Source organism: Erwinia sp. S43, assembly GCF_016624745.1.
Taxonomy (GTDB): Bacteria; Pseudomonadota; Gammaproteobacteria; order Enterobacterales; family Enterobacteriaceae; genus Erwinia; species Erwinia coffeiphila.
Genome location: NZ_JACVTX010000001.1, coordinates 171553 through 228934 on the forward strand (window position 1 = coordinate 171553; position 57382 = coordinate 228934).

The following is a 57382-nucleotide window of genomic DNA, read 5'->3' on the forward strand; positions in this document are numbered from 1 at the left end:
GTTCTGCGGAATGCTGATTATCGTGGCGGGATGGGGAAAAACCATTTAGCTGCATCTGAGAACGTTTAAATGCTTGAGGAATTGCGGATCTGCCCCCGCCGTAAGCGGGAGCAGGAGACGCGCAGCAAATTACGACTTATGCACGCGTAAACCGGCCTGGCTTTGACCCACCGGCATCATTTCCAGCGCGTTAATGTTCACATGCGCTGGCAGCGTGGCGACCCACCAGACCGCTTCGGTCACGTCTTCCGGCGTCAGCGGTACAGCGCCGTCATAAACGCCGTCGGCACGGGCATCATCGCCCTTAAAGCGCACGTTAGAAAACTCAGTGCCGCCCACCAGACCCGGCTCGATATCGGTCACGCGGAGTGCAGTGCCGTGCAGATCGGTACGCAGGTTGAAGCTGAACTGACGCACGAAGGCTTTAGTTGCGCCATAAACGTTGCCGCCAGGATACGGCCAGCTACCGGCAATCGAACCCAGATTGATGATATGACCGATGTTGCGTTCCACCATGCCCGGCAGGATGGCACGCGTCATGTACACCAGCCCTTTATTGTTGGTGTCGATCATATCTTCCCAGTCATCCAGGCTGGCGCGCTGCGCCGGTTCAATCCCCAGAGCCAGACCGGCGTTGTTGACCAGAACGTCAATGTTGCGCCATTCGGCGGGCAGGCTGGCAATCGCCTCATCGATGCCCGCGCGGTCGCGCACGTCAAGCTTCAGCGTATAGACATTCTCACCCAGCTCTTCCTTCAGTGCATCCAGGCGTTCCTGACGGCGGCCGGTTGCAATCACCTGATGACCCTGCGCGATAAAACGACGGGTAATGCTCTGACCAAAACCAGCGGTCGCGCCGGTAACAAATACGATCATCTCACTGTTCCTCAATACAAAATTGGGCGTCTTAACCCGGAAATTTCCACCATGCAGCGCCGATCACCATACCATCTCATGGCAGGTGTGATAAGAAGCGAATGGTTATGATTAATAAGAAAATGTCGCACCAGCATGGTGCGAAAGTGACGGACTTTGCGTTATTTCGGTGCCAGGAAGCAGACGAATAATGTCCGATAGATGAGCGTATTTATTATTAATGCCAGGCAACCGTTTGCGCATTAAATAGCAAACGGTTGCCTGTCGTTTTTATCATCCCAAAATATGATGTTTGCCGGAATTTAATTTATCTTACTGATAAATATGATTAATTTATTTATTCTCACTGGTACGGTTTTTGCAAAACAGCAGAGTATGTTTTTTCTGAAACAGAATGGTCACTCTGTTTGTTTATCTATAACCAGCACCTCTCCCGTGAATTGCGGGACGGATCTTCCGCCGTGCTTGAAGGAATAATTATGCCAGTAACCTGTAGCCACGCCATTCGCGGCAGTTTTTTCGATATTACCCGTACGGTGAGTACGCCGGATGAACTTTTAGACGCCGCGCGCTACATCGAAGATGGCCTGCTGTTGCTTAATGCAGGCAAAATTGTTTCCCTCAGCCCCTGGCAGGAGGAGAGTTCACAACTGCCACCGGGCTGCGAATTGGTGGATTATCGTGGCAAGCTGATCGTCCCGGGATTTGTCGACACGCATATTCACTATCCGCAAACCGAGATGATCGGGGCCTTTGGCGAGCAGTTGCTCGAGTGGCTGAATCAGTACACCTTTCCGGTGGAAAGTCAGTACCACTGCCCGCAGCACTCTGCGCAAATGTCGGCATTTTTCCTCCAGCAGCTACTAAGCAACGGCACCACCACCGCGCTGGTGTTTGGCACTGTCCACCCGGAATCGGTAGACGCGCTATTTTCGGCCGCGCACGGCCTGGGGATGCGGCTGATCGCCGGTAAAGTGATGATGGATCGCCACGCGCCGGAAGCGCTGACCGAAACGCCGGAACAAAGCTATCGGCAGACGCGCGAGCTGGTTGAACGCTGGCACAACGTTGGTCGCCTGAGCTATGCGCTGACGCCGCGTTTTGCCCCCACATCCTCACCGCAGCTGCTGGAAAAAGTCCGCCAGCTGCGTGAGGAGTTCCCGGATACCTGGCTGCATACCCATCTGAGCGAAAACCCGCAGGAGGTCGCCTGGGTGAAGGCGCTGTTCCCTGAAAATAGCGGCTATCTTGATGTTTATCATCAGTATCAGCTGACCGGCCGCCGCAGCCTGTTTGCCCACTGCCTGCACCTTGAAGATGAAGAGTGGGACTGCCTGCACCACACCGATTCCGCTGTCGCCTTCTGCCCAACCTCTAATCTGTTCCTCGGCAGCGGATTGTTCGATCTGCAAACCTGCTGGCAGAAAAGGGTGAAAATGGGTGTGGGCACCGATGTTGGTGCAGGCACTACATTCAATATGCTGCAAACCCTCGGCGAGGCCTACAAGGTGGGGCAGCTTCAGCGCTACAAACTTTCAGCCTGTGAAGCCTTTTATCACGCCACTCTCGGCGGGGCGAAGGCGCTGGATCTGGACCGGCATATCGGCAGCTTTATGCCGGGTAAAGATGCGGATTTTGTGGCGATCGATCCGGCGGTGTCCGCGCTGCAAACCCTGCGCCACGGCAACAGCCGCGATATCTGGGAAAAGCTGTTTGTGTTGATGACCCTGGGTGATGACCGCAACATCGCCGCGACCTGGGTTGAGGGCCGCTGCGTGTGGCAGTGTGATAAATCCCGGCAGGCAGCATAAGTTAATCCGTAATTAGCAGGTTCAGGTGGGCAGTAAGGCATTGCGTCCTGCGTGATTCCACGTTTATTCTGGAAAGCGTGCAACAGGGAGCAGGAGAGCAGGGAAATGCGCAACAAATCCGCTATTTACGCCATAGTTGTGGCACTGAGCGCCAGCCTGTCATCGCTGCTGGCGGCAGAATCATTTAAGGAGAATCAGCCGATGTCCACCCGCCAGCTTAACCCGTTCAGCCAGGCCAGTACGCTGCCTTACCAGGCGCCACCTTTCGATCGCATTAGCGATGAGGATTATCGCACCGCGCTGGAGAGCGCTATCGAGCTGAAACGCACTGAGATCGCTGACATTGCCGCCAATCCGACACCGGCCGATTTTAATAACACTTATCTGGCGCTGGAAAATAGCGGTGAAAATCTGCGCCGGGTCTATAACGTATTCAGCGCGATGACCGCTGGCAACACCAGCGATGCACTACAGGCGCTGGACGAAGAGATTTCCCCAAAGCTGGCCGCGCTGGATGATGACATTCACCTCAATGCTGCGCTCTTTACCCGGCTGGATACGGTGTATCAGCAGCGCCATCAGCTGTCGCTGGATGATGAATCGTTAAGGCTGGTTGAAGTGACCTGGCAGGCGTTTCAGCTGGCCGGGGCGCGGCTCAGCGATGGGGAAAAAACCGAGCTGAAAGCGCTGAATCAGGAGTCGGCAACGCTCAGCAGCCGCTTTACCCGTCGGCTGCTGGCCGCCACCAAAGCCGGAGGCCTGGCTGTAACCGATCGCCAGCAGCTTGCCGGACTGAACGAGGCGGAGATTGCCGTTGCCCGCGCAGCGGCAGAGGCCCGTGGTCTGTCGGCTCAGTGGCTGCTGGCGTTGCAAAACACCACGCAGCAGCCTGCGCTTCAGTCTATCGACGACCGCAGCACCCGCCAGGCGCTGTTTAACGCCGCCTGGACGCGGGCGGAGAAGGGTGACGAAAACGATACGCGCGAGGTCATTGCCCGGCTGGCGCAGGTGCGCGCCCGGCAGGCGAAGCTGCTGGGGTTCGACAGCTTTTCCGCCTGGAAAATGCAGGATCAGATGGCGAAAACCCCTCAGGCCGCGCTGGATTTCATGCGACAGATTGTGCCAGCGGCCAGCGCCCGGGCACAGCGTGAAGCCGACGACATCCAGCAAATTATTACCCGTCAGAACGGCGGTTTTAACCTGGCACCGTGGGACTGGCTGTTCTACGCCGAGCAGGTAAGGCGCGAACAGTACGATCTTGATGACGCTCAGCTCAATCCCTATTTTGAATTGAACAACGTGCTGGAAAACGGCGTGTTCTACGCGGCAACCCAGCTGTTCGGCATCACCTTTAAACCGCGCGCGGATATTCCGGTTTATCATCCCGACGTTAAAGTCTATGAGGTGCTGGATAAAGACGGCAGCCCGCTGGCACTGTTCTATACCGACTGGTTCCGCCGTGATAACAAGGGCGGCGGCGCGTGGATGGGCAACTTCGTTGAGCAGTCGACCCTGTTGGGCACTAAACCGGTGATTTACAACGTGGCAAACTACACCAGGCCTGCGGAAGGGCATCCGGCACTGCTTTCCTGGGATGATGTCATTACGCTGTTCCACGAATTCGGCCACGCGCTGCACGGCATCTTTGCCGAACAGCGCTATGCCAGCCTTTCCGGCACCAATACGCCGCGCGATTTCGTCGAGTTCCCGTCGCAGATCAACGAACACTGGGCCAGTAATAACCAGGTGTTTAACCACTATGCTCGCCACTATCAGACCGGTGAACCGATGCCAGCCGCCCTGCGCGAGCGGATGCAGGCCGCCAGTAAATTTAATAAAGGCTACGATATGACCGAGCTGCTGGCGGCGGCGCTGCTCGACCAGCACTGGCACCTGCTGGCTGCCGATGAACCGTTGCAGCAGGCTGACGTTATTGAGCAGCGGGCGCTACAGCAGGAAGGGCTGAATTTGCCTGCGGTGCCGCCGCGCTATCGCTCCAGCTATTTCCAGCACATTTGGGGCAACGGCTACGCCGCCGGTTACTATGCTTATTTGTGGACGCAGATGCTGGCGGACGATGGTTATGCCTGGTTTGAGCAGCACGGCGGGCTGACCGCTGAAAACGGGCAGCGTTTCCGCGAGATGATCCTCTCGCGCGGGAACAGCAGCGATTTGCAGCAGCTGTTCCACCGCTGGCTGGAGCGTGAACCGCAAATCGAACCGATGCTGCACAATCGTGGGCTGAAATAGCACCTGCAACGGCGGCGTGAAAAGCGCCGCCATACTCATCCTGGAGAGAATTATGGCCATCGTCGCCTGTCTGCATGCGGCCAGAAGCAATATTGACGTTTTTGAACAGGCTCTGCTGGCGCTGGATTACCCGGACGTTGAACTGCTGCACCGTGTAGAAAGCGAACTGTTTGAGCGCGCTGTCGCGCAAAATGAAGTGACGCCCGATATTACCCTGGCAACCCGGCAGGCCATCAGCGAACTGTGTGAACAGGCGGATGTGGTGATCGTCACCTGTACCACGCTCGGCGTGGCGGCATTTGAAACCGAGTTCAGCAAGCCGGTGCTGCGTATTGATGCCACGCTGGCTAAAGTGTCTTCACGCTATCACGGCACTATCCTGGTACTCTGTACCGCCAGTTCGACCCTTGAATCCACGACCCGCCTGTTCAGCGCCTTTATTCCGGGTGAACGTCTGGTGGTGGAGCTGATCCCGCGTGCGTGGGCGTGGTTTAATCAGGGGGATATCGCCGGTTATCATCAAGTTATCGCCGATTATATTCGCCAGCGGCCGGAATGCGCGCTCGGCTGCATTGTTCTGGCTCAGGCCTCCATGAGCGGCGCAGAAAAACTGATCCATACCACGCTGTCGGTATTGAGCGGCCCGCAGGTCAGCCTGCAGGCCGCAATCGACAGCCTCGCCTGATTACGACTGTACCAGCCTGGCCGCAATAGTCCGCCGTTGCAGCCAGGCATACAGCGCCACCGCCAGCGTGCAGAGTGCCAGCGTGGTCAGCATCACTCCGCCGCCAAAGCGGTCCAGCAACAGTCCGCTAAACAGCGGTACGCTCAGCCGCGACAGGGTAAACAGGCTGGCTTGGATACCATAATCAACCGCCCGGTTTTCCTCGCGGCTGAACGCCATCATCAGCATAAACATCAGTGCCGACAGCCCGCCAATGGCACAGGCCATTAGCGTGGAAATTGCCAGCAGCAGCTCTGCGGAAAGCTTTTGCGAGACTCCTGCCGCCAGCAGCAGCAGCGCAATCCCGGCAAACAGCAGCCAGCCCGGCAGCGCCGTGCTGGCATTGCCTCGGTTCAGCCAGCGTGCGCCAATCAGGCTGACCAGCGCACCGGTGACGCTGCCGCCAACGCCCACCCACATAATCACCTGCTGCATCGGCAGTCCGGCATCCAGCAGCAGCGGTTTCAGCCACAGCCAGCCGCTGCCGAGGAACGGAAAGGCCAGAATGCAGAGCGGATACCAGCCTTTTCCTCCCGGCTGCCGGAAAAAGCCAAGCATCTCGCTGCGGCGATATTCCCCGGCGGGCGGTTCCGGCAGCAGCCTCAGCAGCAGCGCGCAGAGCAGGGCCGCCGCGCTCATTAGCAGACAGGGCAGCGCCCAACCGTAGTGCTGCCAGAGCAGCAGCATAATGCCGCTGCCGCCCACCGCGCCGGTGAACAGCGCAGCGGCGCGAACGCTGCCGGCACGGGCCTGTTCGCCGTCGTGAAACAGCGCAATCGCCAGCGCATTGACCGGCACATCGCACCAGGCCAGCAACAGGCTGCAACACAGCAGCAGAGCAAACAGCAGGCTTTTATTCTGCTGCAAATCGAACTGGCTGAGCAGGGCAAACAGCAGTGCCAGCCCCAGCCAGAGCAGGCTTCCCCAGCTTTTATAGCGCTGGCGGAACAGCCTTCCCCGTTCCACCGGCAGCGCCAGCCACAGTTTGATCACCGCAGGCAGGGCCGCCAGCTGGAACAGCCCAAGCTGCTGGCCGCTCCAGCCCTGCTGATGCAGGATCAGCGGCAGGCCGAGCATCAGCCACGTGACCGGCAGCGTGAGGCTGACGTTAAACCAGAAAAACGTCAGTTGCAGCAGCGCCCGGCTCACGAGCGTTCTCCACGCCAGGCGCAGTGAATGTGCAGCGGTGCCATTGGAAACGGCTGTTCACCGCGATCCTCCACCCGAAAACCTGCTTCGGTCAGCATCTGCGTCAGCTGATGGTGGTGGAAGACGTGCTTACCACGCATCAGCAGCGGCAGGAAGAAGGGCAGAACCCGGCTAACCTGCTGCGGATCGTCTCCCAGGCGTGCGTGGGCACTGATTAAGACGCCTCCGGGATTCAGCCGTCGATACAGATCGGCGAGCGTCTGCGCCGGATCGGCCACGAAGTGCAGAAACGAGGAACACCAGATAATGTCGAAGCGGTCGCTGTCCACCAGTTCGCTGACCGCGCTGAAACGATCGCTCACACCGGCGGCAACGAGATTTCCCTGTGCCACCCTGGCGGTTAGCGGCAGATCCTGCACCACGCCGGTCAGCTGCGGATAACGCTGAGCCAGCGCCGCGCTGACCAGTCCCGGCCCGCCGCCCATATCGAGCATTCTGGCCGGATGGTTGAAACGTGTCACGGTGGCGGCGATCGCGCAGGCGGTATCGGCGGTGAGCGCCCGCTGCTCCTGCGCAATTTGTCCCCCAGCGGCAGCGGCCCAGGCGGCGTCATGCGGCAGCTGTTCGCTGTATTCTGGCAGCGGTTGCTTGAGCGTCTCAGCCAGCTGCTGGCCAAATCCGCGCAGCGCCTGAAGGCGGTAGCGCCATGCATCACCCATATAGCGTTCGCCCTGCTGGCAGAGGTACGGAATGACAGCCGAAGCGGTGCGATAAAGAAGCGATTCGCCTTGCTGCTGCTGTCGATCCAACAGTTGAAAACTCCACAGAAGCTCCAGCAGATGCGCAGTGGGGTCGGTATGCCACTGCAACTTCTCCGCCAGCTGCCTCGCGCTGAGCGGGTTCTGTAAGTGGTCAAACAGATTGTTTTGCAGCGCCAGCTGCACGCTGTCAGCCAGCACGCTGTCGGCGGCCAGCCGGTCGATCATCGTGACGGGGAAGGTCATAGTTTGTAGCTCACTTTCAGGCCAAGTTCACGCGGCGGGCTGTAAATGCGTACGCTGCCGCTGAGGTAGCCCACGGCGTCATACTCTTTATCGGTCAGGTTATCGACGAACAGCGAAACGTCCAGGTCGCGCCAGGCATAACCGAGGGTCATGTCGACAACGCCGTAACCGGCCTGACGATACTGATTGCCCGCATCGAGGAAGCTATGGCTGGCTCCGTGCCACTGCAGCAGGCCGTAAGCACCGCTGGCATGTTCGTAACGCAGTCCGAGGCTGGCGGTGGCATCCGGCGCGAAGGTGTTGTGATTACCGGCATAGTCGTTGCTGCCGTCGCGATAGTTATAGAAACGGGTATGGTTGAGCCCGAGTGAACCCTGCAGGCGCAGTTCAGGCAGCAGCGCATAGTCGGCTTCCAGCTCCCAGCCGGTAGATCGGGCTTTTGCTGCATTGTTGATATACACCACACCGGCCTGGACCACCTGCTGAACCTGCATATCGTCGATATCCATCAGGTAGACTGAGCTGCTGTAACGCAGGCGACGATCGTCGGACAAACCCTTAACCCCCAGCTCCCAGGAATGTACTTTTTCCGGGTTGTAACGGAAGTAGTCGGTCGCCGGTGAAAACAGATTATAGCCCCCGGCGCGATAGCCCTGGCTGTAGCTGGCGTAGCTTTGCAGATCGGGCTGCCACTGATACTGCACGGTAATTTTCGGCGAGACGTTGTGCCAGGTGGAGCTGCGTTTATCCATCCCCGTCGGGGACATTTCAATTTCGCTGCGCTCAATGCGCCCACCCAGCGTTACGCTCCACGGGCCGCCCAGCATCTGCGTCCATTCCCCGAACAGCGCCTGCGTATTGCCAATCTGAGCGTTGCGCATTTCGGTGGACATCATCGGCAGCTTTTGTACGAAGCGGTAATCGTTGTCGTCGCGATCGAAGTACAGCCCGGCCAGCCAGCGATGATCGCTGCTTTCGCCCTGAAGGCGGAATTCCTGAGAGAGGGTGGTGAACTGATTATCGCGCTGCATATGCAGCGTGTCCGGCGCGGTGAAATCGGTATCCTGCTGAATACGGTCGAGAATATCGGTACGGGCGCTGATGGAACGGAACTGCCAGCCGTTTGACAGCAGGTGGCGATAGTCGAGGGAGGCGACGCTGGCCTGTGAGTGGTTCCATGAATCGGTGCCGCTGGCGACTTTTCTGTCGCGGCTGGCCGCCGGTCCCCACTGCGAGCCGCCGTCATGATAGCGCTGCTGGCTGTAGCGCAGGCGGATATCGTCGGCGTCGGTCGGCGTCCAGCGCAGCACGATCCGCGCGTTATTGCGTTCGCGATCGTCGGCTTTGCCGCCGGTGGTAGTGTTATCAACGTAACCGTTTTGCGATTTCCATTCGCCCGCTACGGCGGCATACAGCCGATCCTCAACCAGCGGAGTGCTGAAGCTACCGCGCAGCTGCTGCCGCTGGCGACTACCGGCAATCGCCGTAATTTCACCGCGTTGTAGATTATCCGGCGTGCGGGTGACAACGTTGATGACCCCGACTTCGGCATTGCGGCCGTAAAGCGATGACTGCGGCCCGCGCAGGATCTCCACGCGATCGACGTCGAGGAAATTATTATCAAAACCCTGTCCGGCCAGCAGGGGCACACCGTCTTCGCTGAGCAGCATGGCCGAGTTAAACCCGCTGCCGCTGCCGGTTACTCCACGTACCACCGCAAGGTTAGTGCCGGCCTGGCCCCAGGGCTGAAATGCCATACCGGGTGTCATGGCTGCCAGCTGGCTGACACTGTCTACCCGGCGTTCTTCAAGATCTTCACCGTAAAGAACGGAAAGCGATGCCGGTACTTGCACGGCAGGCAGTTCCGTTTTGGTGGCGGTGACCACCATCTCATTATTCTGTACGTCGGCGGCGATTGCCGTCATGCCGGGGGCCGCCAGCAGCAGGCCCCAGTAAGATCGTGCCATTCTCATCCTCATCGTTTGTCGATAGCGCAAGGTCAGCAACTATGATATCTATAATGAGAATGCTTATTATCCTCGTTTATATGCGAGGCGGTGATTTTAGTCTGTGAAACGGTGAAGGTGATGATTCAGGCTTTCCAGGGGACACAAAGCTATCGGCTGACATCGGCGGATGCTGAACAGCAGGGCAACATTCGGTCACTGCCTGCCACGGTGGGGCACTGCCTTTCCCGTTTCAATCCGGTGGCAGAAGGCTTTACCGTCGTCTGTTCCAACTACCAGCCGGTGCGGCCTTTGATAGAGGAAACCTGCAACCCACACGATCGCCCAATGCTGGTGCTGACTTTTGGTCTGGCAGGAAACTCGCAGTTTTGCGGGCGCGACGGCAGCGAAACGCAGTTTACCGAGGGCCAGCTTACCGTCACCAGCTTTCACGGCAGCCAGGGAGAACGGCGCTATCGAGGCGGTGAACAGGTCAGCCAGCTGCGCCTGCTGCTGAGCGCCGACAGCGTCAGTCATTATCTTGGTGCGGCGGTCTGCGACAGGCTGTTTGCCACCGGTCGCGTGGTTAACCACGCCTTCACGCCTTACAGTCGGGCAACGGCCACGCTGTTAGAGCAGCTCAGGCAGGGCGGCAATGACGCTCTGATGCTACAGATCCACGCATTAAATTTACTGGCCCTGCAGCGGCATTTGGTGGAAGAGGTGAAGCATAAGCCGCTGCACCCCAGGGACGATCTCCAGCTGGAGCAGGCCCGTGACTGGATGCTGGCCCATCTGGATGAGCCGTTTTCGTTAAGTACGCTGGCGATGGCGGTGGGGCTGAGCGACTACAAATTGAAACAGGGTTTTCATCAGCGCTTTAACACCACCCCCGGTCAAATGCTATTACAGATGCGGATGGAAAAAGCCCATCGTCTGCTGGAACAGGGCTATCAGGTTGCGCAGGCCGGCTGGCAGGTGGGCTATCGCCACGCTAACAACTTCAGCGTGGCGTTTTATCGCTATTTTGGTCGCCAGGCCAGTGAGGTCACCGGGAAAAAAAAGTAGAGGATGTGAAAAAAATGTTTATGCTGGGATAACAATATGCTGCTACCGATTTTGTCGTCCGGGAATTAAACATGTTCGATCTGTCTTTAATGATTCTGCTGTTCCTTGCTGCCTTAAGTTATTTCAGTCATAACCTCACTGTCACGATTGCTCTTCTGGTGCTGGTCGCTATTCGACTGACTCCGCTGCAGCAGACTTTTCCATGGATTGAAAAGCAGGGCGTGACCGTTGGTATCATTATTCTGACCGTTGGGGTGATGGCGCCGATTGCCAGCGGTTCTCTGCCCTCCAGCACGCTGCTGCACTCCTTCCTGCACTGGAAATCCCTGCTGGCGATTGCGGTGGGAATTTTTGTTTCATGGGTCGGTGGGCGCGGCGTTTCGCTGATGAGCAGCCAGCCGACCATCGTCGGCGGACTGCTGATTGGCACCATTATTGGCGTTTCACTGTTTCGCGGCGTGCCGGTCGGGCCCCTGATTGCGGCCGGTCTGGTTTCGCTGCTGATTGGTAAGTTCTGAATCGGGTAGGCGTGCAATCGTTACCGATCGTCGTCATACACCGAAGAGGGATGGCGGCAGAGCGCCTGCACGTTCATTTGCATGTAGGAAAAGAGGGGCAGAGCGCTGAGCAGTTCGTGCAATTCTTCAGCATCCCTGACGTCAAATATGCTGATACTGGCCTGGCTGCCGACAATGCGCCAGAGATGGCGCCATTTTCCCTCTCGCTGTAGCCTGTGCGAATATTCCCGTTCGCGCTGTTTAATATCACTGGCTTCGGCCCTGGTCATTGACGCTGGCAAATTGACAGTCATTTCTACTTTAAACAACATACACAGCTCCTTTTTGCCTGGATCGAACCCTGCCTGGGTTCGCCTGATTTTTTAGGGGCAGCCTTTCTGCTGCCTGCTTTCTGCAATGCGCCTTCACCATAACATCCTTCAAAGGGGCGTTATCGGCCATTTCCTGCCGCATAATATCGGTTACGTTGTCGCGCTGTGCTATTCTGCGGCCCATCCCATTCCGCAAGCAGAGAATACCGTGAGTACAAAACAGGATAAGCGTAAAAAACGCGCGAAAGAAAAAGCGAAACAGGCCAACAAAAGCCGCGCGCACGGCCGCAAACTTGATGCAATTGGCCGCCAGAACTACGAAGCGACGCCGGAAATGGTTGAACTGTTTCACACGCTCCCTGCACTGGACGAAAGCGGTGATATGCCCTTCGTCAATGCCGTTTACGACTGGTCACTGGCCGAGTATCAGTTCGACGGTGAAAATGAGGAAGGAGAAGCATTGCAGGTTGCCGCGCTGTGCGTGATGTATATTCACTGGGTGACCAGCGGCGGTTCAACGACGCTGGTGCAGAACGAACTGATTGAAGCGGCGCTGCGCCTGGTGGAAGACAATGAAGCCTTTAAACAACGCTATCAGGCAGCGCAAGACGCGGCGAATAACGCCTAAAAAAAGGGCAGGTTCCGCATGGAACCTGCCAGTCATCTTGCCAACCCTACTTCATGATCCCTCCCTTCTTATCCGGGATAGCGGTGCAGGACTGCATCACGCCAGATAAGAGGGCGGTTTTGTTTATCTCTTACCTTACTTGCTGGTGTATGCCGTCAGGCTGTCCATTGAATCGCGGGCTATTTGCCACAGATCGTCTTCCCAGTGTGTCGGGCTGAGCAGCTCCGGGCACCATACGCCGCTGTAGCCGGTTTTATTCACCGCAGCCACCCAGCGATCGATATCCACTTCACCTTCACCCGGCTGATAGTTACGCTGTACGCGCTCGTCCCACGCCTCTCCCGGGTGCAAACGGCGGCCATCGCAAAAATGCACGCCATAAATCAGATTAACATCAAGGGCTTCCACCTCTTCCGGGGTTGTATCACCACCGGCGTACAGGTGCCAGAAATCAATCACGACGCCGACATTATCGGCACCGACAGCATCGATAATCGCCTGGCCCTGTTTCAGGCTGTTAAACGGCGTAAAGGCAACCACCTCGATCTGAAATTTAATGCCGTACTGTGCGCCAATCGCCGCAATATCCCGGACGTTTTGCGTCAGAATCTCCGTACGCTCTGCTTCAGACAGCGCATCGATTTCATTCAGCGCCATAATCTGTACCACCGGGCAGCCCAGCGCCTGAGCGGCACGGCAAATTTTGTCCGCCTCATCCAGCATTTCGCGGCGTTCCTGCGGCTGATGACGGCCAATGCGCTTCAGCGCATTAATGCAGCTGATTTCAATATTGTAGTGCTGCATCAGCTGTTTATACTTTTCCAGCGTTCCGCCGTGCTCCAGGTAACGGAACAGGTGCTCCGGCAGCAGTTCCAGTGCATCAAAGCCCGTTTCATGGGCGATACGCAACTGAGTCACCGCGTTAGAATGTAAAACGGAAACGCCATGTAACGCTTTTTTCATCGGTCATCTCTCATTCTGATTGCTTTAATGCGCGACGAGACTGAATGATATCTATCAGAGTGAAATGATAGATTTGATAGTTTGATATCATTCATCACCTTCGATCATTATCTGACGTCTGGTGGCCTGCGAATGGAGACAGCCTAAGGTTAAAGGAATTTAAATTCCATTTAATATATAAATGAAATATAAATTCTTTGAAGTCGATCATGTTTTGCCATGACGTTATCGACCAAATGATAGATAATGATAGAAAAACATCATGCCTTTCATCGATGACGACGATGCGAATCGCGTAGTTCAATCCTGCCGGGATAAAGCGCGTTGTGTTCCTCAATCCAGGGAGAGGTCAGACGACGCACCGCATCGGGCACCAGTTCGGAAAAGGGTTGGCCGCAGGTGGTCAGGCAATAGCTCTCCGATGCGGCCAGTTCAATCCCGTCAAAGCCAACAATTCCCATCAAACCTGAGGCATTTGCTGCCCGCAACGCTTCAATTGCCCCGATGGCCAGAACGTCATTTTCGCAAAACAGGGCGTCAATTCGACGGTCTGCACTGGTCTGATTTAAATAGTGAGCGAGGGTATGATAGCCGCTGGCTCGCTGATAATGATTGGCATGCAGCATGGTGATACGCGCTTCATCAACGCCCAGTGCCAGCAGACGGTCGCGGTAGCCGTCAAAGCGTAAGAGCTGGCTGGAGTCGGTATCCGGGCCTTTCATGTAGCCAAAGCGGCAGAAGCCTTCACCGTGCAGCAGATCGGCCATAGCAACGCCAGCCTGATATCCGTCAGTGGTGACCACCTGAATATAAGGATAAGTACTGCTGCGACCTATCTGTACCAGAGGGATGTGGTGAATATCCTGCGCCAGACGAATAATTTCTTCGCTGAGCAGCGTTCCCATAAACAGCAGTCCGTCAACCTGTAGCTGGTCTGCGAGGGTCAACAGCCCTTCATCGCGCTGGCTGATATTCAACAGCAGAGCAAGATATCCCCGTTGCTGCAGCTGCCGGGTCACTTCGTCCAGCAGCGGCATCAGGTTTAGATTGTGCAGCTCATCAACCACCACGCCGATGATGCGCGAGCTTTTTTTGGACAGGCTGCGGGCCAGCAGGTTAGGGCGATAGCCCAGCGCACTGGCGGCGGCCTTCACGCGCTCCAGGGTCGCCGGTGAGATGGATGCACCGTCGGTGAACGCCCGGGATACCGTCCATTTTGATACGCCTGCTCTGTGAGCGACATCGCTGGCGGTCACTTTTCTCATCGGCGCTTTAGGTAAGTTTTTTTTCTGCATGGTGAGCCGTAACCCGCTGTTCTCAGTGTGGAAAAGAATCTGAACCCGAAAATTTTTCGACAGTATAGCAGGTCGGTAGCGATATCTGCACTCGGGTGCAAATATTCCGCTACAAGTGAAAAGGGGGCCAGACAGCAAGTCGGGAGCTAAAAATGGCGTGATTTGACAGAGGGAACGACGAGTCACTCATCGAAGGTAAAACGCCGGTGTCGTGGCTGAAATAGCACGCAAGGCACTGAACAGGGGCGGAAAACCGCCCCAATCAGACGGATTAGCCCGGATAGATACCGCGATCTTTACGCGCCATCAGAATACGTTCACAGGCCACAATATAGGCCGATGTACGCAGGCTGCACTCTTTCTCACGCGCTTTGTCCCAGACGTGGATCATCGCCTCGGTCATGATTTTATCCATGCGTTCGTTTATTTCGTCTTCGCTCCAGAAGAAACTGGCCATATCCTGAACCCACTCAAAGTAGCTGACGGTTACCCCACCGGCGTTGCAGATAACGTCAGGAACCACGGTAATGCCGCGTTCGGCCAGTACGTCATCCGCCTCCGGGAAGGTCGGGCCGTTGGCACCTTCAAGCACCAGGCGGCAGTGCAGCTTCTCGGCACGCTGGCGGGTGATTTGACCTTCCAGCGCGGCCGGGATCAGAATATCCATTTCCACGTCCCAGAAAGCGTCATCGCTAATCACGTCAGCCCCGGTGAAGCCGGCGATTTTTTTATGAGTGGCCTGCCATTCGGTGAGTGCTGCCAGATCGATACCCTGAGCGTTAAACAGCGTTGCGGTGTGATCCTGAATCGCGACCACGCGGCCACCGGCGCTGGCAAACAGGCGAGCGGCCTCGCTGCCAACGTTACCAAAGCCCTGTACGGCAACTCTGGCGCCTTCCAGCTCTATACCGCTGCGGCGTGCCACTTCACGGCCTGTAATAAATACGCCGCGCCCGGTGGCTTTTTCACGGCCCAGAGAGCCGCCAAGGTGGATCGGCTTACCGGTTACCACGCCGGTAATCGTGGTGCCGTGATTCATGGAATAAGTATCCATCATCCAGGCCATCACTTTGCCATTGGTGCCGACATCCGGTGCCGGAATATCTTTCTGTGGCCCAATAATCAGACCGATTTCGCTGGTGTAACGACGGGTCAGACGCTCCAGTTCGCCTTCCGACAGGGCGAAAGGATCGACGCGAATACCGCCTTTTGCGCCGCCGTAAGGCAGGTTTACCGCCGCGCATTTAATGGTCATCCAGGCGGAGAGCGCCATCACTTCATTCAGGTCGACGTTCGGGTGATAGCGCACACCGCCTTTACCCGGCCCGCGAGAAAGGTTGTGCTGCACGCGAAAGCCTTCGAAGTGACGAATAGTCCCGTCATCCATCTGGAGTGGAATATCAACAATCAGCGCACGTTTCGGATGGCGCAGTGTGTCTATCCAGCGCGACAGTTCGCCAAGATAGGGGGCCACGCGATCGATTTGCTGCAGGTAGGTTGACCAGGCTGTCTTGCTGCCTTCAGATACGTAAGATAGCTTTTCCATAACAAACCTTTATTTTATTAGCACCGCTTCGCCTGAGATGAGAATGCACCGGCGCGGGGTGCTTAGTTATAACTACTAATTACCGTGGATTGCTCAGGACATCTCACTGAGCTGCCATCAATTTAACACCAAAAAAAAGTTTCAAACTTATTAAATAATTGTAAATTGCTCCGTTTTGGTGCAAAAAAACCACCTGAAACTGCATAGTTACCCTCGGCATTCGGGCAGAGTTGCTTAACCGGCGGTTTTCAGCTGATAGTTATGCAGGTAAACTGCATATTGCCATTTTTATTATATTTTTCAAAAATTTGAATGCGATCATACTTTGGTGTTGATGCCCGCCGTGAGTGTTGAATCACATTGAATAAACATCATGCCGCCCAGATTCAGGAGAAGAAACTATGTTAACGGACGCTGAAAGCCTGAAGCAGAGCTTTCCACTGTTAAATGAGTTATGCGCACTACAACCCGTCACCTGGTTCAACCCTCGCTACACCAGCATGCAGGAAGGTTATCCTCACGTAGGGCTGAGTGCTGAACAGGTAGCCGATGCGGCCGCAAGGCTTGAACGTTTTGCTCCCTGGCTGGCCATCGCTTTTCCGGAAACTCAGGCCAGCGGCGGCATTATCGAATCGCCGATCTGTCCACTGCCCGAGCTGCAAGCGGTGTTAGATGCGCGTTATGGCCAGCAGTTGACGGGCGCTCTGTGGCTAAAAAAAGACAGCCATCTGCCGGTTTCCGGGTCAATTAAGGCGCGTGGCGGTATTTATGAAGTGCTGGCGCATGCCGAAAAGCTGGCAATTGAGGCTGGATTGCTCACACCGCAGGATGACTACGTTCGCCTGGCAGAGCCTGAATTTCGCCAGTTCTTTGGCCAGCACCGTATCGCGGTAGGTTCCACCGGTAATCTCGGTCTGTCGATTGGTATTATCAGCGCCGCACTTGGATTTGACGTTACGGTACATATGTCCGCCGACGCCCGCGCCTGGAAAAAGCAAAAACTGCGCAGCCACGGCGTGACCGTGGTGGAGTACGAGCAGGATTACGGCGTTGCGGTGGCGGAAGGGCGGCGACAGGCCGCTTTGGACGAGCGCTGTTTCTTTATTGACGATGAAAATTCGCACAATCTATTCCTTGGCTACGCGGTTGCGGGCGATCGGCTTAAACAGCAGCTGGCCGAGCAGCAGATCGTTGTAGATGCGGAACATCCGCTGTTTGTCTATCTGCCGTGCGGCGTCGGTGGTGGCCCGGGTGGGGTGGCGTTTGGCCTCAAGCTGGCCTTTGGTGACAGCGTCCACTGCATTTTTGCAGAGCCAACTCATTCACCGTGCATGCTGCTTGGCGTACATACCGGTTTGCATGATGACATTTCAGTGCAGGACCTGGGCATTGATAACGTTACGGCGGCAGACGGGCTGGCCGTGGGGCGCGCTTCCGGCTTTGTTGGTCGGGCGATGGAACGGTTACTCAGCGCCTTTTATACACTGACTGACGAAGAGATGTATGCACTGCTGGGCCTGACCGAGCGGCATCAGCAGCTGGCGCTGGAACCGTCGGCGCTGGCCGGTATGGCTGGCCCGTGGCGGCTGACGGCGCAGAGTGAGCAACTGGAAAAACAGGGGATTTCCGCGCGGGCGCTGGCGGGCGCAACGCATCTGGTGTGGGCGACAGGTGGTGGCATGGTGCCGCCGGATGAGATGGCGAAGTACCGTGTGGCGGCCGCATTAGCGCTTAAAGAGTAAACAATCATCGTCTTCAGAGTAGTCGGTCGGGCGATAAGCGTGCATCCGTGCTTTGCCTGGAACGGAAGAAACGGTATTCTAGCGCCGAAAAAGTTTCCTAAATTGAGGTCGACATGATTATTAAACCACGCATTCGTGGCTTCATCTGTGTTACTGCCCACCCGGCGGGTTGTAAAGCTAACGTAGAAAAACAGATCGAGTACGTTACTGCTCAGGGCGAGATCGCTTCCGGCCCGAAAAAAGTTCTGGTCATCGGCGCCTCAACGGGTTACGGCCTCGCAGCGCGTATTTCCGCTGCATTCGGCTGCGGTGCCGACACGCTGGGCGTGTTCTTTGAACGCCCGGGCGAAGAGAGCAAACCAGCCACCGCCGGCTGGTATAACTCCGCAGCATTCGAAGAGTTCGCTACTGCTAAAGGTCTGTATGCGAAAAGCATCAACGGCGACGCTTATTCTGATGCCGTTAAGCAGAAAACAATTGAACTGATCAAACAGGACCTCGGTCAGGTTGATCTGGTGGTGTACAGCTTGGCCGCGCCGCGCCGTACCCATCCAAAAACCGGTGAAGTGTTCAACTCCACGCTGAAGCCAATCGGTAAATCACTGGTCACCCGTGGTCTGAATACCGATAAAGAAACCATCAATGATGTGGCGCTGGAACCGGCTTCACAGGAAGAGATCGAAGGCACCGTCGCGGTGATGGGCGGCGAAGACTGGCAGATGTGGATCGACGCACTGCTGGAAGCCGGCGTGCTGGCTGAAGGCGCAAAAACAACGGCCTTCACCTACCTGGGCGAGAAAATCACCCACGATATCTACTGGAACGGTTCTATCGGCGAAGCGAAAAAGGACCTGGACAAGCGCGTTCTGACCATTCGCGACACCCTGGCTGCTCACGGCAACGGCGACGCGCGCGTTTCCGTGCTGAAAGCGGTTGTCACTCAGGCCAGCTCCGCGATCCCGGTAATGCCGCTGTATCTGTCACTGCTGTTTAAAGTGATGAAAGAGAAAGGCACCCACGAAGGCTGTATCGAGCAGGTTTACGGTCTGTTCAAAGACAGCCTGTACAATGCATCACCAATTCTGGATGAAACCGGTCGTCTGCGCGCTGACTACAAAGAGCTGCAGCCGGAAGTACAGGAAGAAGTGACGCGCCTGTGGTCCGTTGTGACCGACGAGAACCTGAACGAGCTGACCGATTTCGCCGGCTATAAAGCTGAGTTTATGCACCTGTTCGGCTTCGGTCTGGAAGGCGTTGACTACGCGGCTGACGTTAATCCGGACGTGAAAATCAACAATCTGGTGCAGATGTAATTCCTGCCCGGATGAATGAACGGAGCAGCGACTGAGTTTTTAAGCGCGCTGCTTCATTCAGCGTGATCAACCGCCATCGGTAGCCGATGGCGGTTTTTTTTGCCCCATATAAAAGTATCGCCAGCCAGCGTATTAGCAATCAAAGATAGTGCGTATCAGAATTTATTAAAAATCCACGAGCTTTAAGGTGGTGTAAGTAGATAATTTGCGACATTTTTTGCTATCATCACTGCGCTTCCTTACAGATGAAAACTCGCAAAGTAAAACTAAGCCTGTTACGGGGCTTTAACTGTGTGCAACGGACGGATTTTGCACTGTTACCTCTTTCTCCTGCGCTAGCAGGAATGCAATCTGGTGATGATATGAATAAATTAGTTCCGGCGCTGATGATGGCTTTTTTAGTCACGGGTTGTGCTGTTCATCCGCAGCCTCGAATTGCCCCACCGCCTCCGCCACCACAGCCGGTTGTTGAAAAACCAACCCTGAGCGCATTCGATGCGCGCGTTGGGCAGTGCCGTGATGAGCTGGACGCACTCCAGTCCTATAACGTCTCGGTTTATCAGCAGTACCGTCAGCGTTTCGACCGCATCAACGGCCAGTTGAGCAAATATATGGAAATTCGTGGCAAAATTGGCAGCGACATTGACGATATCGCCTTACCAAAATATCAGTTCAATCTGCGCAATCTTTGCTTCGATATCCGCAGCGAACTGACTCGCCAGATTGTTAAAGAAGCCTGATAGTCGACGCGGCAGCATCATGCTGCCGCACTGCTTACTGGCTGTTCTCCCGCGTATAAAGCACAAATTCAATTTTGCCGTCGGCGTACTCGTGCGGTTCGTTTTGCTGCTCCAGATATTTCAGCATCAGCGTCATTGAGCGCTGCGCCATCTCCCGCGTGTTTTGATCGAGCGCCAGTGCCAGCGCATCCTGCGCCAGCAGCGAGCGTGTGGTGGGATACAGTTCATGGGTGATAAAGATCGTTTTATTTAGCAGCCGATAGCGCGCCAGCGCCTCGCCAATTTCGCGATTTCCCAAACCGGTATTGTAAACCCCGTGAATCGTTTTGCTCTCGTACAGCTGCTGCTCCAGCAAGCGGCTGACCTGCTGGCGGTCGTCCAGTGCCGCCAGCGCTTTATGCACCCGCAGATGCGGAAACTGACTGGCCAGTACTGCGCTGAATCCCTCCACCCGCTGCCGGTGCGCCAGGTAATCCATCCGCCCGCTGATGATAATCACCTCACCCGGTCCGGCGATCATTTTTCCCATCAGCAGCCCGGCGGTGCGCCCGGCCTGTAGCTGATTAATCCCGACGTGGCACAAACGCTTCGCCCCTGGCAGGTCGGTCGCCAGCGTGATCACCGGGACGTTGCGCTGGTAACAGTGCTCAAGTGCGGCATAGATCGCCGGATGCGCGTGGGCAAAAACAATAATGCCGTCGCGCTGCTCGCTGGCCTTGACGATCTGCGCCGCCAGCAGTTCGGGGTTATCTTCGGCGATCAGCGTGCGGTGCAACGTTACCTGACCGTAGCCGAGCTGACCGGCAAGATTGCTAAAGTCCTGGCTCAGCTGGCTGAAGAAAAAGGCATCGCTGCTGCTCAGCAGCAGGGCGATCTGCCACGGCTGGCGGTGTGCGTCCGGCAAAATACGCTTCAAACCCGCTTCTCGTGCCGCCTGCAGAACCCGGCGCGTCGTGGCCGGGGAAACTCCGCCGCGCTCGTTAAGTACCCGATCGACAGTAGCAACGCCCACGCCAATCTGCTTTGCCAGCTCCTCCAGCGTGATCTTTGTCACTTATTCCTCCACATGATGGATTTCCATCAAAAAGTCGATTCAGCCAGTATATTCACTGGCGCTATCCTGGCAATCGAACACTGATGTTTAACCTATAAAGGCGTCGCAAAATGGTACAAAAACGTAAGTTTGCTCTGCTGGGCACCGGATTTATCGGCCAGGTTCATGCTAAAAACCTGGCGGCCCATCCGGATATTGAACTGGTCATGGTGGCCGATCAGGATCGCAGCCGCGCCGATGACATTGCCAGCCGCTACGGTGCGCGCGTGGGCAGCGTAACGGAGGCGATTAACAGTGATGCCATCGATACCATCCTGATTGCGACGTCAACGCCATCACACGCGGAGTTCCTGGCCGCATCGGCGGCAGCCGGGAAGGCGGTGTACTGTGAAAAACCTATTGACCTGTCGCTGGATAAAGCCCGCCGGGTTGTGGAAGAAGTCGCACGCCATCCGGTCCCGGTGACGGTCGGCTTCAACCGCCGCTTCGATCCCAGCCACAACCAGCTGAAACAGCATTTGCAGCAGGGACTGATTGGGAAAGCGGAACTGATCCAGATGGTCTGCCGTGCGTCTGAGCTGCCGCCGCTGAGCTATCTGCAAACCTCCGGCGGCCAGATGCGCGATCAGGCCATTCATTTCTTCGATCTGCTGCGCTGGCTGACCGAAGATGAAGTTGAAACCATCGGAGCCATGGGATCGGCGCTGGCGATGCCGGAAATTGCCAGCTTCGGCGATGTTGACACCTCGGTGCTGATGATGAAAATGCGCAGCGGGGCGCTGGCACAGCTGGATAATACCCGTCGCACCGGTTACGGCTATGACGAGCGTATTACCGTACTGGGTTCGCAGGGGATGTCCGACTCCGCGGCACAAAGTCCGCAGGGGGCAACGCTTTACAGCACCTCCGGTATCAACCGACCACCGCTGTATGCCGACTGGTTCAACCGCGTGAAAGAAACCTACTATCTGCATCTGGATGCATTTGTGCGCTCGCTGAACGGCGAGGCAGTATCGGTGCCGGGCCTGCACGACGGGCTACAGGCGCAGGCGATTGCCGAAGCGGCAGTGAAATCGCTGGAAACCGGAACCTTCTGCAAGGTGGAGCAGCTGTAAAATATGACCGCAGCCGATCGCCGCGGGCGGTCGGTTTCATCCTCTTGCTTTCATGGTACAGACCATTTTTCTCACGCGTAGCAGATCGAACAAAGAGTCACTCCTTTGCAATATGCTAATGACGATCGCTGCAAAAGGCATGTCATCAAAAAATACCCTTCCGCAGTGAATCTGCCATTACCTTAATTGAAAAAGCCGCCTGAACGAAGGCGGCTTTTTTTTGATGGCTGTCAGATGCTGAAACTACTTCTCTTCGTTAAACACCTGACCAATCTGCCGACGCACTTCATCCATTGCCGCCAGCGTATCAATAGACGCAGAGAGCGGGCGAACCGGCGAGTCGGTTTTACCCTGTCCCACGCACCAGGCAAAGTGAACGGCTTCATGGAACAGCTGGTCGTAGCGGTTACGCGGCTCATCGAAGTGCAGCACTTTTCCACCCTGGCTTGAGGTGAGGGTAAACGGCCCCGGCGCGTAGAAGGATGCACCGCCGATCTCCAGCGTGGCATCACGTCCGGCAATCACCGCCGCGCACGGCGTATTACTGAACAGGGTGGTATTCAGCACAGAGTGCATGCCGTTGTTGTGGGTCAGCAGCATTGAGGTCTGACCGTTCACACCGCCCGGCACCTGCTGCCCGGTGGCGTGGATGGACACCGGTGCACCGGCGACTTTCACGCTGAAGCCGATCAGATAGCTGCCGAGATCCATCATCGGCCCGCCCGCTAAATCTGCGTTGAAAATACGGTGATCGGGGGTGAAAAATTCACCGTGGTCGGCAAGCAGGGTATGCAAATCGCCCAGTGCACCATCCTCCAGCAGCTGGGTGATAATGTCGTATTTTGGCAGGAAGTCGCACCACATCGCTTCCATACACAGCAAACCTTTAGCTTTTGCCAATTCGGCCAGGCCGCGCGCCTGCTGCGCGTTGAGCGCCAGCGGTTTTTCAATCAAAACGTGCTTACCGGCGTTCAGCGCCTGTAGTCCGTCGGGGTAGTGATGGTTATGCGGCGTGGCAATGTACACCGCATCAATATCCGGTGAGGCCAGCAGCTCGGCGGCACTGCCAAAAGCCTGCGGAATGCCCATTTTGCTGGCGAAGGCGCTGGCCCTGTCCTGCGAACGGGAGGCTATCGCCACCAGCTGCTGCGAGGTGAACTCTTTCAGCGCGCGGGCAAAGCGTTCGGCAATCCAGCCCGGGCCGATAATGCCCCAGCGCAGCGAGGGAACGGCGTGGGGATCGAGCGTACGGGCCTTGGGTAATGAAGACGGAAACATGGCAGCTCCTGATTATTATGTGTAGGGCATCAAGCAGATTGAGTGGCCGCCGGGCGGCGCTATTTCACTATAGTCAGCGGATTTTACGGGGGAAACCGCTTTTATGATGGAAATCCATCAATTTGCTGAGGCAAGCCGCTATTAATAATCTTCAAGCAAAAACAGCGCATTGCGCGCTGTTTCGGGATGGGAAATGAACGGTTGAATTCAAATCAGATTGAATCGGTCATCAGGTTTAAGCGGTGGCGGTAGCGCTTCATTGTTCATATCGCGCAGGGTGCGTTCGATGGTATTGCAAATGGCATTCAACGGCAGATCGTTGGAATCGACGCCAAACGGATCTTCCAGCTCTTCCGCCAGCGATTCCAGCGACAGGAAGGTGTAGGAGATAAACATCGACACTACCGGCGTCATATAGTGCAGGTCGGTGACCAGCGCAAAGGGCAGCAGGGTACAGAACAGATACACCGTGCGCTGAAGTATCAGGCTGTAGGCAAACGGGATCGGCGTGTTGCTGATACGTTCGCAGCCGCCCAGCACCTGCGACAGAGTATTCAGATTATGGTCAATGCCGTTATACAGCAGGTCGGAGATCGCACCGCGATCGCGCTGCTGCGCCAGCCACTCGCCGAGGGCGAGCAGCAGCCGGTTAGCGCGAAACGGGCTGTTGAGCACCTCATTTTGCCAATCGGCAGGGAGCAGACGCCGGATATCGTCACTGCTGTCCGTGCCGCGCAGCTGATGCTTCAGCGCCCAGCTAAAGGCCAGCAGCAGAGCGGTAAACTCGGCCACCGCCGCCGGATCGCGGCGCAGCGCACCTTTTGCCTGCCGCAGCAGCGAGCGGCTGGTAATCAATAGCGTTCCCCACAGCGTACGTGCCTCAACGAATCGGGCATAGCTGGCGCTGTTGCGAAAACCGAGGAAGATCGCAATCGCCACACCCAGCAGGCTGAACGGCGCGGTGGTCAGATGCACACCCAGCGTTTCGTACCACTGCAGGCTGATTACCGCAATAATCGACATCAGCAGATTCAGGCCAAGGCGAAACATAATTTTGGACAGCACCGCGCCGCGCCAGGAAAACAGACGGCGGAACCAGTGCTGATGGGGACGAACGATCATGGCAATATTTCCAGTGAGTTAGACACAAAGCGGCAATGCAAAGCCAATATTGATATTTAAATCTGCGGCAATTTTATGGAAATCTGAAGGCATATCTTATTACCACGGATTACCACGGAGTTAGCTTATGAGCCAGATTGCACGCCGGATTAAACTCGGCCTGATGTTACAGGGAGCAGGTGGTCATATGAATGCCTGGCGGCACCATAACGTACCTGCTGACGCCAGCGTCAATGTTAACTGGTATCACCAGCTGGCGCATCAGGCAGAAGACGCCGGACTGGATTTTTTATTCGTTGCCGACGGTCTGCACATTAATGAGAAGTCGCTGCCGCACTTCCTTAACCGCTTCGAGCCGATAGCCCTGCTGTCCTCGCTGGCATCGGTCACGCACCGGATCGGCCTGGCCGGGACCATTTCCACCTCGTACAGCGATCCCTTCACCGTTGCACGGCAGGTGGCATCGCTCGACCTGCTCAGCGGCGGTCGCGCGGGCTGGAACGTGGTGACCTCGCCGCTGGAAGGGTCGGGCCGCAACTTTGGCCGCGCGCACCCGCAGCATTCAGAGCGCTATCGCATTGCCGAAGAGTATTTACAGGTGGTGCAGGGGCTGTGGGACTCGTGGGAGGACGACGCCTTTATTCGTGACAAGCAGAGTGGCGTGTTCTTTGATGCCTCAAAACTGCACGCGCTAAATCATAAAGGCGAATACTTCTCGGTGGCCGGGCCGCTGAACATTCAGCGTTCGCCGCAGGGACAGCCGGTCATTTTCCAGGCCGGTGCCTCCGACACCGGTATTGCTCTGGCGGCCAAAACCGCCGATGCGGTGTTTACGAACGCCCGCACGCTGGAAGAAGCGGAAAGCTATGCGCACAAGCTGGACGCTGAAGCCCGCGCTCAGCAGAAACCGACTCCGGGAATTTTCCCCGGCATCACGCCGATTGTCGGCAAAACGGAAGCCGAGGCGGAAGAAAAATATCGCTATCTGCTGTCGCTGCTGTCGCTGGACGATGCCCTCAGCTATCTGGGGCGCTTCTTCGATCATCATGACTTCAGCCAGTACGATCCTGACGGTCCGTTCCCGGAACTGGGCACGCTGGGAGAAAATACCTTCCGTTCAACCACCGATCAGATCAAACGGCTGGCGAAAGAGGAACAGCTGACGGTGCGTGAAGTGGCCTATCGCACCACACTGCCGAAGGGGGAATTCTTTGGTACGCCGGAGCAGGTGGCGGATACCTTTATTCGTTGGGTGGAGCAGGGCGGAGCCAGCGGTTTCATCATCTGTGGTCCGGTACTGAACGAGGCGCTGGAAGACGTGACCCGTTATGTGCTGCCAATTCTGGCCGAACGCGGCTACTGGCAGCAGGACGACCGCACCACGCTGCGCGAGCGGTTGGATTTGCCGGTGCGCGAAAACCGTTATACGGGAAGCACCGAACAGCAGTTGACTCACGCAGGCTGATTTTTTAACCCGCGCAGCAGTTCAAGCAGCCAGCGGCAGGCATCGCGCTGGCTGTTTTTCTGCCAGCTGTAAATTTTGACCGTGTAGCGCGGAATGGCAAACGGCAGCGGATGGATTGCGTACTCCACGCTGCGCTGCAAACGCTCTGCGGCATAGCGCGGAATGGTCATCAGCAACGGGCTTTGCGCGATGATAAACGGTGCGCCGAGTACCGACGGCATCCGCAGAGCAATATGTCGTTCCAGCCCCAGCAGCGCCAGCTCGCTATCGATATACCCCGTTTCCTCATTCCACGGAGTGACCACCAGATGCCGGGCGGCAATATACTGCGCCAGGTCAACAGGCCGATCCGCAGGGAAAAAACGCGGCGAGGCGATCACCACGTATTCATCTTCCATCCAGTCCATTTCTTCAATGTCCGGCAGCCGGCGATCGTGGGTCTCGCTGAATCCTAATGCGAAGTCCACCCGCCCGGCCATCAGTTCGTGCAGCGCCACTTTCTGTTCGCTGTGAATCAACTGAAAGCGAAGCCACGGCGCGAGCTGCTGGACTTTTGCCATCAGCGCGGGGAACAGACTGAAGGTGGTGAAGTCGGTGACCGCAAAGGTGAATTCGTGCTGGCTGGTTGCCGGATCGAAGCGGGGGCGTTTCTGCACGCTCTGGTTAAGCTGCGACAGGCTGTTATTGACCGATTCCGCCAGCGCGGTGGCAAAAAGGGTGGGCTGCATTTCGTGGCCCACCCGGTAAAACAGTTCATCGCCAAGATGGCGGCGCAGGCGGCTTAGCGCATGGCTCAGCGCCGAATTACTCAACGCCAGCTCCTCCGCCGCGCGAGCGACCGACTGGTGTCGCCAGACCGCGTCAAATACCAGCAGCAGATTGAGGTCGAGGTTACGTAAATTTGGATGCATAAAATTCACTATATACTGATAACAATGCACTTCATTCATCCGAGATTAGCGGGTATTCTGCCCGCCATCAACTCAATGTAAGACGGGAATATTCATGAAACTTGTTATCCGCCGCGCTGAACGCAGCGATGCCGCACTGATCCTCGCGATGATCGCCGAACTGGCCGAATACGAAAAAGCGCTGCATGAAGTGATTGCCACACAGCAGGACATTGAGCAGACGCTGTTTGCTGATGACAGTAAATCGGAAGGGCTGATTTGTGAGATCGATGGCGTCCCGGCGGGCTATGCGGTGTTCTTCACCAGCTACTCTACCTGGCTGGGGAAAAACGGTATTTACCTGGAAGATCTGTACGTTTCACCGCGTTTTCGCGGACAAAAGGCCGGGAAACAGCTGCTGCGCCACATTGCCAAACTGGCGGTAGAGCGGGGCTGCGGTCGCCTGGAGTGGAGCGTGCTGGACTGGAATCAGCCCGCCATCGATTTTTATAAAAGCATCGGTGCAGCACCGCAGGACGAGTGGGTGCGCTACCGCATGGAAGGCGCGGTGCTGACGGACTTCGCCGCCTGCTGACCGCCCGTTATTCCTGACTGGCTGGTTCGCGGCCTCAGCCTTTGTATTAAGCCAGCCGGCAACCAGTCACTCAGCTTAACAGCCCCGCCAGAAAGCCAGCCCGCTCTCTGGCTCAATCGTATCGATTCTCCGCAGATTCAACCGACTTAACGTACCCACAGAGTGAGAAGCTTCAATAAATTCAGCAAGTTTCGCTGTTTTCCCCGTCACTTAACGCCGCTTTGCAACCTCCCGACGCTATCTTCATCACTCTGCGGTGAAGCCGTTCTGTAATCGCGTATCGAACCCGGTCTCATATTTAAGTTAATCATCACTCATTTCTTTTTTATATTTATTATCAATTGGTTGCCTTGTAACGGCAGGCTGGCGTTTCTGCTCCCTTGCACACTTCAATGACATCGCAACGTTTTCTCAGCGAAAAAGTTCCGCGGCAAATTGTAAATAATTATTAATTTGAGATTGATAATGGTTATCATTTATATATGATGTCGCAAAATATAAAGATTCACCTGCAATACCCTTTTAGATTCGTAACACACCCGTTTGTACAGGAAGCCGATGCCGGGCAAATACCAATAAAATAGATCAGGGTATTTGACATGCTCAAATTTTCATCCCGCAAGGGATTGCTGCAGACGTCTCTCGTCATGGGAACGTTTTTTACCGCTGCCGTTAACGCCGCAGAAGCGCCTGCTGCGCAAAACGACGTGGCTACCAGCGCTAACACCAGCCAGAAACAGAATCTGGTCAAACCGGTTAAAAACAACGAACCGGTAATGACCGTGACCGCCCCGGAGATCAAAAAAGTCGCCGGGACCAAAACCACCATCACCGCTGACGAGCTGCAGAAGCGCGGCAGCAACGATTTCGGTTCGGTGATGCGCAACCAGCTGGCGATTAGCGCCACCGGTTCCAGCGGCGGTTCTTCCGACGGTAAAAGCGGCTTCGACCGCGGCGGCTACACCGGCTACAACATTCGCGGCCTGGAAAGCAACCGCGTGGCGCTGGACGTTGACGGCATTCCACAACCGGATGCGACCGGCCGCAGCTACGCCAGCCGTGCGGGCGTGAACACCTTCGGGATTGGCCGCGACTACATCGATCCTTATGTCTACGGGCAGATCGATATCGTTGCCGGTGCCACCGAAACCTCCTACTCCAACAACGCCATGGGCGGTTCCGTCTCCTTCCAGCCGAAATCTGCCGATGATTATCTGCAGCCGGGTAAAGATACCTATTTCGGCTATCAGAGCGACTACGATTCTTCCAGCCGCAGCTGGCACAATGGCATTACCGCAGCCGCAGGCGATCAGACCCTGCGCGGCCTGATTGCCTACAGCCGCCGCGACGGTCAGCAGACCCGCAATAACAGCGGCGTGCATGATGCCTACCCGGCAAACTGGCACTCCGACGCGCTGTTAACCTCGGGCATCTGGCAGCCAAACGACGAGCACAAATTTACCGGCGTACTGGATTTCTACAGCAAGGTTAAGCACACCAACTACGACAGCTGGAACAGCAGCGGTTCTGCGATCCTCGGCCCGGCCAACCAGCAGAGCAATACCCGCCGCTGGGGTGCTTCGGTGAAGGATGAGTGGACGCCGTCGAGCCAGTGGGTCGACAGCCTGACCACCAAAGCGTACTGGCAGAGCACCGAAGCCCATGACAACACGCTGATGCCGGATGAAATGACCGGCAACATGCAGCGCGTGTACTCCGACTACAATGTGAAAACCTACGGTCTGGAAACGCAGCTGGCGAAAACTCTGGGCCGTCATAACCTGAGCGCCGGCCTGAACGGCCGCATCAGCGATGCAGAACGCCCGTTCAGCCAGTCTCCGGCACCGGGTCCGTTCAGCGTGGTGATGAAGCCGCAGGGCGACAGCCGCACCACGGTACTGGGTGGCTTCGTGCAGGACGATATCCAGTTCGATCTCAGTGGCCACAACTTCTCGGTGGTGCCAGGCGTACGCGTGGCCCATCAGGAAACCAAACCGCAGAATCTGGATAATCTGACCGCCAACAGCACCGCGCTGAACGGCGCGTCGGTGGAAACGCTGTACGGTAAAACTAATAAAGATACTCAGGTGCTGCCGTCAATCAGCTTCAACTACGATCTGACGCCAACCCTGATGACCTATATCCAGTACAAGCGCGGCGCGCAGTTCCCGAACGCCAGCCAGCTGTACGGTTCGTGGAACCTGGGTTCAAGCTATGCCGGTCCGCAGCAATATGCATTGATTGGCAATACCGATCTGGACACGGAAACCAGCAACAACTTCGAGTGGGGCGTGAAGGGTGAAGCGGTTGAAGGCGTAACGCTGAACTCCTCGCTGTACTACAACAGCTATAAGAACTTTATTGCCTATTCTCGCTACCGTCGTGCGGCGAACCCGGATAAGTTCGTTAACGTACCGTCTAACATCTACACCACCTATCAGGCTGAAAACCGTGATAAAGCCTATATCTGGGGCGGTGAGATCAGCACCAAAATTAACTTTGGTACCTGGTTTGAAGAGGTTAACGGCCTGAGCGCTAACCTTGGCCTGGCTTACAGCAAAGGTCAGTCGAAGTCGAGCTACAACGGCGATAAGTACATCGATCTTGAAAGCGTTGCACCAATGAAAGCGATTGTTGGCGTGGCGTGGGACGATCCGGCCCAGCGTTACGGTGCCGCAGTGACCGCCACCTTTGTTAAGGGCAAGCAGGCTGAAGCCACCAACCGCGAAAGTTACACCAACGTGGGTACGCCAATCACCGATTCCACCGCAGAATATATGCGCGTGCCGGGCTACGGCATGGTCGATTTGACCGCATGGCTGCGCGTGAGCAAAAACGTGAAGCTGAGCGGCGGCGTATATAACCTGACCGATCGCAAATACTGGGATTATCTCAGCAGCCGTGAGCTGACGGAAAACACCGCGCAGGATGGCTACGACAATGCGCTGGCCGTTATGCCGGGCCGCAGCTTCCAGCTGGGTGTAAACGTCGATTTCTAATCGTTGTTAGTACCGCATTAATACTCAACCCCGCGTTTACACGCGGGGTTTCGTTTTGTGGGGCAAAAAATAGAAATAGTTAATTGCGTGTCGTAATAAAATTTATTACTGATAGTTTCACCTGAACTTGATTTGTTATTATATTAAGAACGTTCTTATTTCTATCTTTTATCGACAGACTTTGACCGTGCGGATAATCTTAATTTTTTAAAAATCCTGTACAAGACGGAATCCGGAAGGTAGTTTTTCACTTTTCACGGAGACGCTTACCGTCAGGGTCAATTCATCATCAGTCTCTGTCAATAAGGACTGAAAAATGAAGCTCCGCTCAAAAATCACCCTCGCTATTTGTGCCGTTATTATTATCTCCGGCGCCTCAGCGCTTACCTACAAAATCAAAGCAGACAATAAGCAGCGCTATATTTTTCAACAGGCTGAATCCGGCGTATTGAAATATCAACTTGCACTGGGGAATCGTTATTTAAACGACCATGATATGCAGCATTCAGCGTACTGGCTGAGCAAAGCCGCGAAGCAGGGAAGTCATGAGGCGATGGATCAATTAGGCATTATTGCCTATTACCTCAAGAGTAAGACCCCCCCCTCAACTGAAGATAAGCAGCTTTTTACTGAAGTGGAACAGATGCTTAACGCCAGCCGTCGGCCGCAAACTATACTGGACGTTTATCAGCAGCGGGCCGAAGACGGTGATATGGAAGCGGTGCTCTCTCTCGGGCTTATGTATAAGCGCGGAAATGGCGCACCGGAAGACTATGCTCTGGCGCGAAAGTATTTCGAACGCTATGCGGCAGCGGATAACACCGCTAATCCCGGCAACGGTGAATACTATCTTGCTTCGATGTATCTGGCAGGGAGTGGTGTTGCGGTTGATGGCAAAAAGGCGCTGGCATTACTGCAAAAATCCTGCGATTTGAAATTCAAACTCTCCTGCTATGAACTCGGCGATCTCTATTATCAGGGCGGGGAGTCCTGGGCGAAAGATTATAAAAAAGCAACGGAACTGCTGGACGTTTACTCTGAGGGAAACAGCCCTGATTCCCGCGCCATGATTTACATTCAAAGTTTATTTACGATGTATCGCGAAGGGGGATATGGCATTAAGCCTAATCCACAGCGAATTCAAGCGATTAAAACCCAGCTGTGCCGCTCCGACGACCTTTACGGGGATGATTGTGAGGGGATAGCACAGCAGTAGAATTAACAGTGGCAGTGGCAGTGGCAGTGGCAGTGGCAGTGGCAGTAATTATGACGCAGGGTCGTCCGTAAAAGCCGGGTATTTATCTACCCGGCCGTGATGCCTCAGCGACGTATTATTCCGCAGGTTTGGCGTGCTGATCGATATGGCCGAGATCGCGTTCCGGGAAGCAGATAGCCCGCAGCCGACGCTTAATCTCGGCGGCATCCGGGAAGCCATTATCGGTTTTACGGTTCCAGATCACCTCATCGTTGACGGTAATCTCATAAATCCCACCGGTGCCCGGCACCAGAGTGACGGAGGCCAAATCGGTGCTGAAGGTGTGAAGCAGCTCCTGGGCCATCCAGCTGGCGCGCAGCATCCAGTTGCACTGGGAACAGTATTGAATTTTAACAGCGGGCAGGGTGCTCATGGTTGCGGGCCTTCCAGTCGGTAAGAGATAAGGTGAAGTGGTTACCGGCGTAATTTTATCCCGAAGCCTGGGTTTTGTCCTGCTGATTGTTATTTCAGACAGCTCTTGAATGGATTGAATAGAATTTTGGCTAACATCAAAAAAAATGTTCATGGAAAGAAAAATGAAAAAAATTAATCAATCACTGTTATTAATGTCCTGTCTGGCATTGGCCTCCTGCTCAACGTTTCATAAATATGCTACCGGTCGTTATTATGAGATATACCGTGCGGAAGGCCTGGGTGCCTGTGAATTTAAAACTAAATTTAACGCCTGTGCAGATACCTATTCATTTGACGTAAAAATTTCGGATGATAACGACCGCATTGCCCTTGCCGAATACTTCAGCCCGTCTGACGATGCCAGCTATTTTGGTTTTATTCGCGACGACTATGCCAGAGAGACGCAGCCCATCCGCGATTTTATCATCTGGTCGAAGGCGAACAGCGCAGGCGGCAAGCGAGTGACCGTCAAACGCAAGGCGGGAAATGCTGTAGGTTACCTGTTTGAACACAGCGATGTGGTTTACGTTTTCGACTATATCCACTCGCGGGAAGATATACCGATGCTGATGCTGAATATTGAAGGCAGAGGGCGCTACTTTGGTTTTACCACTGAACAGGCGGAGAATCTGCTGCAGGTACTGGATGCCTGGTACGCCGGGAAATTCACCGGTGAAAAGCTCACCGGTTAAATGCTCACTTGTTAAAACCGGCGGCGCTGGCAAGGGTTAAAACTTCTGGAATCTGAAGCTACCGTCGTCGCAGTTTTTTAGCTGTAAATCGGTGACCGGTTTTTTATCGTAGTATCCTTTTTCGGTCTTATAGACTTCATAAACAAATACCTCGCCGGTTTTATACGATCCGGTCACGTAGTAATAAGAAGTCAGATTGGGCTTAAAGGAAACTGTATGGAAACTGCCGTTATCGGCAATCATACGGATAGCGATATTACCTTTGGCGCTGACCCAGAACTCGCGCCGCATCACTGGCGTTTCCGGGATCTCCGGGAAACCAAGCAGCTTGTTGCTCAACTTCGTCTGGAAGCCAATCGCATTATTCGTATAGCCATTATCTGGGGAGTCAAGATTAATGCACTCGGCGGTATTTGGATATACGCGCATATAGTCGAGATTTCTGTTATCAAAACTTATTCCCACGCGATCGCCGGATTCAACGTCCTGCAGTTTGTGGCTATACGTCGCCACAGAACATCCGGTTAATGTGGTGAGTAACATTCCAGCCAGTAAGGTTTTTTTTATCATAACTATTCCGCTGTTATCGTAATCATGGGGTGAATAACAACGACAAAATTTGGTTAGTCGCCGTTATTAACTTCCAGAACAAAAGAATACATTTTCGATATTCTGGCAGCAGACAGCGGAGTCAAAAATAAGATATCTCTGATTACGAGATAATCATTAGCATCACCCCCCACAACAACGGTAATTCCATGAATCACGATAAATAATATTGCCATCAGTATACTTCCATGTAATCGCTTCATAGCGTAATTCGAGGGTCTCAAGATGAGTGCTACTCATCCCGTTAGGGGCAAGGTAGGGGGCAACGGTTGTGAATTTTACGTTTTCAAGGATGATATTGAAATACTCGGCCTCAATACCCGATTCAAGAATGCGATACATCTTGATTGTCGCTTTCTTCATAGTCCTTCCCTCACATACCGCGCGATACAAAAGAGGCGTAGTCTGATCGAATTCTTTTACTATGGTGATCGGGCGATGGATGCGCGTTCCAGTAAGTTTTCCCCAGTTTGGATCTACAGGAATAGTGACGCCGTGGGAAAATGATTTTAACTCGATAGAGCCCAGACGCAGTGGCATTAGACAACTGCCAACAATCGGAGATCCATTTTCATCATCAAGCCATAAATGTGCGGGAGTCGACATGTCATTTCCTTATTGTATTTTTGTATAAGATTAGTCATTTCATAATATTTCTTATGATTGTCATAAGAAAAATATCATGAAAAAGAAAAATACCGGAATTGGCCATAATGGTCCATCAGGGAAAAGTTGAAAAAAGATGATTGCAAACAACAGTGTTAACAATGCAGGGCCACAATAAGAAATAAAAGATGCTGATATTCGCCTGATAATTCTTTTGAGAAAATTCATCATGGTTACCGAATCATACGAGTGATGATATCTGCAATATTACTATCCGTTGCCCATTGTGCTTCAGTTGCGTTAGCGCGTTCAAACAAAGGTTCAATCAGGAAATACATCATTTCCAGTTCTTGAGCGTATAGTGCAGAGTAGTAAGAAGGGTAAGTAAAACACAGGCGCTGAGCGCTATCTGCGGCTTTCTGTACGATACCATACAGGCTGAATCCTACAAAAGCCTTTGTCGTCCGTGCTCCTGCTAACGCACTCATATCAAGACTAAGATTCATGCCAATAGCGACAGATGATGCAACCGCTAAAGCAAAACCTGCTTTTGTCAGGGAGCTGGCCGCGATGTGGACATTCACAGCTATAAGCATTTTTTTAATATTTTCGAGCTGATCGGATGTTTTATTTTTAAAAATATCCTGAAAATATATTTCCAACAGAGTACAAACAATATTGCCATTCTGCAAGAGATGGTATATTCCTTTGGTAAAACGGATATCCTCTGTTTTCTGCTGCTGACAAACATCTTGATATTCATCAGTGAAACAGGACGTGTAATATAATGCTCGCTGCAATCCCGCACCTGTCGTGTTAATTTGATTTGACATTTCTGTCTTTAAGGCGGTGAGTGCATTGTCGAGTTTCAAAGAAAGAATTTTGTTAGCCTGTAAATAACTAATAATTTTATCGTTGCCGTTCATCATTGCTCCCTGTCAGTTAGTTTTATTAACTATCATCCATTCCAATGGAATCACTGTCATAACACTTACGCTGCAATAATAACTGACTCTGCTGCAATTGGCAATAAATATAGCTAAGCTTGCTCAGTCATTACAGTAAATGGTAGTTGCCGTTTATCTATATATTTTTCCCGTGAAGGAACACTACTTTTAAATCCTTTCTGTCGTTCTGATAATTCCAGTAAACGGCCGGCTGGCTAGATGGAAATTTGTTGCGTTATCTGAGGCACCTTATTCTTCAGTATCCGCCTGTTGCGAAATAAACACGAATAGGCGAAAGAAGGGGGGAGGCTATGGACAATTAATGCGCTGCATCCGTCAGTAAGGTATGCCAGCCAGATGCGATGGCATTCAGGATCCAGAATGGCGCCCGAATCCAGGCGCTGTGTAAAACTCAGGGATACTGCTCGTCGCTGACGTGCTCCAGCCAGTCCACCACTTTACCGTTTTCGGCTTCGGCAATGGCGATATGGGTCATTGCGCTGCCTGCCGATGCGCCGTGCCAGTGCTTAACGCCGGGGCGTATCCAGACGATATCACCGCTGGCGATCGCCTGAACTTCCTTATCCCACTCCTGCACCCAACCCTGACCGGCGGTGACGATCAGCGTCTGGCCAAGTGGATGGGTATGCCATGCGGTGCGTGCACCGGCGCTAAACGACACGGTCGCACCGCCTACGCAAGCAGGTTCGGTCGCCTGGAAAGGGGCATTAATGGTGACTGAACCGGTGAAATAGTCGGCGGGCCCGGCTGCGGGGGCTTTGCTGCCGTTTTTAATGATATCAATCATGGCGATTCCTCTGCTCAAATGAAAATCGGGCATCCGTTAACGGATACCCGACAATAATAGGCCATTTAGCCGCAGAGATTGAGGCGGCAGCCCACATAGCAGTTATGAGTAAATCTCATTAATAGCGGTGTTAAATCGCTTCGTACTCGCCTGTACCGTCTGGCCATGGCGTCAGCAAATCAAACCCGGTTTCGGTGACCGCCACGGTGTGCTCCCACTGCGCCGACAGCGAGCGGTCTTTCGTTACGACCGTCCACTCATCGGCCAGCACGCTGACCGCCGCTTTACCGGCATTAATCATCGGTTCGATGGTAAAAATCATGCCCGCCTTCAGTTCCGGCCCCTGGCCCGCAATACCGTAGTGGAGGATCTGCGGGTCATCATGATAAATCTGACCGATGCCGTGGCCGCAGTATTCGCGCACCACGCTGAAACCCGCACCTTCGGCGACTTTCTGGATTGCCGCGCCAATGTCGCCAAGGGTGCTGCCGGGGCGCACGGTCCTGATTCCGGCCACCATTGACTGATAGGTGACTTCCACCAGACGTTTAGCGCGAATTGACGGGGTGCCAACGTAGTACATGCGGCTGGTGTCGCCGTACCAGCCGTCGCAGATCAGCGCCACGTCAATATTGACGATATCGCCATCGCGCAGCGCTTTTTTCGAGTTCGGAATACCGTGACACACCACATGATTCACCGAGGTGCAGGTGGTTTTGGTGTAGCCGTGATAGCCGATATTGGCCGGGATGCATTTGAGGGTATTCACAATGTAATCATGGCAAATATCATCGATTTGCTCGGTAGTGATACCGGGTTTAACGTGCTCACCGATCATCGCCAGCACTTTTGCCGCAAGGTTTCCGGCGATCCGCGCCTTGTCAATTCCCTCGGCCGAGTGAATTTTAATATTTCGCATAACGGTTCCTGAAGTTAAGTATCTGATAGCTATTCTAGTTTCCGACAAGCGTTGAAACAATCACTGACGTAATGAATCTCGTTTCAATCGGCAACGGTTTCTGTTTATCCAGCCGTGCTGCACCGAATACGTCAGCACGACAGGCGACTACCGGATGGTTTATTCTGGTTTCTACCTCGTCACATCACGCTCATCGAGAAAATTTATGAACGAATTTATTGCCCCTGTAGCGCTGGAAAAAGCCTACCGCCTGATTAACCATGGCCCGACGGTGCTGGTTTCAGCCCGTCACGATGCCGTACAGGATGTGATGGCCGCCGCCTGGGCCACCGGTCTGGATTTCTCACCGGCCAAGATCATGGTGGTACTGGATAAGATTGCTAAAACACGGCAGCTGGTCGAGGGAAGTGAAAGCTTCGTCATCCAGGTTCCTACCGTGGCGCAGATAACGCTGACTCACGCGGTAGGCACCCGCAGTCTGTTTACCGAACCTGATAAGCTGGCGAACTGCGGTGTTGAGCTGTTCTCGTTTGACGGTTTCGATTTGCCGTTTGTCGCGGGCTGCTCGGCGTGGCTGGCCTGCCGGTTGATTAACGAACCGCATAACCAACAGGCCCACGATCTGTTTATCGGCGAAGTGGTCGGTGCATGGGCCGACAGCCGGGTGTTCAGCGAAGGACACTGGCATTTCGATCGTGCCGACCCGGCGCTGCGCAGCCTGCACTATGTTGCGGGCGGGCAGTTTTACGCGACGGGTGAGTCGCTGAACGTGCTGGACGGCAGCGAAGGGAATTAATTGGCAGGCGGTTCACAAACAGGGAGTGCCGTTCAGTGGTTCAGCACTCCCGTTTCAAGAACGATGTGCCCAGCTGGCCGCAGTGATAAATTCGAGATTCAGGCTCTGCTCAGTTCGCCCAGCGTCGTTTGCGTAATACGTTGCCACGCCGCGGCGACGTCCTGCGGGATAGCTACATGGCCGATAAACCCGGCACCTTTCGGTCCGTAGCCGCTGGCATCATTATTTAGCCGACGCATTTCGCCCAGCGCCATTGAAATAAAGCGTTCGACATCCCAAATCCCCGCGCTTTGCGCGCCGGTAATTAACGTGCTACCGGCAACAGAGACGAGGCGGGGGACAAAGACCGGCCAGTTAATAAACCCGGCCGTCATTGCTCGCTGTTGCCAGCTAAATTCGAACGTTTCCCGCGTGCGGCGCTGCATCAGTGGGTCCTGCGACAGGATGATTTTATCCGCTTTCAGCCCCAGGTCGGCAATCATATCGCGGGTAAAATCCGCGTTCTGCCCGCAGTTTGCTGAGCGGTTCTCAACGTAAAGCTGCGAAGGGGGAATAGCGAAGAAGTCGGTGGCCAGGGCGAAAAAAATATCTGCTTCGCCCTGCTGGTCGAAGGTGGCGTTGCGGGTTAACGCGTTTTCAGCCAGCGCCTGCTTCAGTAAAACCGTAGAGTGCCCCACGCCGCCGGTAAACAGGAGCGGAATGCCGGTTGAGGCCGCCAGCTGTAACACGCCCAGGATCGCCGGTACTACGGCATGCCCGGCCAGCACGATCAGATCGGCATCAACGTGGCCCGCCATCGGCAGTTCATCCCACGAAAGCCACTCGCTGATAAGGTTGATATCGCTGTGAGTGCGGTTATCTGTTTGCATTGGTACTTCCCCGATTAACTTGAAAGCCGCTTAACAAAACGCCACGCCAGCCGCGATCTTTCCGGTGGCCCGGACGGGTCGTTAATCTTATTCAGCAGCAGTGTGACGGCCTGGCGGCCAATCTGATGTGAGGGCTGCTCGATGGTGGAAAGCTGCGGGGAGGTCATCTCGCCCAGTTCGGTGCCGTCAAAACCAATCACGGCAATATCCTGCGGGATGCGCAGCCCGGCCTCGTCAATGGCGCGAATCGCCCCGGCGGCCAGCGTATCGGAAATGGCGAATACCGCATCGGGCCTGACCGGCTGTGCCAGCAGGTTCTGCATCGCTGCTTTTCCGGCGTTAAAGCTCAATTCCGCGGCGTATTCCACCGGGAAGCCGTCGAGCTGATGCTCGTGCAGCATATCGCGATAGCCCTGTTCGCGCTGGCGGGCATATTTGTAGGTTAAATCGTGGTTGATCATCCCCACGTTCCGGCGGCCGCCCGCAATAAACTGGCCGACCACATGGCGCGATGCCTGATAATCGTCAATGCCAACGCTGGATACCGACGAGTCTTCATCATACTCCGCACACTGCACCCAAGGCGCATCGGCAATCAGCGTGCTGAGCTGCGGCAGGGCGGAGATGGCATCCATAGTAATAACGCCGTCAACCATCTTGCCGGAGAGCAGCTGCAGGCTGGACTGCGAACGTTTAACGTCGGAACCGGAGTTGCACAGCAGGATGCGATAGCCGTTGCTTTCCGCTTCGGCCTCAATGCCTTTCACCACGTCGGCACAAAACGGGTTGCTGATATTGGACACCATCACCAGCAGCATATTGCTGCGCGCGGTGCGCAGCTGGCGGGCGAGCAGGTTGGGCTGGTAATTACTCTCTTTGATTGCGCTAAGTACGCGCTCGCGATTCTGCGGTTTGACCGTACCCTGGTTATTTAACACGCGGGAAACGGTGGCTACGGATACACCGGCAAGGCGCGCTATTTTCTGAATCGACATCCCATCACTGTCCACGCTGATCGTTATTCCGCACAGATTAACACAGTTTAAGCAGGCTGTGCCGGAGCGGCATCACCCAGGGTGCCGGATGGAGAATCTGTTTGAACAACGGAAATAATCACCTCATGGTTTAGCGACGGTGCACGCCTTAATCCAGCCTCATTTCTATATTGCACGCATTCATTCTCAGGCGGGAAAGATTTATGCGCACCATCATTGCGCACCAAATTTTTGCACTGCATCACATTTATTTTCTTCGCAAACACCCTCTTCGTTGATTATTAACGTTTTTTAAATATGGCACGCTTCCTGCTTTATCGCTCTGTATACACAGCGGTGTATCCAGATGAAGACAGCAGGGATTTGGCATTAACAGGTATCGATTGGGAAGTGTGCGAAACAAATAAGCGCCCGTAAGAAAAGTGGCCTGACCACGGCGGGATAACAGAGCGTAATTTTGGAGATATATCAATGACCTCGATAAGCGAACCGGTGGTAATAGCGAAACACAGTAAATGGGTACAGCTCCTGCTTGGGTTACTTTGCATGGCGGCGATTTCCAGCCCGCAGTACGTCTGGACACTGCTGACCAAGCCGATGATTGCCAAACTCGGCGTCGGGCTGGCTGAACTACAGGTCACGTTTTCGCTGCTGATTATCCTGCAAACCTTTTTCTCACCGTTCCAGGGCCGCCTGGTCGAACGCTTTGGTCCGCGTCTGCTGATCTCCATTGGTACGCTGATGGCCGGTTTCAGCTGGGTGATCGCCGCCCGGGTGGACAGCCTGACTTCACTGTATCTGGTGTATGGCTGCCTCGGCGGGCTGGGCACCGGTATTGTTTACATCGGCGTGGTGGGGCTGGTGATGAAATGGTTCCCACAGCAGCGCGGTTTTGCCGCCGGCACCGTGGCGGCGGGTTACGGCATGGGGGCGATTTTTACCACCTTCCCGATCTCCATTTCTCTCGGTAGCTACGGGCTGGAACAGACGATGACGATGTTTGGCCTGATCTTCGCCGCCGTCGGTTTCCTCGCCAGCCAGGGGCTGAGGCTGCCTGAAACCAGCGCGATGATGCCGGTCAGCACCACGCCGTCGCCGGTGTCGGGCCAGCGCCAGTTTAAATCCGGGGAGATGCTGCGCCAGCCGCTGTTCTGGCTGATGTTTCTGATGATGACCATGATGTCGACTTCAGGGCTGATGGTGACCTCGCAGATGGCGATTTTCGCCGAGGACTTCGGCATCAGCAAAGCGGTGATCTTCGGTATGGCCGCGCTGCCGCTGGCGCTGACTATCGACCGCTTCACTAACGGCCTGACCCGCCCGCTGTTTGGCTTTATCTCCGACCGCTACGGTCGCGAAAACACCATGTTTATTGCCTTCGCGCTGGAAGGCGTGGCGATGACGCTGTGGCTGGCCTGCCGCGAAGATCCGCTGCTGTTCGTGCTGCTTTCCGGCGTGGTGTTCTTCGGCTGGGGTGAGATCTTCTCGCTGTTCCCGTCCACGCTGACCGACACCTTCGGCAGTGAAAACGCCTCAGCGAACTACGGCTGGCTGTATATTTCGCAGGGCATCGGCTCAATTTTTGGCGGCCCGCTGGCGGCGCTGATGTACCAGCATACCCATAACTGGCATCTGGTATTTGGCTGCGCGATTACCTTTGACTTTATCACCGCCGGTCTGGCGTTGTGGGTTCTCAAACCATGGCGCGCCCGCTTTATGCGAGCGCATAAATAATCTCACGCATTGATTAACGGGTAAGGAATATCGGTAAATGGCATCAGAACTGACCAGGCTTCTTCCGCATTCTGTCCGCGTTTATCGCCAGCTCAGGCAGGAGATTTACGAGTTTATTCTGATGCCGGGTGACCGCTTCACCGAAGTGGATATCGCCAGCCGCCTGGGGTGCTCCCGCACGCCGGTGCGCGAGGCGCTATTAACCCTGCAGAACGACGATCTGATCCGGCGCTGCTTCCGCAACGGCTGGGAGGTTTGCCCGATTGATTTCGACGTTTACGAAGATCTCTATGCCACGCGTATCCTGATTGAGGTCGACACGGTGGCGCGCCTGTGCAGCGCCGACTCGGCAAAAACAGACCGCAGCGTCCTGGCCAGGCTGCGGGCGCTGTGGATCATTCCGCCAGAACAGCAGGAGCAGGCGGGAGAGAAAATTGCCACCATGGATGAACAGTTCCATATCGCGCTGACCGAGGCCGCGGGCAACCGCGAGCTGACGGCCATCCTCAGCAATATCACCGACCGGATACGGATTATGCGGCGACTGGATTTTGAATATGACACGCGCATTGCACAAACCTACGCCGAGCATGCAGAACTGCTGGAGGCAATTGAAAACCGTGAGCAGGAGCGGGCGGTCGGCCTGATGCGCGAACATATTGAAGATGCACACACCGGCGCCTGCGCCATTACCCTTCGGCGTCTGCAAAAAGTCAGGGCAAGAAATCTGCCCTGACGTAACGTTCAATGCGGTGGCGAGCGGGGCAATCAATCCAGCGTGGCCACCTCCACCCAGCGCTGCTGCTGATGGCTTTGCAGCATCGCTTCAACGATAAGCAGCACGCTGGCTCCTTCATGGAAGGTGGCGAAGTTAGCGGCATCCACGCCAGGCCGTTTACCCTGTTGAATAAAGCGGTAGTAGTTCAGCATCATATTTTTAAACGCATCCGGCCAGCCCTCAATATGTCCTCCGGGGAAGTGCACGGCGGCCGCCACGTCGCTGTTTACCAGCGAAGGATCGTCACTCAGCGTCTGATTCGCACTGTCGCGATGCCCCAGCCACAGCTGCTGCGGTACTTCCTGATCCCAGGCTATCGACATCTCGCTGGCGTTCACCTCAAACGCCAGGCGGTTTTTACGCCCGGCGCTGACCTGCGACACCGTCAGGCTGCCCCGGCTACCGTCGTCAAAACGCAGCAGGATCGAGGCGAAATCTTCGGTGTCCACGGCCACCTGGTCATACCCGGCATTCTCCTCAGCGGCGGCAAAGGTGGTGCTGGCTCCGCGCGACACCCGGCGAACGGGATGAACGATTGAAAAATCCGCCATCACCGCACTGATGCGTCGCCCGGTAACGAACTGCAGCGTATCGCACCAGTGAGAGCCGATATCCGCCACCGCCCGGGATGCGCCACCCTCGGTTGCGGAGACGCGCCAGTTGAAATCGCTGTCGTACAGCATCCAGTCCTGCAGATAGCTGCCGTGTACGGCAAAAATACGACCAGCCTGCTGCTGGCGGATCAGGCTGGCTGCCTGCTGCACCATCGCGAACTGGCGATAAACAAAGCTGACGCCGTGCACCACGCCAGAGTCCTCCGCCAGCTTCACCAGCACGCGCGCCTCCTCGCCGGTCATACACAGCGGCTTTTCTGAAAACAGATGTTTGCCCGCCGCCAGCACCTGACGGTTGATCGCCGCGTGCAGATGATTAGGGGTGCAGTTATGCACCACCTGCAGCCCGTCATGGCGTAGCAGTTCCGCCACATCGGCATAGGCGTGGGGCACGTTAAGCTGTCGCGCTTTCTCCTGTGCTTTTTCCAGCGAGCTGTCGCAGATGGCCACCACCTCCACGAACCCCAGACGGCGGATCGCTTCAAGGTGCGCCGGGCCGATAAAGCCCGAGCCGATAATCGCCGCCTTAATCATTTTTTTTTTGGCTCCGCATCCAGCCCCAGCATAGTGCGGATACTGTTGTCTTCGCTGCCGGTGGCGGCAAAGTCATCAAACGCGCGTGCGGATACCGGAATAATGTGCTCGCTGATAAACTGTGCGCCTTCCCGTGCGCCACTCTCTGCATCCTTCAGACAGCATTCCCACTCCAGCACCGCCCAGCCGTCATAGCCGTACTGCGCCAGTCGGCTGAAAATGCCTTTGAAATCGATCTGACCGTCCCCCGGCGAGCGGAAGCGGCCGGGGCGCTCGCTCCATGGCTGATAGCCGCCGTACACGCCGCTGCGCCCGGAAGGGGTGAACTCGGCATCCTTAACGTGGAACGCTTTAATGCGCGGGTGATAGAGGTCGATAAAGGTCAGGTAGTCCATCTGCTGTAGCAGCATATGGCTTGGATCGAACAGAATATTGCAGCGCGGATGATGGTCGACCGCCGCGAGGAAGCGGTCGAAGGTCACGCCATCGTGCAAATCTTCCGACGGATGCAGCTCGTAGCACACGTCGACGCCGTGGCGGTCGAAGCAGTCAAGAATCGGCTTCCAGCGTGCTGCCAGCTCGTTAAAGGCCGTATCGATCAGCGCCTCTTTGCGCGGCGGCCACGGGTAGAAGTAGGGCCAGGCCAGCGCACCGGAGAAGGTGGCATGGGATTTCAGCCCCAGCTTTTCCGATGCCGCTGCCGCCTGCTGGAGCTTTTCAGCTGCCCAGAGCTGGCGCGCTGCCGGATCGTCACGCAGCGCCGCCGGGGCGAAGTCACGGAACGCCAGTTCGTAAGCCGGATGCACCGCCAGCAGCTGCCCCTCAAGGTGGGTAGACAGCTCGCTAATCACCAGCCCGTAGCGCGCCAGCAGGGCAGTGACCTCATCACAGTACGACTGGCTGCTGGCCGCCTTCTCCACATCAAAAATTGCCGGATGATTACAGGGGATCTGCAACGCCCGGAAACCCAGCCCCGACGCCCATCTGGCGAGGTTTTCCAGGGTATTAAACGGTGGCATATCACCGATGAACTGGGACAAAAACAGGCCAGGCCCTTTTAACGTTTTCATTGCTTACTCCTGAAGTTGATCAAAAACTATTCCTGCTCTTTGTACTTGAAGGTGAAGAGGAATATGACCGCGATAACCGCAGCGGCAACCGCCGGGATCAGCCAGAACGTGGTCCAGTTTTCCGGTTGATGCACGCCGCCGTGGTTAATTAACTGGTTGTACAGCGCGCCGGAGATCTGCGATCCCAGCAGCATGCCGATACCGTAGGTGAACATCACGATCAGGCTCTGCGCCTGGCCTTTTACCTGGCTACCGGCGATGCGGTCGGTATAGATAAAGCCGATAACAAAGAAGAAGTCGTAGCACACGCCGTGCAGCAGGATGCCGATGTACAGCAGCCAGCGCGTTTCTTCATTCACGCCGAAGGCGAACAGCGCGTAGCGTACGAACCAGGCCGCCATGCCGATCAGCAGCATGTATTTCACCCCCAGCCGACGGAACAGCAGCGGGATAATCAGCATAAAGAAGATTTCGGACATCTGGCCGAACGACATCGCGGTACTGACGTCCGCAATGCCCACGTCAGACAGGAACGACGCGGTAAAGGCGTAGTAGGTTCCCAGAGGTATGGAGATCAGCGTGGCGCAGATGGCGAAGATCAGGAAGTGGCTTTTTTTCAGCAGCGCGAAGGCATCGGCGCACAGCAGATCGCGCAGGGCAAACGGCTGGCCCTTCGCCGGGGCCGGCGTGTGCGGCAGCGTCAGGCTGTAGGCGGCCAGCACTGCGGAACATGCAGCGGCGAGGCGGAAGATATCGGTGCTGGCGGCAATGCCGCTAACGCCGATACAGATCCCGGCGACAATCCAGCCGATGGTGCCGAACACCCGCACCACCGGGAAGCTTTTCTCGCTGTTGCTCAGGCTGTGGAAGGCGATGTTATTGGTCAACGCCAGCGTAGGCATATAGCACAGCGTGTAGGCAAACAGCAGGGCGATCAGCAGCGAGCCGTTCTCGGCCAGCAGCGCCTGCGGCACAAACCACAGAATCACCGCACCGGCCAGATGCAGCAGGGCTACCACCTTCTGCGACGGGAAGAAGCGGTCAACCACCATCCCCAGCACGAACGGCGAGAGGATCGAGGCAATCGGCCCGGCGGAGAAGGCATCGCCGATGATGCTGCCGAGATTATGCTGGGTCATCACCAGGCCGAGCGTGACCGACCAGGTTCCCCAGATAAAGAACTGTAAAAACATCATTAATGACAGCCGTGGAACCAGCATTACATGCTGCTGCCGCGAGCCGTTGCCAGCGGTAAGTGAAGAAACCATCGTCAGACCCCTTCCTGAAAAGTAATCGATTACATTATTGTGTCAGATGAATGTAATCGATTACTTTTATGGTTTCCTGGATCTTTTATCGATCTGCGAGGTGGCTCACAAGCTTAATTTTTTACTGAAGGTTCGTCCGCTACGGCTCAGACTTGCCGCTTGGAAGGTACGCCGCCATTCGCTGGGGCTGACGGTATAGCGCTGCTTAAAGCTCTGGCGGAAGGAAATCACCGATTGATAGCCGCTCAGGGCGGCGACAGCCTCGATGGAATGTTCGGTCATTTCCAGCAGCTGCTGGCTGTTGTGCAGGCGTTCGGCGTTCAGCCATTCACCCACCGACATGCCGGTGGCGCGCAGAAAGTGGCGGGTAAAGGTGCGGCGGCTCATCATTACCCGGGCCGCCAGCGAATCGAGATCGTGCTGGCAATCAAGACTATCGCGCAGATAACCGAGCAGGGCGTTGATGCGCTCATCCTGGGTCGTTTGCGGAATGGGGTGAGAAATATACTGCGCCTGACCGCCGTCACGGTGCGGCGGGATCACCATTCGCCGTGCGACCCGGTTGGCCACGGCGCTGCCGTAAAACTGGCGCAGCAGGTACAGGCAACAGTCCATCGCCGCAGCGGTCCCGGCAGAGGTGATCAGCCGCTGCTCGTCAACGTAGAGCGCGTTGGTATCCAGCTGCACCTGCGGGAAGCGCGCACTGAAGTCCTGCTCGAACTCCCAGTGGGTTGAGGCCCGCTTTCCGTCGAGCAGACCGGCATACGCCAGCACATAGGTGCCGAGGCACAGACCCACCACTCTGGCACCGCGCTGCCATGCCTCATTTAATGACTGACATAATGCCGCAGAGGGCCGCTCGCCGGGATGCGGCCAGTAGGGCACAATAATTAAATCGGCCTGCGCCAGAGCTTCCAGCCCGTGCGGAGTTTCAATGCTCATGCCCATCAGCGATTTCAACGTGCCGGGCTGCTCGGCGCACAGCGTCAGCTCAAACAGCGGGCGATCGGCCAGCACCGGGCCAAAAATCGTGCAGGGCACCGAGAAATGGAACGGGCTGAATCCTGGCGTCACCAGCACGGCAACGGACGGTAACGACATGTTTTTCTCCTGATGACGGCGCAAGGACGGCTATCTTACCACTCAGAACGCCCGGCTTTCGCCATCTTCCGCTACCCACAGGCGATGGACGAAGCCGTTGCGCTGCGCATAATCGCGCAGCTGCTGGCGGCCGAGCAGGCAGTGGTTAATCGCCTCCATATGGCTGGCAATAATATGACTTTCCGGCAGCAGGCGGTGAACCCGCAGCGTATCTTCCTCGCCCATGATAATTGCGCCAAAGCAGTCAATCTGCGCACTTCCGGCATTCAGCACCACCACGTCGGGTTTGAACGCTGCCAGCGCCTGCTCAACGGCCGGAACCCAGACGGTATCCCCGGCGATATACAGCGTTGGTTCTTCGGGGTGCTGGAACACCAGCCCGCAGGCCTTGCCCAACCGTTTTGCCAGCGGCGGCAGCGCATAGGCGGCGTTGCTACCGTGCTGGCCGTCGGTTTTCCATACGGTGATGTCGCCAATCTCCGTGCGATCGTCCAATACCGTCACCGCGCTGAAACCCTGCGCGCGGATCTGCTCGGCGTCCTGCTGATTCTGGCTGAACAGGGGAATAGTCGAAGCAATCAACCGCCGTGCCGCCTCATCCCAGTGGTCCTCGTGAGTGTGGGTAACGATGACCGCATCGGCGTTAATGATGTCCGCAACCGGCAGCGGCAGCTCGACCAGCGGGTTGCGCAGATGGCTGCGGGCGGTGCCGGGGAAACCGGGCAGCGCACCTTTATCCGCCAGCATCGGGTCAATCAGAAAGGTTTTACCGGCATAGTCCAGTTTGAGCGTGGCATTGCGAATTTGGGTGAGTTTCATCGGTGGCTCTCCATCTGAGCGGCAGCGGAATACCGCCGTACCGCGCCAGTATAGAGAGGCGGGAAAACCGCAATAAGTAGCCTGATGGACAATAAACGATGGGATTGGGACAAACTTATCCCGGGGCTGCGTCGATCAGAGGGGGGCAGTGTCTGCCCCTCAGGCGTAGCGACGAACGGCGGGGGCGCGCAGCTGGGCGAGAATACAGGCGCAGTTCTCGTACAGCGTGCGAATACGGCGCTCCAGCACCTCCGGCGGATGGGTTTCCACTTCCGCATACATACTGAGAATTTCGCTTTTGCAGTGCGAACGGCAGCTGCGTTTTTTCTGCCGGGCGTCCAGCCAGCGCAGCAGCATCAGCTTTTTCTCTGCATCACGATGCAGCATGCTGCCTCTGATGCTGCGAATGGCCTGCAAAAAATCCTGATAGAAGTCGGTGATATCCTGCATTTTATCGATATTCATCATCGTTGCATCATCCTGCCCGGTTAAGCGGCAGCCGGATTGTTCCCGGCTGCCGGGTCGTCAGTCAGCGGCACGTGCCGCCGGTGATGGAGTCATGATTGTTCTGCTACCGTTCAGCGCTTTGCGGGCGGCTCGATGGCGTATCCGGCTTTGGTCAGCGAAGATTTCAGGCTGGCATAACCAATTCGCGCGTATTCCAGCGGCGGAGCCAGCGCCGGGTCCTGCTCGGCCTCGACCACAAACCAGCCCTGATAGCCGATACCGGCCAGCCGTGCGATCACCGCATCGAAGTCAATGCTGCCGTCACCGGGCACGGTGTAAACGCCTTTCAATACCGCATCAAGAAACGAGTCGCGCTGCCAGTCCAGCCCGGCACGCACATCCGCGCGAACATCTTTGGTATGCACGTGGTTAATGCGCTTACCGTGTTTGCTCAGCACGCTCAGCGGATCGACCCCGGCAAACACCAGATGCCCGGTATCAAACAGCAGCCCCACCTGCGGGCCGGTAGCCGCCATCAGCAGATCGATATCGCGTTCGTCTTCAATCACCGTGCCCATATGGTGATGGAAGGCCAGCGGTACGCCGAAATCACGGCACCAGCTGGCGAACAGGTTCAGCTTCGCGCCGTACTCGCGGATTTGCTCCTCCGTCAGCCTGCGGCGCTGGCTCAGCGGCACCTGCTGCTGGTTCTGAATGGTGCCCGCCGTTTCGCCGTACACCAGACAGGCCGCACCGCACTCTTTAAACAGCTGCATCTGCGGCGTCGCTTTGGCGATTTCGCTCTCCAGATCGTTATCCAGCAGGGTGCCGGAGTACCAGCCGGAGACCAGCTGTAGCTGATATTCCGCCAGCTGCGGCTGCAGTTCAGCGCGGGTTCGTGGGAACTTGCCGCCGGTTTCTACGCCGGAAAAACCGGCCAACCGGCTTTCGGCCAGGCAGACGGAAAGCGGTGTGTCGCCGCCGAGCTGCGGCAGGTCGTCATTGGACCAGGCGATAGGGGCAATACCCAGTTTTGCGTGCAACGTCATGTTCTGATTCCTCTGGCTGAAAGTTAAATACCTGTACGCTGTTTTTTACGGCCCGCAACGTGTTCGGCCCGCGCCTGATTCACGCTTTCGCGCTGGCTGACTTCCGGCACGCCGACGTCCCACCAGGCATCGCCCGGCGTCCATTCGTGTGGGTGTGTGTCGATGCAGATGACCGTGGTGCGATCGTTACCCTTCGCCCAGTCCACGGCATCGGCCAGTTCATCCAGGCTGCTGACCTTGCGGGCGAGCGCGCCCATCGACTGCGCGTTGGCAACGAAATCGACGTGGAACGGTTCGGTAACCCGGCAGTCCTTGAGCAGGTTGTTAAACGACGCGCCGCCCTTGGCGTTTTGCAGACGGTTAATCACCGCGTAGCCGCCGTTGTCGCACACCAGCAGGATCAGCTTGTGGCCGGAAAGCACGCTGGAATAGATATCGGAATTCATCATCATGTAGGTGCCGTCACCGATCAGCACGAATACATCGCGATCCGCGTCGATCATTGCCGTACCCCAGCCCGCAGAGATTTCATAGCCCATGCAGGAGAAACCAAATTCGCAGTCGAAAGTACCGGGATTTTTTACCTTCCATCCTTTCACCAGCTCGCCCGGCAGTCCGCCCGCCGCGCTGATCACGTAGTCTTCGGCAGCGGCGCGTTCATTGACCACGCCAACCACCTGCGCGTAGGTCGGTACGCCGGTTGTAACCGTGCGCTGCTGGCGTGCGGCGATCAGCTGATTCCACGCGGCAAAGGCTGTTTTGCCGCTGTCCAGCCAGCCCGCATCCACCGCATAGTTGCCGAGCGCGGCATTGAGCTCGCGGATACCTTCGCGGGCATCGGCGACCAGCGGCAGCGAGAAGTGCTTATGGGCGTCAAAGCGCGCGGCGTTAATGGCAATAAAGCGCGCATCGGGTGAAAACACCGTCCAGGAGCCGGTGACGAAATCCATCAGTCGGGTGCCGATAGCGATAATCACATCGGCTTTTGCCGCCAGCGCGTTGGCGGATGTCGACCCCAGAATACCGACCGGGCCGATATGCAGCGGATGATCGTGGGTCAGCGTGCCTTTTCCTGCAATGGTTTCCACCACCGGTATGCCGCGCTGGCGGGCGAACGCTTCCAGCTCGGCCTCAGCCCGCGAGTAACGTACGCCGCCCCCGGCGATAATCAGCGGATGCCGGGCGTAAGCCAGCAGTTCGGCCGCCTGCTCCAGCAGCTGCTGGTCCGGGCGAGGGCGCGGGATGGTATGAACGCGGCGGGCGAAAAACGCCTCGGGATAGTCGAAGGCCATCTCCTGCACGTCCTGGCACAGGCCGATAAAGGCCGGGCCGCAGTCCGCCGGGTCAAGCATGGTTGCCACCGCCTGCGGCAGGGAAGAGAGGACTTGCTCCGGCCAGGTGATGCGATCCCAGTAGCGGGTTACCGCTTTAAAGGCGTCGTTGACCGTCTGGCTGGGATCGCTGAAGTGCTCCACCTGCTGCATGACCGGGTCCGGCACGCGGCGAGCGAAGGCATCACCGCAGATCATCAGCATCGGCAGGCGGCTGACGTGAGCCACCCCGGCCGCCGTCAGCAGGTTTGTGGTTCCCGGGCCGATAGAAGCGGTCACCACCATAATCTGCTGGCGCAGGCGCGCTTTGGCAAAGCCGACGGCGGCGAAGGCCATCGACTGTTCGTTCTGACCGCGCCAGGTCGGCAGCACGTCCTGTACGCTTTCCAGCGCCTCACCAATGCAGGTGACGTTGCCGTGGCCGAAGATGCCGAACACGCCGGGGAAAAGCGGCACTTCTTCACCGTCTACGTGAATAAACTGATTGCTCAAATAACGGACCACCGCCTGTGCAGTGGTGCAACGATAGGTCGACATAGTTTCTACCTGCTGTAGGGCCCGTAATCAGGCTGGTTATAGAAATTAATTTGCTAAAAACACAAACAAGCAATTTTAGTTGCAAATCCGGACGTAGCCCTCCCCAAAGGGAGAGCGTTAAACCGGACTGCGGCTATTTATGGCTGCTTTTCTTACCTTCCTCGCGGATTTGCGTGCGTTCCGTCAGCGTGGCAATACGCGGCTGTTCCTCTTCAGGATGCAGCTCGGCGGCCAGCGCCAGCGCGATGCACTGTACCAGGCACACCGGTGCGGCCAGCGAACGGGAAAAACTGTATTCCTCTTCCGGGATGGTAAACAGCACCCGGGCGTCCTTCGCCAGCGGAGACAGCACGCTGTCGGTAATCGCAATCAGCGGCACCTTTTTCTGCCCGGCAATATCGGCGATCTGCACCACTTCCTGCGCGTAATGGCGGAAGGAGACGGCAATCAGCGCATCACGCGGGGTCATATTCATCGCCATATGCGGGGCCAGTCCGCCGGACATATCCAGCAGCACGACCTTGCGGTTAAGCATGGTCAGCAGGTAACGCAGCAAAATAGCCACCGGCTCAGAACGCAGCTGCCCGGCGATAAAAATCGTGTCGGCGCGGCCCATCAGCTGAGCGCTGTGGTCGAGATCGGCGGCGGTGACGCTTTCCAGCATGCCCTGCAGCGTGGCGATATCCCGCACCACTAAATCCTGCAGAAAACCGAGGTTGCCGAGCTGCTGGTTTTTTTGCAGATCGTTTTCCAGCGCCACAATGCGCTCGTTATAACCGGGCGCGGTGGTCGCCAGCCGGGTCTGAAACACCGCCTGCATCTGCTTAAAGCCGCTGTAGCCAAAGTGCTGGGCAAAGCGCACCAGCGTTGACGGATGCAGCGCGCAGCGGGCGGCAATAGCGTTGATTGACTCCAGCGCCACGGCGTTAGGATTCTGGGTAATAAAACGCGCCACCTGCTGAAAACGATCCGACAGCTGCGGATAGCGGGCGGTGATGTCGTTCACCACCTGCTCGTAGTTTTTATGCGGCGGTGGGATATCTTTCCTGTCTGTTTCTTTACGGCTCGCCATCGGCTTTAACCCTTAACGTTTTATTCTGACCGCAGGCTATCGCAACTAAAATTGCATTACAATTTTCATTGCAATTGAAATTTCCAAAAGCGTGATCTGACTCAGAAGTTGCGCATTTCATTCTCTTCGAAAAAACGCAGAAACTCTCTCAGTGAGTGGGTTTAGCTCTTTATAAATTCATTAAAAATCATATTGATAATTCATTTCAGATGCTGAAAAAACCAGCGTAGTCAGCGCTAAATTTGTCATTGCAATTTTTATTGCGTTTTTTTCTTGTTTGCAATTAAGTTAATAACCGGTGGCGGTGAACAGGCAACGACATCCGCCGAATTAACATCTCCGATCCCGGTCAGGGCGGCAGGAAAACAGGATCAGGCTATGTATAACGACTACGGGCAGTTTATTAACGGCGACTGGCGACAGGGCCGCAGCGGCGAAACCATTGTGGTTACCGATCCGGGGCGCGCCGAACGGCTTGGCGAGATCGCCGCTGCCTCCCGCGAGGATACGCTGGAGGCGATTGCTAGTGCGGAAGCGGCACTGGCACCGTGGCAGGCGCGGGCCGCCTGGGAACGTGCCGATACGCTGCACCGCGTGGCGGCAGAAATGGAGCAGGCGCGCGAGCAGGCGGCCCGGACGATCTCCCTCGAAAGCGGAAAACCGCTGGCGCAGGCCAGCCGCGAATGGACGCTGGCTATCGATCAGTTCACCTGGTACGCCGAAGAGGCACGCCGGGTGTATGGACGCATTGTGGAAAGCCGCGTACCGGGCGGGCGCTGTGAAGTCTCTCATCAGGCTGTGGGCGTAGTGGCAGCCTTTACCGCATGGAACTTCCCGGTGGTGCTGATCGCCCGCAAGCTGGCCCCGGCGCTGGCGGCGGGCTGCACCGTGGTGCTGCGCCCCTCCAGCGAAGTGCCCGGATCGGCGATGGTCATCATGACCTGCCTGCAAAAGGCCGGACTGCCGGCGGGCGTGGTTAACATGGTGGTCGGACCCACGGCCAATACCTATCAGCCGCTGATTGAATCACCGGTGGTGCGCAAAGTAACGCTGACCGGCTCCACGGCGATTGGGCAGCAGATGATCCGTGATTCGGCTGCCACCCTCAAACGCGTCAGTATGGAACTGGGCGGCAATGCGCCGATGATCGTTTTTGACGATGCCGATATAGAGAAAGCGCTGGATCTGGCAGTGCCGACCAAGTTCGCCAACTGTGGGCAGGTATGCGTCACCGCCGATCGCTTCTATGTTCATAAATCGGTTGAGCAGGCCTTTATCGATGGATTCGCCCGTCGCGCCGCGGCAATTAAGGTTGGTTACGGGCTGGATGAGGGCAGTGAGATGGGGCCGCTGATCAACGCGCGGCGGCTGAAGGCGATTGAAAACATCGTCGATGACGCACGGCAGAAGGGCGCGCGCGTGGTGACCGGCGGGCAGCGTATTGCCGATAAGCCGGGCTTTTACTTTGCGCCCACCGTGCTGGCCGATGTACCGGACGATGCGCTGGCGCTGGCCGAGGAAAACTTTGGCCCGATCGCTGCCATCACCACTTTCACTGACGAAGCCGACGTTATCGCCCGCGTGAACCGCAGCGAGCTGGCGCTCTCCGCCTATGCCTTTACCCGCGATGCCGCACGCATTCGCCGCGTCTCTCAACAGTTGCAGGCGGGCATGGTGGGTATCAACAGTTTTGCCCTGGCCTCGGCCGACGTACCGTTTGGCGGCATTAAGGCCAGCGGTATGGGCAGCGAAGGCGGTGCGGAAGGTATTTTCGAATATATGAATGTCAAACTGACGCAGGTGGTCCTGTAAGGAAGCCACAATGATAAACAGCAACGTTAAGCGTTTATGGGCAGAAGGGCACAGCGTGCTGAACGGCTGGCTGTCGGTTGCCAGCCCGTTCACCGCTGAGATTATGGCGGAGCAGGGCTACGACGCGCTGACCATCGATATTCAGCACGGTCTGGTCGGCTACGAGACGGCCACCACCATGCTGCAGGCAATGCGTGCCAGCGGCGTGACGCCGATGGTGCGTGTGCCCTGGCTGTCGCCGGGCGACATTATGAAAGCGCTGGACGCCGGGGCCTGGGGCATCATCTGCCCGATGATCAACAACGGCGAGGAAGCCCGACAGCTGGTGTCCTGCGTGCGCTACCCGCCGCTCGGTTCCCGCAGCTTTGGTCCGACGCGCGTCACTTTTGCCGCAGGGGCGGATTATGGCCAGCATGCGGACAGCGAAGTGGTGTGCTTTGCGATGATTGAAACCGCCGAAGCGGTGGAAAAAATCGAGGAAATCGTGCGAACCCCGGGGCTGGACGGCATCTATATTGGTCCGGCGGATCTGACCCTGGCGCTGACCGGGCGACGCTACCGTACCGGTTTTGACCGCGAGGAGCCGGAAATCATCGACGCCATCCGCCATATTCTGGATCGTGCGCACGCTGCCGGTATCCGTGCCGGACTGCATAACGGCAGTCCGGAGTACGCCGCGAGAGCCGTGGAGTGGGGTTTTGATCTGGTTACCGTCTCTAATGATGTTCAGCTGTTGCGCGGTGCGGCGGCGGCCAGCGCCACGCGCTTTCGCCAGCTGACCGGTACAGCGCCACAGGCTAAAGTCCAGCAGGGGGGGTACTGAAATGCCGCATGTACTGATTGCCGGAAGTATTCATCAGGCCGGGTTGAGCATTCTGCAAAACACCCCCGGTTTCACTTACGAGTTGGTGAAAGAAGTGAGCACCGCCAGCTATGCGCCGTTTATCGAACACGCGGATGCGCTGCTGCTGCGTACCCAGCCGCTGACCGCCGCAGAAATTGAGCAGGCTCCACTACTGAAGGTCGTTTCCCGCCACGGCGTTGGCTACGACGCGGTTGACGTGGCGGCGCTGAACGAACGCGGTATTCCGCTAACCATCGTCGGTGACGTGAATTCGCTGTCGGTGGCGGAACACACGTTTGCTCTGCTGATGGGAGTAGCGAAGCAGCTGCGGGTTTACGATGAAAATCTGCGCAGCGGCAACTGGAACTGCCGCAACAGCTTCTCGGCGATGGAGCTGTCGGGGCGCACGCTGTTTGTGCTGGGCTTTGGTCGCATTGGGCGGGAAGTGGCGAGAATGGCGCGCTGTTTCAATATGTTCGTGGTGGCCTACGACCCTTACGTGGCCGATGAAATCTTCCATGCCCTTGGCGTGGAGCGGATTACCGAACTGGACGCCGGATTAAAAATCGCCGATGCGCTGACCGTGCATTTGCCGCTCAGCGACAGTAAACCGCTGATTGGCCGCCGTGAGCTGGCGCTGCTTAAACCGCAGGCGATTGTGATCAACACCGCGCGCGGTGGGATTATTGATGAACAGGCGCTGATCGACGCACTGAAAAACGACTGTCTGGGCGGCGCGGGGCTGGATGTTTTCAGTCAGGAACCGCCACCTCGCGACTCGGCGCTGCTGCACGCGTCTTATCGCCTGATCCTCAGCCCGCATTCCGCCGGGTTGACCGAAGAGGCGGCGATGCGGATGTCGGTTTCCGCCGTGAATAATATTATTCATTATTTCACCGGCGAACTGGAAGAAAACTTAATTGTTAATTACCGACAGATAAATAACACGCACGCTATTTAACGGCTGGCGAATAATAACTTACCCGTCCTCTACAGGAACTGACTATGTTGAAAATAGCCGTGCTCGGTGCTGGCCGCATCGGGAAAATCCACGCCGCGAATATTGCCACACACCCGCAGGCAACGCTGGTGGCGGTGGCCGATCCTTTTATTAATAGCGCAAACGCACTGGCAGATTTATATGGTGCTAAAGCCGTATCCGATCCGCTGGAATTAATTAATGACGCTGATATCGATGCGGTTATTATTGCCACACCTACCGATACTCACGTTGATTTAATGCTGGCCGCCGCGCGCCAGGGAAAGAAAATATTATGCGAAAAACCTGTCGATCTGGATTTAAAACGCGCCGCCGACGCCTGCCGTCAGCTTGAGGAAATTAACGCGCCGGTAATGGTGGCATTTAACCGCCGCTTCGACCCCAGCGCCAGCGAGCTGCAGCAGGCCATTGCCAGTGGCGACATCGGCGATCTGCACCAGGTGGTGATCACCAGCCGCGATCCGGATTTTGCCCCAATGGACTATCTGCGCCATTCCGGCGGTATTTTCAGCGATATGGTGATCCACGATTTCGATATGGCCCGCTGGCTGCTGGGCGAGGAACCGGTCGAAGTTTACGCCAGCGCCAGCCGCCTGCTGAAGCCGGAACTGGCGGAGTTTGACGATTACGACACGGTGATGGTGCAGATGACCACCGCATCCGGCAGGCAGTGCCACATCAACTGCAGCCGCCGCGCGGTATATGGCTACGATCAGCGGCTGGAGGCCTTCGGTTCCGCCGGCATGCTGCTCAATAACAACCAGCGGGCCAACAGCGTGCGCCGCTATACCGCCGCCGCCACGGAAGTGCAGGCCCCGCTGGAAGCGTTCTTCCTTGAGCGCTATGAGCAGGCCTATCGGCTGGAGATGGATGCGTTTATCCAGGCCGCGCTGGGCAAGCGCGCCATCCCCGTTACCCCCTTTGATGGTCTGATGGCGCTGAAGCTGGCGGAGTGCGCCGCGCGTTCTACCGCCAGCGGCAGGCCGGTAAGTGTTGACTGATTCCTGACGGAGAACGAAAAAATGAAAAAGATTGGCATTGGTATTATCGGCACCGGCTTTATGGGGTTATCACACGCGCTGGCCTATCGCGCGGCGGCGGGCATTTTCCCGGGTGACGGCGTGCCGGAACTGATTGCGGTAGCTGATGTGGACGGTGCAGCGGCAGAGCGGGCGGCAAAACGCTTCGGCTTTCGTCGCCACACCGATGACTGGCAGTCGCTGATTAACGATCCGGAGATCGACGTGGTGTCGATTACCACGCCGAACCGTTTCCATCTGGAACAGGCGCTGGCAGCAATTAAAGCCGGTAAGCACGTGCACTGCGAAAAGCCGATTGCGCCGACCAGCGAAGAGGCGCGGATCATGACCGATGCCGCCGAGGCGCAGGGGGTGATCACCCAGGTGGGCTTTAACTATCTGAAGAACCCACTTATCAAGCTGGCCAGGGAGATGATCGACAACGGCGATCTGGGCGATATCGTTAGTTTCCGCGGTATTCACGCCGAAGATTTTATGTCCTCGCCGCTGACGCCATGGTCATGGCGGCTGGACCCTGCCGGCGGCGCGGGGGCGGTTGCCGATCTTGGTAGCCACATTGTGGCGATGGCGCGTTTCCTGCTGGGGCCGGTGGTGGCGGTGCAGGCGGATCTGGAGACGGTCATCAAGCAGCGCCCGGTTGCGGCAGGTGCGCATGAGCAGCGAGCGGTTGAGGTGGATGATATCGCCCGCCTGACCGTCGAGTTTGCACGCGGCTGCAAGGGCAGTATTGAGGCCAGCTGGGTGGCGATGGGCCGCAATATGCAGCTGGGCTTTGAGGTTTACGGTACGCGTGGGGCGCTGCATTTTACTCAGGAGCGTTTTAACGAGCTGCACTATTATCGTCACGATGCCGCCGGTGGGGTGCGCGGTTTCCAGAAGATTGAGGCCGGTCCGCAGCAGCAACCATACGGCGCGTTCTGCCCGGCGCCAGGTCATCAGTTGGGCTTTAACGATTTGAAGACGATTGAGATTGCGGAGTTTCTGAGAGCGGTATCCGGTGGGGAGTTCAGCGGGCCGGGG

The 57382-nt window shown here is 56.2% G+C and carries 53 protein-coding genes (2 of these 53 running past the window's edge); 24 read left to right on the plus strand and 29 right to left on the minus strand.

Annotation, left to right across the window (positions count from 1 at the left end; genetic code table 11):
- Positions 1–49: the final stretch of a YnfA family protein gene (locus tag IBT47_RS00825; protein WP_105595496.1), read on the plus strand. It extends 281 nt beyond the left edge of the window; the window shows 49 of its 330 coding nt (coding positions 282–330); its start codon lies off the left edge, out of view; the stop codon is at positions 47–49.
- A gap of 80 nt (positions 50–129) precedes the next feature.
- On the opposite strand, the gene ydfG is transcribed toward IBT47_RS00825, so the two are convergent.
- Positions 130–876, minus strand: a complete 747-nt coding sequence (ydfG, locus tag IBT47_RS00830; protein WP_200544760.1) for a bifunctional NADP-dependent 3-hydroxy acid dehydrogenase/3-hydroxypropionate dehydrogenase YdfG — start codon at positions 874–876, stop codon at positions 130–132.
- 479 nt (positions 877–1355) lie between these two features.
- Here ydfG and guaD point away from each other — a divergent pair, with 479 nt between their 5' ends.
- From guaD to IBT47_RS00845, 3 genes are all read left to right on the plus strand, one after another.
- Positions 1356–2687, plus strand: a complete 1332-nt coding sequence (gene guaD, locus IBT47_RS00835) for a guanine deaminase (protein ID WP_200558710.1) — start codon at positions 1356–1358, stop codon at positions 2685–2687.
- Positions 2688–2792: 105 nt separating this feature from the next.
- On the plus strand, positions 2793–4937 hold the full coding sequence (dcp, locus tag IBT47_RS00840) for a peptidyl-dipeptidase Dcp (protein WP_200558711.1): 2145 nt from the start codon (positions 2793–2795) through the stop codon (positions 4935–4937).
- A 52-nt stretch (positions 4938–4989) separates the two neighbouring features.
- Positions 4990–5622 carry a hypothetical protein gene (locus tag IBT47_RS00845; RefSeq protein ID WP_200558712.1) on the plus strand — a complete coding sequence of 211 codons (633 nt, stop codon included), beginning with the start codon at positions 4990–4992 and terminating at the stop codon, positions 5620–5622.
- On the opposite strand, the gene IBT47_RS00850 is transcribed toward IBT47_RS00845, so the two are convergent.
- The 3 genes from IBT47_RS00850 to IBT47_RS00860 are packed head-to-tail and all read right to left on the minus strand — an operon-like array spanning position 5623 to position 9781.
- On the minus strand, positions 5623–6810 hold the full coding sequence (locus IBT47_RS00850) for an MFS transporter (RefSeq protein ID WP_200558713.1): 1188 nt from the start codon (positions 6808–6810) through the stop codon (positions 5623–5625).
- Positions 6807–7814 (minus strand): methyltransferase domain-containing protein, encoded by a 1008-nt coding sequence (locus IBT47_RS00855; RefSeq protein WP_200558714.1) that lies wholly within the window; start codon positions 7812–7814, stop codon positions 6807–6809. Before IBT47_RS00855 ends, IBT47_RS00850 begins: the two co-directional genes overlap by 4 nt.
- Positions 7811–9781 (minus strand): TonB-dependent receptor, encoded by a 1971-nt coding sequence (locus IBT47_RS00860; RefSeq protein WP_200558716.1) that lies wholly within the window; start codon positions 9779–9781, stop codon positions 7811–7813. The genes IBT47_RS00855 and IBT47_RS00860 overlap by 4 nt, the downstream gene beginning before the upstream one ends.
- Before the next feature lie 120 nt (positions 9782–9901).
- Here IBT47_RS00860 and IBT47_RS00865 point away from each other — a divergent pair, with 120 nt between their 5' ends.
- Together IBT47_RS00865 and IBT47_RS00870 are read left to right on the plus strand one after the other, a co-directional pair.
- Positions 9902–10828, plus strand: a complete 927-nt coding sequence (locus IBT47_RS00865; protein WP_200558718.1) for an AraC family transcriptional regulator — start codon at positions 9902–9904, stop codon at positions 10826–10828.
- A 71-nt stretch (positions 10829–10899) separates the two neighbouring features.
- Positions 10900–11346, plus strand: coding sequence for a DUF441 domain-containing protein (locus tag IBT47_RS00870; protein ID WP_200558720.1), 447 nt, complete (start codon positions 10900–10902; stop codon positions 11344–11346).
- A 20-nt stretch (positions 11347–11366) separates the two neighbouring features.
- On the opposite strand, the gene catC is transcribed toward IBT47_RS00870, so the two are convergent.
- Positions 11367–11657, minus strand: a complete 291-nt coding sequence (gene catC / locus IBT47_RS00875; protein ID WP_200558722.1) for a muconolactone Delta-isomerase — start codon at positions 11655–11657, stop codon at positions 11367–11369.
- 208 nt (positions 11658–11865) lie between these two features.
- Between catC and IBT47_RS00880 the strand changes: the two genes are divergently transcribed.
- Positions 11866–12285 (plus strand): hypothetical protein, encoded by a 420-nt coding sequence (locus IBT47_RS00880; RefSeq protein WP_105595487.1) that lies wholly within the window; start codon positions 11866–11868, stop codon positions 12283–12285.
- A gap of 135 nt (positions 12286–12420) precedes the next feature.
- Here IBT47_RS00880 and IBT47_RS00885 read toward each other — a convergent pair whose 3' ends face one another.
- The 3 genes from IBT47_RS00885 to IBT47_RS00895 form a co-directional block, all read right to left on the minus strand.
- The gene (locus IBT47_RS00885; protein WP_200544777.1) at positions 12421–13248 is read right to left on the minus strand and encodes a sugar phosphate isomerase/epimerase; all 828 of its coding nucleotides are present in this window, start codon (positions 13246–13248) and stop codon (positions 12421–12423) included.
- A 269-nt stretch (positions 13249–13517) separates the two neighbouring features.
- Positions 13518–14543 carry a LacI family DNA-binding transcriptional regulator gene (locus tag IBT47_RS00890; protein ID WP_200558724.1) on the minus strand — a complete coding sequence of 342 codons (1026 nt, stop codon included), beginning with the start codon at positions 14541–14543 and terminating at the stop codon, positions 13518–13520.
- Positions 14544–14814: 271 nt separating this feature from the next.
- Positions 14815–16089, minus strand: a complete 1275-nt coding sequence (locus tag IBT47_RS00895; protein ID WP_200544779.1) for a Glu/Leu/Phe/Val dehydrogenase — start codon at positions 16087–16089, stop codon at positions 14815–14817.
- A gap of 401 nt (positions 16090–16490) precedes the next feature.
- On the opposite strand from IBT47_RS00895, the gene IBT47_RS00900 reads away from it, so the two are divergent.
- From IBT47_RS00900 to IBT47_RS00910, 3 genes are all read left to right on the plus strand, one after another.
- A complete protein-coding gene (locus tag IBT47_RS00900; RefSeq protein WP_200558726.1) occupies positions 16491–17831 on the plus strand; it encodes a D-serine ammonia-lyase in 1341 nt (446 codons plus the stop codon).
- A gap of 113 nt (positions 17832–17944) precedes the next feature.
- Complete coding sequence (gene fabV / locus IBT47_RS00905; protein WP_200558728.1) at positions 17945–19144, plus strand: enoyl-ACP reductase FabV; 1200 nt, start codon at positions 17945–17947, stop codon at positions 19142–19144.
- Positions 19145–19506: 362 nt separating this feature from the next.
- Positions 19507–19884 carry a hypothetical protein gene (locus IBT47_RS00910; RefSeq protein ID WP_200558731.1) on the plus strand — a complete coding sequence of 126 codons (378 nt, stop codon included), beginning with the start codon at positions 19507–19509 and terminating at the stop codon, positions 19882–19884.
- 34 nt (positions 19885–19918) lie between these two features.
- Here the strand turns inward: IBT47_RS00910 and IBT47_RS00915 are convergent, their stop codons facing one another.
- Entirely contained in the window at positions 19919–20938 is a 1020-nt protein-coding gene (locus tag IBT47_RS00915) for a LacI family DNA-binding transcriptional regulator (protein WP_200558733.1), read from the minus strand.
- 110 nt (positions 20939–21048) lie between these two features.
- Between IBT47_RS00915 and IBT47_RS00920 the strand changes: the two genes are divergently transcribed.
- Complete coding sequence (locus tag IBT47_RS00920) at positions 21049–22053, plus strand: Gfo/Idh/MocA family oxidoreductase (RefSeq protein WP_200558735.1); 1005 nt, start codon at positions 21049–21051, stop codon at positions 22051–22053.
- Between the two features lie 243 nt (positions 22054–22296).
- Here IBT47_RS00920 and IBT47_RS00925 read toward each other — a convergent pair whose 3' ends face one another.
- Both IBT47_RS00925 and IBT47_RS00930 read right to left on the minus strand, forming a co-directional pair.
- Positions 22297–23331, minus strand: coding sequence for a Gfo/Idh/MocA family protein (locus IBT47_RS00925; RefSeq protein ID WP_200558737.1), 1035 nt, complete (start codon positions 23329–23331; stop codon positions 22297–22299).
- A gap of 207 nt (positions 23332–23538) precedes the next feature.
- Positions 23539–24453 (minus strand): bestrophin family protein, encoded by a 915-nt coding sequence (locus IBT47_RS00930; protein ID WP_200546355.1) that lies wholly within the window; start codon positions 24451–24453, stop codon positions 23539–23541.
- A gap of 127 nt (positions 24454–24580) precedes the next feature.
- Between IBT47_RS00930 and IBT47_RS00935 the strand changes: the two genes are divergently transcribed.
- Positions 24581–25918, plus strand: coding sequence for an LLM class flavin-dependent oxidoreductase (locus IBT47_RS00935; protein WP_200558739.1), 1338 nt, complete (start codon positions 24581–24583; stop codon positions 25916–25918).
- On the opposite strand, the gene IBT47_RS00940 is transcribed toward IBT47_RS00935, so the two are convergent.
- Positions 25906–26841, minus strand: a complete 936-nt coding sequence (locus IBT47_RS00940; protein WP_200558976.1) for a LysR family transcriptional regulator — start codon at positions 26839–26841, stop codon at positions 25906–25908. The two genes, IBT47_RS00935 and IBT47_RS00940, sit on opposite strands and share 13 nt — an antisense overlap.
- 82 nt (positions 26842–26923) lie before the next feature.
- Here IBT47_RS00940 and IBT47_RS00945 point away from each other — a divergent pair, with 82 nt between their 5' ends.
- The 3 genes from IBT47_RS00945 (at position 26924) to IBT47_RS00955 (ending at position 31618) form a co-directional block, all read left to right on the plus strand.
- Complete coding sequence (locus IBT47_RS00945; RefSeq protein ID WP_200558741.1) at positions 26924–27403, plus strand: GNAT family N-acetyltransferase; 480 nt, start codon at positions 26924–26926, stop codon at positions 27401–27403.
- Positions 27404–28002: 599 nt separating this feature from the next.
- A complete protein-coding gene (locus tag IBT47_RS00950; protein WP_200558743.1) occupies positions 28003–30402 on the plus strand; it encodes a TonB-dependent receptor domain-containing protein in 2400 nt (799 codons plus the stop codon).
- A gap of 316 nt (positions 30403–30718) precedes the next feature.
- On the plus strand, positions 30719–31618 hold the full coding sequence (locus IBT47_RS00955) for a tetratricopeptide repeat protein (protein ID WP_200558745.1): 900 nt from the start codon (positions 30719–30721) through the stop codon (positions 31616–31618).
- Positions 31619–31733: 115 nt separating this feature from the next.
- On the opposite strand, the gene IBT47_RS00960 is transcribed toward IBT47_RS00955, so the two are convergent.
- Positions 31734–32030 carry a SelT/SelW/SelH family protein gene (locus IBT47_RS00960; RefSeq protein WP_105595663.1) on the minus strand — a complete coding sequence of 99 codons (297 nt, stop codon included), beginning with the start codon at positions 32028–32030 and terminating at the stop codon, positions 31734–31736.
- A gap of 163 nt (positions 32031–32193) precedes the next feature.
- Here IBT47_RS00960 and IBT47_RS00965 point away from each other — a divergent pair, with 163 nt between their 5' ends.
- Positions 32194–32763 (plus strand): hypothetical protein, encoded by a 570-nt coding sequence (locus IBT47_RS00965; protein ID WP_200558747.1) that lies wholly within the window; start codon positions 32194–32196, stop codon positions 32761–32763.
- Between the two features lie 36 nt (positions 32764–32799).
- Here the strand turns inward: IBT47_RS00965 and IBT47_RS00970 are convergent, their stop codons facing one another.
- From IBT47_RS00970 to map, 5 genes are all read right to left on the minus strand, one after another.
- Positions 32800–33276, minus strand: a complete 477-nt coding sequence (locus tag IBT47_RS00970; RefSeq protein WP_264546623.1) for a hypothetical protein — start codon at positions 33274–33276, stop codon at positions 32800–32802.
- A gap of 219 nt (positions 33277–33495) precedes the next feature.
- Positions 33496–33978: a type VI secretion system tube protein TssD gene (locus IBT47_RS00975; RefSeq protein WP_200558750.1), complete on the minus strand. Its 483-nt coding sequence runs from the start codon at positions 33976–33978 to the stop codon at positions 33496–33498.
- A 233-nt stretch (positions 33979–34211) separates the two neighbouring features.
- Complete coding sequence (locus IBT47_RS00980) at positions 34212–34904, minus strand: hypothetical protein (RefSeq protein ID WP_200558977.1); 693 nt, start codon at positions 34902–34904, stop codon at positions 34212–34214.
- A gap of 433 nt (positions 34905–35337) precedes the next feature.
- Positions 35338–35730: a cupin domain-containing protein gene (locus IBT47_RS00985; RefSeq protein WP_200558978.1), complete on the minus strand. Its 393-nt coding sequence runs from the start codon at positions 35728–35730 to the stop codon at positions 35338–35340.
- A gap of 133 nt (positions 35731–35863) precedes the next feature.
- Positions 35864–36652: a type I methionyl aminopeptidase gene (map, locus tag IBT47_RS00990; protein WP_200558752.1), complete on the minus strand. Its 789-nt coding sequence runs from the start codon at positions 36650–36652 to the stop codon at positions 35864–35866.
- Between the two features lie 205 nt (positions 36653–36857).
- Between map and IBT47_RS00995 the strand changes: the two genes are divergently transcribed.
- The gene (locus IBT47_RS00995) at positions 36858–37448 is read left to right on the plus strand and encodes a flavin reductase family protein (RefSeq protein ID WP_200558755.1); all 591 of its coding nucleotides are present in this window, start codon (positions 36858–36860) and stop codon (positions 37446–37448) included.
- 98 nt (positions 37449–37546) lie between these two features.
- Here IBT47_RS00995 and IBT47_RS01000 read toward each other — a convergent pair whose 3' ends face one another.
- Together IBT47_RS01000 and IBT47_RS01005 are read right to left on the minus strand one after the other, a co-directional pair.
- A complete protein-coding gene (locus IBT47_RS01000; protein ID WP_200558757.1) occupies positions 37547–38317 on the minus strand; it encodes a YdcF family protein in 771 nt (256 codons plus the stop codon).
- 14 nt (positions 38318–38331) lie between these two features.
- Entirely contained in the window at positions 38332–39312 is a 981-nt protein-coding gene (locus IBT47_RS01005) for a LacI family DNA-binding transcriptional regulator (RefSeq protein ID WP_200558758.1), read from the minus strand.
- A 471-nt stretch (positions 39313–39783) separates the two neighbouring features.
- Between IBT47_RS01005 and oxlT the strand changes: the two genes are divergently transcribed.
- Together oxlT and IBT47_RS01015 are read left to right on the plus strand one after the other, a co-directional pair.
- Positions 39784–41046, plus strand: coding sequence for an oxalate/formate MFS antiporter (gene oxlT, locus IBT47_RS01010; RefSeq protein ID WP_200558760.1), 1263 nt, complete (start codon positions 39784–39786; stop codon positions 41044–41046).
- Between the two features lie 37 nt (positions 41047–41083).
- A complete protein-coding gene (locus IBT47_RS01015) occupies positions 41084–41782 on the plus strand; it encodes a GntR family transcriptional regulator (protein WP_200558762.1) in 699 nt (232 codons plus the stop codon).
- A 32-nt stretch (positions 41783–41814) separates the two neighbouring features.
- Here IBT47_RS01015 and IBT47_RS01020 read toward each other — a convergent pair whose 3' ends face one another.
- The 9 genes from IBT47_RS01020 to IBT47_RS01060 all read right to left on the minus strand — a co-directional run bounded on the left by IBT47_RS01020 (position 41815) and on the right by IBT47_RS01060 (position 51666).
- Positions 41815–42972 carry a Gfo/Idh/MocA family protein gene (locus tag IBT47_RS01020; RefSeq protein ID WP_200558763.1) on the minus strand — a complete coding sequence of 386 codons (1158 nt, stop codon included), beginning with the start codon at positions 42970–42972 and terminating at the stop codon, positions 41815–41817.
- Positions 42969–44042, minus strand: coding sequence for a sugar phosphate isomerase/epimerase (locus tag IBT47_RS01025; protein ID WP_200558764.1), 1074 nt, complete (start codon positions 44040–44042; stop codon positions 42969–42971). The genes IBT47_RS01020 and IBT47_RS01025 overlap by 4 nt, the downstream gene beginning before the upstream one ends.
- A gap of 26 nt (positions 44043–44068) precedes the next feature.
- Positions 44069–45310, minus strand: a complete 1242-nt coding sequence (locus IBT47_RS01030) for an MFS transporter (RefSeq protein WP_200558765.1) — start codon at positions 45308–45310, stop codon at positions 44069–44071.
- 105 nt (positions 45311–45415) lie between these two features.
- Positions 45416–46411 carry a GlxA family transcriptional regulator gene (locus IBT47_RS01035; protein WP_200558766.1) on the minus strand — a complete coding sequence of 332 codons (996 nt, stop codon included), beginning with the start codon at positions 46409–46411 and terminating at the stop codon, positions 45416–45418.
- A gap of 42 nt (positions 46412–46453) precedes the next feature.
- On the minus strand, positions 46454–47230 hold the full coding sequence (locus IBT47_RS01040; RefSeq protein WP_200558767.1) for an MBL fold metallo-hydrolase: 777 nt from the start codon (positions 47228–47230) through the stop codon (positions 46454–46456).
- Between the two features lie 159 nt (positions 47231–47389).
- Positions 47390–47698, minus strand: a complete 309-nt coding sequence (locus IBT47_RS01045; RefSeq protein ID WP_105595644.1) for a hypothetical protein — start codon at positions 47696–47698, stop codon at positions 47390–47392.
- A gap of 110 nt (positions 47699–47808) precedes the next feature.
- Entirely contained in the window at positions 47809–48720 is a 912-nt protein-coding gene (gene iolE / locus IBT47_RS01050) for a myo-inosose-2 dehydratase (RefSeq protein ID WP_200546498.1), read from the minus strand.
- 29 nt (positions 48721–48749) lie between these two features.
- Positions 48750–50594 carry a 3D-(3,5/4)-trihydroxycyclohexane-1,2-dione acylhydrolase (decyclizing) gene (iolD, locus tag IBT47_RS01055; RefSeq protein ID WP_200558768.1) on the minus strand — a complete coding sequence of 615 codons (1845 nt, stop codon included), beginning with the start codon at positions 50592–50594 and terminating at the stop codon, positions 48750–48752.
- 133 nt (positions 50595–50727) lie between these two features.
- Positions 50728–51666 (minus strand): MurR/RpiR family transcriptional regulator, encoded by a 939-nt coding sequence (locus IBT47_RS01060; protein WP_200546374.1) that lies wholly within the window; start codon positions 51664–51666, stop codon positions 50728–50730.
- A gap of 378 nt (positions 51667–52044) precedes the next feature.
- Here IBT47_RS01060 and IBT47_RS01065 point away from each other — a divergent pair, with 378 nt between their 5' ends.
- The 5 genes in view from IBT47_RS01065 to IBT47_RS01085 are tightly spaced (at most 44 nt apart) and all read left to right on the plus strand, a layout consistent with a single transcriptional unit that may run on beyond the window.
- The gene (locus IBT47_RS01065; RefSeq protein ID WP_200558769.1) at positions 52045–53478 is read left to right on the plus strand and encodes an NAD-dependent succinate-semialdehyde dehydrogenase; all 1434 of its coding nucleotides are present in this window, start codon (positions 52045–52047) and stop codon (positions 53476–53478) included.
- A gap of 10 nt (positions 53479–53488) precedes the next feature.
- Positions 53489–54301 carry an HpcH/HpaI aldolase/citrate lyase family protein gene (locus tag IBT47_RS01070; protein WP_200558770.1) on the plus strand — a complete coding sequence of 271 codons (813 nt, stop codon included), beginning with the start codon at positions 53489–53491 and terminating at the stop codon, positions 54299–54301.
- A gap of 1 nt (position 54302) precedes the next feature.
- Entirely contained in the window at positions 54303–55283 is a 981-nt protein-coding gene (locus IBT47_RS01075) for a hydroxyacid dehydrogenase (RefSeq protein WP_200558772.1), read from the plus strand.
- Between the two features lie 44 nt (positions 55284–55327).
- Entirely contained in the window at positions 55328–56323 is a 996-nt protein-coding gene (gene iolG / locus IBT47_RS01080; RefSeq protein ID WP_200558774.1) for an inositol 2-dehydrogenase, read from the plus strand.
- Positions 56324–56344: 21 nt separating this feature from the next.
- Positions 56345–57382: the 5' portion of a Gfo/Idh/MocA family protein gene (locus IBT47_RS01085; RefSeq protein WP_200558777.1), read on the plus strand. It continues 81 nt past the right edge of the window; 1038 of the gene's 1119 nt are visible here — the first part of the coding sequence; it begins with the start codon at positions 56345–56347; the stop codon falls past the right edge of the window.

What these genes read in the sequence shown, in the direction of transcription:
- IBT47_RS00845 (WP_200558712.1), top strand. Translation starts at nt 4,990, where the DNA reads ATGGCCATCGTCGCCTGTCTGCATGCGGCCAGAAGCAATATTGACGTT.
- IBT47_RS00870 (WP_200558720.1), top strand. Translation starts at nt 10,900, where the DNA reads ATGTTCGATCTGTCTTTAATGATTCTGCTGTTCCTTGCTGCCTTAAGT.
- IBT47_RS01025 (WP_200558764.1), bottom strand. Translation starts at nt 44,042, where the DNA reads ATGAAAACGTTAAAAGGGCCTGGCCTGTTTTTGTCCCAGTTCATCGGT.
- IBT47_RS00980 (WP_200558977.1), bottom strand. Translation starts at nt 34,904, where the DNA reads ATGAACGGCAACGATAAAATTATTAGTTATTTACAGGCTAACAAAATT.
- IBT47_RS01000 (WP_200558757.1), bottom strand. Translation starts at nt 38,317, where the DNA reads ATGCAAACAGATAACCGCACTCACAGCGATATCAACCTTATCAGCGAG.
- IBT47_RS01060 (WP_200546374.1), bottom strand. Translation starts at nt 51,666, where the DNA reads ATGGCGAGCCGTAAAGAAACAGACAGGAAAGATATCCCACCGCCGCAT.
- IBT47_RS01030 (WP_200558765.1), bottom strand. Translation starts at nt 45,310, where the DNA reads ATGGTTTCTTCACTTACCGCTGGCAACGGCTCGCGGCAGCAGCATGTA.
- IBT47_RS00920 (WP_200558735.1), top strand. Translation starts at nt 21,049, where the DNA reads ATGGTACAAAAACGTAAGTTTGCTCTGCTGGGCACCGGATTTATCGGC.
- IBT47_RS00890 (WP_200558724.1), bottom strand. Translation starts at nt 14,543, where the DNA reads ATGCAGAAAAAAAACTTACCTAAAGCGCCGATGAGAAAAGTGACCGCC.
- IBT47_RS00885 (WP_200544777.1), bottom strand. Translation starts at nt 13,248, where the DNA reads ATGAAAAAAGCGTTACATGGCGTTTCCGTTTTACATTCTAACGCGGTG.
- dcp (WP_200558711.1), top strand. Translation starts at nt 2,793, where the DNA reads ATGCGCAACAAATCCGCTATTTACGCCATAGTTGTGGCACTGAGCGCC.
- IBT47_RS00955 (WP_200558745.1), top strand. Translation starts at nt 30,719, where the DNA reads ATGAAGCTCCGCTCAAAAATCACCCTCGCTATTTGTGCCGTTATTATT.
- IBT47_RS00900 (WP_200558726.1), top strand. Translation starts at nt 16,491, where the DNA reads ATGTTAACGGACGCTGAAAGCCTGAAGCAGAGCTTTCCACTGTTAAAT.
- IBT47_RS00855 (WP_200558714.1), bottom strand. Translation starts at nt 7,814, where the DNA reads ATGACCTTCCCCGTCACGATGATCGACCGGCTGGCCGCCGACAGCGTG.
- IBT47_RS00975 (WP_200558750.1), bottom strand. Translation starts at nt 33,978, where the DNA reads ATGTCGACTCCCGCACATTTATGGCTTGATGATGAAAATGGATCTCCG.
- IBT47_RS00935 (WP_200558739.1), top strand. Translation starts at nt 24,581, where the DNA reads ATGAGCCAGATTGCACGCCGGATTAAACTCGGCCTGATGTTACAGGGA.
- IBT47_RS00945 (WP_200558741.1), top strand. Translation starts at nt 26,924, where the DNA reads ATGAAACTTGTTATCCGCCGCGCTGAACGCAGCGATGCCGCACTGATC.
- IBT47_RS00995 (WP_200558755.1), top strand. Translation starts at nt 36,858, where the DNA reads ATGAACGAATTTATTGCCCCTGTAGCGCTGGAAAAAGCCTACCGCCTG.
- catC (WP_200558722.1), bottom strand. Translation starts at nt 11,657, where the DNA reads ATGTTGTTTAAAGTAGAAATGACTGTCAATTTGCCAGCGTCAATGACC.
- IBT47_RS01005 (WP_200558758.1), bottom strand. Translation starts at nt 39,312, where the DNA reads ATGTCGATTCAGAAAATAGCGCGCCTTGCCGGTGTATCCGTAGCCACC.
- IBT47_RS00865 (WP_200558718.1), top strand. Translation starts at nt 9,902, where the DNA reads ATGATTCAGGCTTTCCAGGGGACACAAAGCTATCGGCTGACATCGGCG.
- IBT47_RS01020 (WP_200558763.1), bottom strand. Translation starts at nt 42,972, where the DNA reads ATGATTAAGGCGGCGATTATCGGCTCGGGCTTTATCGGCCCGGCGCAC.
- IBT47_RS01035 (WP_200558766.1), bottom strand. Translation starts at nt 46,411, where the DNA reads ATGTCGTTACCGTCCGTTGCCGTGCTGGTGACGCCAGGATTCAGCCCG.
- IBT47_RS00950 (WP_200558743.1), top strand. Translation starts at nt 28,003, where the DNA reads ATGCTCAAATTTTCATCCCGCAAGGGATTGCTGCAGACGTCTCTCGTC.
- IBT47_RS00965 (WP_200558747.1), top strand. Translation starts at nt 32,194, where the DNA reads ATGAAAAAAATTAATCAATCACTGTTATTAATGTCCTGTCTGGCATTG.
- IBT47_RS00895 (WP_200544779.1), bottom strand. Translation starts at nt 16,089, where the DNA reads ATGGAAAAGCTATCTTACGTATCTGAAGGCAGCAAGACAGCCTGGTCA.
- IBT47_RS00925 (WP_200558737.1), bottom strand. Translation starts at nt 23,331, where the DNA reads ATGTTTCCGTCTTCATTACCCAAGGCCCGTACGCTCGATCCCCACGCC.
- IBT47_RS00860 (WP_200558716.1), bottom strand. Translation starts at nt 9,781, where the DNA reads ATGGCACGATCTTACTGGGGCCTGCTGCTGGCGGCCCCCGGCATGACG.
- IBT47_RS01040 (WP_200558767.1), bottom strand. Translation starts at nt 47,230, where the DNA reads ATGAAACTCACCCAAATTCGCAATGCCACGCTCAAACTGGACTATGCC.
- IBT47_RS01015 (WP_200558762.1), top strand. Translation starts at nt 41,084, where the DNA reads ATGGCATCAGAACTGACCAGGCTTCTTCCGCATTCTGTCCGCGTTTAT.
- guaD (WP_200558710.1), top strand. Translation starts at nt 1,356, where the DNA reads ATGCCAGTAACCTGTAGCCACGCCATTCGCGGCAGTTTTTTCGATATT.
- iolG (WP_200558774.1), top strand. Translation starts at nt 55,328, where the DNA reads ATGTTGAAAATAGCCGTGCTCGGTGCTGGCCGCATCGGGAAAATCCAC.
- IBT47_RS01070 (WP_200558770.1), top strand. Translation starts at nt 53,489, where the DNA reads ATGATAAACAGCAACGTTAAGCGTTTATGGGCAGAAGGGCACAGCGTG.
- IBT47_RS00910 (WP_200558731.1), top strand. Translation starts at nt 19,507, where the DNA reads ATGAATAAATTAGTTCCGGCGCTGATGATGGCTTTTTTAGTCACGGGT.
- iolD (WP_200558768.1), bottom strand. Translation starts at nt 50,594, where the DNA reads ATGTCGACCTATCGTTGCACCACTGCACAGGCGGTGGTCCGTTATTTG.
- IBT47_RS00960 (WP_105595663.1), bottom strand. Translation starts at nt 32,030, where the DNA reads ATGAGCACCCTGCCCGCTGTTAAAATTCAATACTGTTCCCAGTGCAAC.
- oxlT (WP_200558760.1), top strand. Translation starts at nt 39,784, where the DNA reads ATGACCTCGATAAGCGAACCGGTGGTAATAGCGAAACACAGTAAATGG.
- map (WP_200558752.1), bottom strand. Translation starts at nt 36,652, where the DNA reads ATGCGAAATATTAAAATTCACTCGGCCGAGGGAATTGACAAGGCGCGG.
- IBT47_RS01045 (WP_105595644.1), bottom strand. Translation starts at nt 47,698, where the DNA reads ATGATGAATATCGATAAAATGCAGGATATCACCGACTTCTATCAGGAT.
- ydfG (WP_200544760.1), bottom strand. Translation starts at nt 876, where the DNA reads ATGATCGTATTTGTTACCGGCGCGACCGCTGGTTTTGGTCAGAGCATT.
- IBT47_RS01075 (WP_200558772.1), top strand. Translation starts at nt 54,303, where the DNA reads ATGCCGCATGTACTGATTGCCGGAAGTATTCATCAGGCCGGGTTGAGC.
- IBT47_RS01065 (WP_200558769.1), top strand. Translation starts at nt 52,045, where the DNA reads ATGTATAACGACTACGGGCAGTTTATTAACGGCGACTGGCGACAGGGC.
- IBT47_RS00930 (WP_200546355.1), bottom strand. Translation starts at nt 24,453, where the DNA reads ATGATCGTTCGTCCCCATCAGCACTGGTTCCGCCGTCTGTTTTCCTGG.
- fabV (WP_200558728.1), top strand. Translation starts at nt 17,945, where the DNA reads ATGATTATTAAACCACGCATTCGTGGCTTCATCTGTGTTACTGCCCAC.